General features: G+C 33.0%; 52 protein-coding genes and 3 tRNA genes (2 of these 55 only partly in view). 24 read left to right on the top strand and 31 right to left on the bottom strand.

Going from position 1 to position 57,671, the window contains the following annotated elements; genetic code table 11:
• The 5 genes from HM992_RS15290 to HM992_RS15270 all read right to left on the bottom strand — a co-directional run.
• Nucleotides 1-898: the 5' portion of a class I adenylate-forming enzyme family protein gene (locus HM992_RS15290; RefSeq protein ID WP_179320283.1), read on the bottom strand. The gene continues 563 nt to the left of window position 1, outside the view; 898 of the gene's 1,461 nt are visible here — the first part of the coding sequence; the start codon lies at nucleotides 896-898; its stop codon lies beyond the left edge, outside the window.
• Between the two features lie 11 nt (nucleotides 899-909).
• On the bottom strand, nucleotides 910-1,890 hold the full coding sequence (nadE, locus tag HM992_RS15285; RefSeq protein ID WP_179320282.1) for an NAD(+) synthase: 981 nt from the start codon (nucleotides 1,888-1,890) through the stop codon (nucleotides 910-912).
• A gap of 22 nt (nucleotides 1,891-1,912) precedes the next feature.
• A complete protein-coding gene (gene asnB / locus HM992_RS15280; RefSeq protein WP_179320281.1) occupies nucleotides 1,913-3,889 on the bottom strand; it encodes an asparagine synthase (glutamine-hydrolyzing) in 1,977 nt (658 codons plus the stop codon).
• A gap of 24 nt (nucleotides 3,890-3,913) precedes the next feature.
• Entirely contained in the window at nucleotides 3,914-4,162 is a 249-nt protein-coding gene (locus HM992_RS15275; RefSeq protein WP_178984252.1) for an acyl carrier protein, read from the bottom strand.
• A gap of 171 nt (nucleotides 4,163-4,333) precedes the next feature.
• Nucleotides 4,334-4,930 carry an acyltransferase gene (locus tag HM992_RS15270; RefSeq protein WP_179320280.1) on the bottom strand — a complete coding sequence of 199 codons (597 nt, stop codon included), beginning with the start codon at nucleotides 4,928-4,930 and terminating at the stop codon, nucleotides 4,334-4,336.
• Between the two features lie 366 nt (nucleotides 4,931-5,296).
• Between HM992_RS15270 and HM992_RS15265 the strand changes: the two genes are divergently transcribed.
• Nucleotides 5,297-7,276 (top strand): M1 family metallopeptidase, encoded by a 1,980-nt coding sequence (locus HM992_RS15265; RefSeq protein ID WP_179320279.1) that lies wholly within the window; start codon nucleotides 5,297-5,299, stop codon nucleotides 7,274-7,276.
• The gene (locus HM992_RS15260; RefSeq protein ID WP_178984255.1) at nucleotides 7,276-8,160 is read left to right on the top strand and encodes a patatin-like phospholipase family protein; all 885 of its coding nucleotides are present in this window, start codon (nucleotides 7,276-7,278) and stop codon (nucleotides 8,158-8,160) included. The genes HM992_RS15265 and HM992_RS15260 overlap by 1 nt, the downstream gene beginning before the upstream one ends.
• Before the next feature lie 612 nt (nucleotides 8,161-8,772).
• Here HM992_RS15260 and HM992_RS15255 read toward each other — a convergent pair.
• From HM992_RS15255 to HM992_RS15240, 4 genes are all read right to left on the bottom strand, one after another.
• On the bottom strand, nucleotides 8,773-9,492 hold the full coding sequence (locus HM992_RS15255) for a hypothetical protein (RefSeq protein ID WP_179320278.1): 720 nt from the start codon (nucleotides 9,490-9,492) through the stop codon (nucleotides 8,773-8,775).
• 136 nt (nucleotides 9,493-9,628) lie between these two features.
• Nucleotides 9,629-10,105: an SRPBCC family protein gene (locus HM992_RS15250; protein ID WP_179320277.1), complete on the bottom strand. Its 477-nt coding sequence runs from the start codon at nucleotides 10,103-10,105 to the stop codon at nucleotides 9,629-9,631.
• A gap of 157 nt (nucleotides 10,106-10,262) precedes the next feature.
• A complete protein-coding gene (locus HM992_RS15245) occupies nucleotides 10,263-11,453 on the bottom strand; it encodes a hypothetical protein (RefSeq protein ID WP_179320276.1) in 1,191 nt (396 codons plus the stop codon).
• Nucleotides 11,454-11,576: 123 nt separating this feature from the next.
• Nucleotides 11,577-11,942 (bottom strand): hypothetical protein, encoded by a 366-nt coding sequence (locus tag HM992_RS15240; RefSeq protein WP_195806631.1) that lies wholly within the window; start codon nucleotides 11,940-11,942, stop codon nucleotides 11,577-11,579.
• Nucleotides 11,943-12,136: 194 nt separating this feature from the next.
• On the opposite strand from HM992_RS15240, the gene HM992_RS15235 reads away from it, so the two are divergent.
• The gene (locus tag HM992_RS15235; protein ID WP_229720509.1) at nucleotides 12,137-13,339 is read left to right on the top strand and encodes a lycopene cyclase family protein; all 1,203 of its coding nucleotides are present in this window, start codon (nucleotides 12,137-12,139) and stop codon (nucleotides 13,337-13,339) included.
• A gap of 85 nt (nucleotides 13,340-13,424) precedes the next feature.
• On the opposite strand, the gene HM992_RS15230 is transcribed toward HM992_RS15235, so the two are convergent.
• Both HM992_RS15230 and HM992_RS15225 read right to left on the bottom strand, forming a co-directional pair.
• Nucleotides 13,425-13,664, bottom strand: a complete 240-nt coding sequence (locus HM992_RS15230; RefSeq protein ID WP_179320275.1) for a hypothetical protein — start codon at nucleotides 13,662-13,664, stop codon at nucleotides 13,425-13,427.
• 45 nt (nucleotides 13,665-13,709) lie between these two features.
• The gene (locus HM992_RS15225) at nucleotides 13,710-14,159 is read right to left on the bottom strand and encodes an SRPBCC family protein (protein WP_178984260.1); all 450 of its coding nucleotides are present in this window, start codon (nucleotides 14,157-14,159) and stop codon (nucleotides 13,710-13,712) included.
• Nucleotides 14,160-14,411: 252 nt separating this feature from the next.
• Between HM992_RS15225 and HM992_RS15220 the strand changes: the two genes are divergently transcribed.
• From HM992_RS15220 to HM992_RS15175, 10 genes are all read left to right on the top strand, one after another.
• Entirely contained in the window at nucleotides 14,412-16,355 is a 1,944-nt protein-coding gene (locus tag HM992_RS15220) for a peptidylprolyl isomerase (protein ID WP_179320274.1), read from the top strand.
• Nucleotides 16,356-16,367: 12 nt separating this feature from the next.
• Nucleotides 16,368-17,219: a peptidyl-prolyl cis-trans isomerase gene (locus tag HM992_RS15215; protein ID WP_195806630.1), complete on the top strand. Its 852-nt coding sequence runs from the start codon at nucleotides 16,368-16,370 to the stop codon at nucleotides 17,217-17,219.
• Entirely contained in the window at nucleotides 17,167-18,621 is a 1,455-nt protein-coding gene (locus HM992_RS15210) for a peptidylprolyl isomerase (RefSeq protein WP_179320273.1), read from the top strand. The genes HM992_RS15215 and HM992_RS15210 overlap by 53 nt, the downstream gene beginning before the upstream one ends.
• Before the next feature lie 6 nt (nucleotides 18,622-18,627).
• Nucleotides 18,628-19,581: an AAA family ATPase gene (locus tag HM992_RS15205; RefSeq protein WP_178984263.1), complete on the top strand. Its 954-nt coding sequence runs from the start codon at nucleotides 18,628-18,630 to the stop codon at nucleotides 19,579-19,581.
• Nucleotides 19,582-19,901: 320 nt separating this feature from the next.
• Entirely contained in the window at nucleotides 19,902-22,679 is a 2,778-nt protein-coding gene (locus HM992_RS15200; RefSeq protein ID WP_178984264.1) for a bifunctional aconitate hydratase 2/2-methylisocitrate dehydratase, read from the top strand.
• 217 nt (nucleotides 22,680-22,896) lie between these two features.
• Nucleotides 22,897-25,167, top strand: coding sequence for an aconitate hydratase (locus HM992_RS15195; protein WP_179320272.1), 2,271 nt, complete (start codon nucleotides 22,897-22,899; stop codon nucleotides 25,165-25,167).
• A 116-nt stretch (nucleotides 25,168-25,283) separates the two neighbouring features.
• Nucleotides 25,284-27,548, top strand: a complete 2,265-nt coding sequence (locus HM992_RS15190; protein ID WP_178984266.1) for a T9SS type A sorting domain-containing protein — start codon at nucleotides 25,284-25,286, stop codon at nucleotides 27,546-27,548.
• A 112-nt stretch (nucleotides 27,549-27,660) separates the two neighbouring features.
• Nucleotides 27,661-28,332 carry a Crp/Fnr family transcriptional regulator gene (locus tag HM992_RS15185; protein WP_179320271.1) on the top strand — a complete coding sequence of 224 codons (672 nt, stop codon included), beginning with the start codon at nucleotides 27,661-27,663 and terminating at the stop codon, nucleotides 28,330-28,332.
• A gap of 70 nt (nucleotides 28,333-28,402) precedes the next feature.
• Nucleotides 28,403-29,281 (top strand): anti-sigma factor, encoded by an 879-nt coding sequence (locus HM992_RS15180; RefSeq protein WP_179320270.1) that lies wholly within the window; start codon nucleotides 28,403-28,405, stop codon nucleotides 29,279-29,281.
• Nucleotides 29,282-29,354: 73 nt separating this feature from the next.
• Nucleotides 29,355-29,945 carry a TlpA family protein disulfide reductase gene (locus HM992_RS15175; RefSeq protein ID WP_179320269.1) on the top strand — a complete coding sequence of 197 codons (591 nt, stop codon included), beginning with the start codon at nucleotides 29,355-29,357 and terminating at the stop codon, nucleotides 29,943-29,945.
• Nucleotide 29,946: 1 nt separating this feature from the next.
• Here the strand turns inward: HM992_RS15175 and HM992_RS15170 are convergent, their stop codons facing one another.
• The 7 genes from HM992_RS15170 to HM992_RS15140 form a co-directional block, all read right to left on the bottom strand.
• Complete coding sequence (locus HM992_RS15170) at nucleotides 29,947-30,393, bottom strand: sterol desaturase family protein (protein WP_115809651.1); 447 nt, start codon at nucleotides 30,391-30,393, stop codon at nucleotides 29,947-29,949.
• A 12-nt stretch (nucleotides 30,394-30,405) separates the two neighbouring features.
• Entirely contained in the window at nucleotides 30,406-31,245 is an 840-nt protein-coding gene (locus tag HM992_RS15165; RefSeq protein WP_179320268.1) for a phytoene/squalene synthase family protein, read from the bottom strand.
• Between the two features lie 20 nt (nucleotides 31,246-31,265).
• Nucleotides 31,266-32,726, bottom strand: coding sequence for a phytoene desaturase family protein (locus tag HM992_RS15160; RefSeq protein WP_178984270.1), 1,461 nt, complete (start codon nucleotides 32,724-32,726; stop codon nucleotides 31,266-31,268).
• Nucleotides 32,719-33,630 carry a MerR family transcriptional regulator gene (locus tag HM992_RS15155; protein WP_178984271.1) on the bottom strand — a complete coding sequence of 304 codons (912 nt, stop codon included), beginning with the start codon at nucleotides 33,628-33,630 and terminating at the stop codon, nucleotides 32,719-32,721. Before HM992_RS15155 ends, HM992_RS15160 begins: the two co-directional genes overlap by 8 nt.
• Before the next feature lie 153 nt (nucleotides 33,631-33,783).
• Nucleotides 33,784-33,867, bottom strand: a tRNA-Leu gene (locus tag HM992_RS15150).
• 51 nt (nucleotides 33,868-33,918) lie between these two features.
• Nucleotides 33,919-33,991: transfer RNA gene (locus HM992_RS15145), tRNA-Lys, on the bottom strand.
• 273 nt (nucleotides 33,992-34,264) lie between these two features.
• Nucleotides 34,265-34,337: transfer RNA gene (locus HM992_RS15140), tRNA-Lys, on the bottom strand.
• A gap of 128 nt (nucleotides 34,338-34,465) precedes the next feature.
• On the opposite strand from HM992_RS15140, the gene HM992_RS15135 reads away from it, so the two are divergent.
• On the top strand, nucleotides 34,466-34,987 hold the full coding sequence (locus tag HM992_RS15135) for a shikimate kinase (protein WP_179320267.1): 522 nt from the start codon (nucleotides 34,466-34,468) through the stop codon (nucleotides 34,985-34,987).
• On the opposite strand, the gene HM992_RS15130 is transcribed toward HM992_RS15135, so the two are convergent.
• The 3 genes from HM992_RS15130 to HM992_RS15120 form a co-directional block, all read right to left on the bottom strand.
• On the bottom strand, nucleotides 34,979-35,482 hold the full coding sequence (locus HM992_RS15130) for a phosphoribosyltransferase family protein (protein ID WP_178984273.1): 504 nt from the start codon (nucleotides 35,480-35,482) through the stop codon (nucleotides 34,979-34,981). The two genes, HM992_RS15135 and HM992_RS15130, sit on opposite strands and share 9 nt — an antisense overlap.
• Before the next feature lie 5 nt (nucleotides 35,483-35,487).
• A complete protein-coding gene (locus HM992_RS15125; RefSeq protein ID WP_394366265.1) occupies nucleotides 35,488-36,072 on the bottom strand; it encodes a methyltransferase domain-containing protein in 585 nt (194 codons plus the stop codon).
• 78 nt (nucleotides 36,073-36,150) lie between these two features.
• Nucleotides 36,151-36,522 (bottom strand): RNA-binding S4 domain-containing protein, encoded by a 372-nt coding sequence (locus HM992_RS15120; protein ID WP_178984275.1) that lies wholly within the window; start codon nucleotides 36,520-36,522, stop codon nucleotides 36,151-36,153.
• 134 nt (nucleotides 36,523-36,656) lie between these two features.
• On the opposite strand from HM992_RS15120, the gene HM992_RS15115 reads away from it, so the two are divergent.
• The gene (locus HM992_RS15115; protein WP_179320265.1) at nucleotides 36,657-37,709 is read left to right on the top strand and encodes an FKBP-type peptidyl-prolyl cis-trans isomerase; all 1,053 of its coding nucleotides are present in this window, start codon (nucleotides 36,657-36,659) and stop codon (nucleotides 37,707-37,709) included.
• Nucleotides 37,710-37,795: 86 nt separating this feature from the next.
• Here HM992_RS15115 and HM992_RS15110 read toward each other — a convergent pair whose 3' ends face one another.
• The 4 genes from HM992_RS15110 to HM992_RS15095 all read right to left on the bottom strand — a co-directional run bounded on the left by HM992_RS15110 (nucleotide 37,796) and on the right by HM992_RS15095 (nucleotide 41,214).
• Complete coding sequence (locus tag HM992_RS15110) at nucleotides 37,796-38,395, bottom strand: outer membrane beta-barrel protein (RefSeq protein WP_178984277.1); 600 nt, start codon at nucleotides 38,393-38,395, stop codon at nucleotides 37,796-37,798.
• A 324-nt stretch (nucleotides 38,396-38,719) separates the two neighbouring features.
• Nucleotides 38,720-39,313: a porin family protein gene (locus HM992_RS15105; RefSeq protein WP_179320264.1), complete on the bottom strand. Its 594-nt coding sequence runs from the start codon at nucleotides 39,311-39,313 to the stop codon at nucleotides 38,720-38,722.
• 58 nt (nucleotides 39,314-39,371) lie between these two features.
• Nucleotides 39,372-40,325 carry a transketolase family protein gene (locus HM992_RS15100; RefSeq protein WP_179320263.1) on the bottom strand — a complete coding sequence of 318 codons (954 nt, stop codon included), beginning with the start codon at nucleotides 40,323-40,325 and terminating at the stop codon, nucleotides 39,372-39,374.
• A gap of 43 nt (nucleotides 40,326-40,368) precedes the next feature.
• Nucleotides 40,369-41,214 (bottom strand): transketolase, encoded by an 846-nt coding sequence (locus tag HM992_RS15095; RefSeq protein WP_178984280.1) that lies wholly within the window; start codon nucleotides 41,212-41,214, stop codon nucleotides 40,369-40,371.
• A gap of 224 nt (nucleotides 41,215-41,438) precedes the next feature.
• On the opposite strand from HM992_RS15095, the gene tgt reads away from it, so the two are divergent.
• The 9 genes from tgt to HM992_RS15050 all read left to right on the top strand — a co-directional run bounded on the left by tgt (nucleotide 41,439) and on the right by HM992_RS15050 (nucleotide 51,148).
• Complete coding sequence (gene tgt / locus HM992_RS15090; protein WP_179320262.1) at nucleotides 41,439-42,569, top strand: tRNA guanosine(34) transglycosylase Tgt; 1,131 nt, start codon at nucleotides 41,439-41,441, stop codon at nucleotides 42,567-42,569.
• Between the two features lie 58 nt (nucleotides 42,570-42,627).
• Nucleotides 42,628-43,704 carry an LptF/LptG family permease gene (locus HM992_RS15085; RefSeq protein WP_178984282.1) on the top strand — a complete coding sequence of 359 codons (1,077 nt, stop codon included), beginning with the start codon at nucleotides 42,628-42,630 and terminating at the stop codon, nucleotides 43,702-43,704.
• Nucleotides 43,691-44,599 carry a DMT family transporter gene (locus HM992_RS15080; RefSeq protein WP_179320261.1) on the top strand — a complete coding sequence of 303 codons (909 nt, stop codon included), beginning with the start codon at nucleotides 43,691-43,693 and terminating at the stop codon, nucleotides 44,597-44,599. The genes HM992_RS15085 and HM992_RS15080 overlap by 14 nt, the downstream gene beginning before the upstream one ends.
• 145 nt (nucleotides 44,600-44,744) lie before the next feature.
• Entirely contained in the window at nucleotides 44,745-45,698 is a 954-nt protein-coding gene (locus HM992_RS15075; RefSeq protein WP_178984284.1) for an acetyl-CoA carboxylase carboxyltransferase subunit alpha, read from the top strand.
• Between the two features lie 168 nt (nucleotides 45,699-45,866).
• Entirely contained in the window at nucleotides 45,867-47,402 is a 1,536-nt protein-coding gene (dnaB, locus tag HM992_RS15070) for a replicative DNA helicase (RefSeq protein ID WP_178984285.1), read from the top strand.
• 69 nt (nucleotides 47,403-47,471) lie between these two features.
• Nucleotides 47,472-48,506 (top strand): AI-2E family transporter, encoded by a 1,035-nt coding sequence (locus HM992_RS15065; RefSeq protein ID WP_178984286.1) that lies wholly within the window; start codon nucleotides 47,472-47,474, stop codon nucleotides 48,504-48,506.
• Nucleotides 48,507-48,818: 312 nt separating this feature from the next.
• Nucleotides 48,819-50,003, top strand: a complete 1,185-nt coding sequence (locus tag HM992_RS15060; protein WP_394366264.1) for an asparagine synthetase B — start codon at nucleotides 48,819-48,821, stop codon at nucleotides 50,001-50,003.
• A gap of 426 nt (nucleotides 50,004-50,429) precedes the next feature.
• Nucleotides 50,430-50,708 (top strand): EF-hand domain-containing protein, encoded by a 279-nt coding sequence (locus HM992_RS15055; RefSeq protein WP_179320259.1) that lies wholly within the window; start codon nucleotides 50,430-50,432, stop codon nucleotides 50,706-50,708.
• 17 nt (nucleotides 50,709-50,725) lie between these two features.
• Nucleotides 50,726-51,148, top strand: coding sequence for a secondary thiamine-phosphate synthase enzyme YjbQ (locus tag HM992_RS15050; protein WP_178984289.1), 423 nt, complete (start codon nucleotides 50,726-50,728; stop codon nucleotides 51,146-51,148).
• On the opposite strand, the gene HM992_RS15045 is transcribed toward HM992_RS15050, so the two are convergent.
• The 6 genes from HM992_RS15045 to thrS form a co-directional block, all read right to left on the bottom strand.
• Nucleotides 51,122-51,925 carry an HAD family hydrolase gene (locus HM992_RS15045; protein WP_179320258.1) on the bottom strand — a complete coding sequence of 268 codons (804 nt, stop codon included), beginning with the start codon at nucleotides 51,923-51,925 and terminating at the stop codon, nucleotides 51,122-51,124. The two genes, HM992_RS15050 and HM992_RS15045, sit on opposite strands and share 27 nt — an antisense overlap.
• A gap of 72 nt (nucleotides 51,926-51,997) precedes the next feature.
• The gene (locus HM992_RS15040) at nucleotides 51,998-55,255 is read right to left on the bottom strand and encodes an amidohydrolase family protein (RefSeq protein ID WP_179320257.1); all 3,258 of its coding nucleotides are present in this window, start codon (nucleotides 55,253-55,255) and stop codon (nucleotides 51,998-52,000) included.
• Nucleotides 55,256-55,421: 166 nt separating this feature from the next.
• The gene (gene rplT, locus HM992_RS15035; protein ID WP_178984292.1) at nucleotides 55,422-55,766 is read right to left on the bottom strand and encodes a 50S ribosomal protein L20; all 345 of its coding nucleotides are present in this window, start codon (nucleotides 55,764-55,766) and stop codon (nucleotides 55,422-55,424) included.
• A 107-nt stretch (nucleotides 55,767-55,873) separates the two neighbouring features.
• Nucleotides 55,874-56,071, bottom strand: coding sequence for a 50S ribosomal protein L35 (rpmI, locus tag HM992_RS15030; protein WP_038530922.1), 198 nt, complete (start codon nucleotides 56,069-56,071; stop codon nucleotides 55,874-55,876).
• 106 nt (nucleotides 56,072-56,177) lie between these two features.
• Nucleotides 56,178-56,726 carry a translation initiation factor IF-3 gene (gene infC, locus HM992_RS15025; protein ID WP_178986876.1) on the bottom strand — a complete coding sequence of 183 codons (549 nt, stop codon included), beginning with the start codon at nucleotides 56,724-56,726 and terminating at the stop codon, nucleotides 56,178-56,180.
• A 35-nt stretch (nucleotides 56,727-56,761) separates the two neighbouring features.
• On the bottom strand, nucleotides 56,762-57,671 hold the 3' end of the coding sequence (thrS, locus tag HM992_RS15020; RefSeq protein ID WP_178984293.1) for a threonine--tRNA ligase. Its footprint extends 1,034 nt past the window's final position; the window shows 910 of its 1,944 coding nt (coding positions 1,035-1,944); the start codon falls outside the window, past its right edge; it ends in the stop codon at nucleotides 56,762-56,764.

Below are 57,671 nucleotides of genomic sequence, written 5' to 3'. Positions count from 1 at the left end.
GCGCAGTAGCTTCGGTTTGGCCATACATAACGTAAAATTCTTTAGTTGGAAAAGCCTCTGTAAACTCATCAATAAAAACAGTGTGTAATTTTCCTCCGGCTTGCGTTACGTATCTCAAATTTGGAAATACTTCAGTTTTAAAGGTTTTTGATTTTTTTAATAAGATCTGAAAATGACTCGGAACACCAGCAAATCCTGTGCATTTATGGTTTTTTAAGTCATTGATGATGGAGCCCAGAAAAATAAAGCTATTGTTGAGTACTAGCGATCCTCCAACTTTAAGATGTGTGTGTAATAACGATAAGCCATAGCAATAAAAGAACGGTAATACAACGCACATCACGTCATTTGATGTCAATTTTAAATACGAAATAATGGCATCTGTATTGGCTATAATGTTTTGATGGCTAATCATAACGCCTTTAGGTTCTCCCGTAGAACCTGAGGTGAAAATGATTTCAGCAACACGATTACTATCAAAATCTAAATCAATGTCAACGATAGCTTGATTCGCTATGATTTCTAAAGATTCATCTTCATCAATTAAATGAATATTTGTGTTAAATTTTAATTTGCGCTTTAAAGGCTTAGAGATAAAAACTGTTGCACTTTCTGTAGTATTGAGGATGTAATCTAAATTCCCTTGTTCTATCGCGAAATTAAGAGGGACACAAATATTTCCAGATTTTAGAATTCCTAAGTAAGTCGTTATAAAGAATGCTGAATTTGGGCTAATTAACGTAATATGTTGATTTTGATCTACCGTTGCTTTTAAATACGACGCTATTTTTAAGCTCTCACTATAGATTTTTTCGAATGAAACAGTTTCTTTCGAACCTAATAGGAAATCCTTTTCAAGATGTTTAGAGGTGTCAAAAAGATGGTCAAAAACGTTCATAGATAAAAGCTTTAAAATATTGGGCGCATTCTTAAGTATTCTGTAGTCTTTCTTTTGCGTTCAAAATTTTTATAGATGTTTTCAATATCTTGAGAAGTTCTGTCCATAACTCTTGCAACTTCATCAGCCGGATAGTTATTTTCCCAACCATACCAGATGAGATCCATTTGCTCAAAAGGCATTTGGTAAAAGAAATCTTCTTGGGTTTGTTCTGCAGTATAGGTGTCTGTTGTTGGTGTTCGGTCAATAATTTCTTGAGGAACGCCTAAATGGCTTGCTAATTGATAAACTTGTGTTTTGTATAAATGACCAATAGGCATCACGTCTGCACCTCCATCACCATGTTTTACGAAAAAGCCTTGCTCAACTTCATGTTTGTTTGGTGTGCCAATAACAGCATAATGCAAGCGTTCCGCGTGATAGTAAAGCATGCTCATTCTGCTACGTTGTTTAAAATTGGTAGAGGCCACAATTTGAAGGTATTCTTTTACGGGTAATAATTTACTTATGATATCTCCGTTTGGTTTTATGACGGTAACTGAAAAAGCAGGAGGTAGGTTGGATGCAGCATCTTGTTTAATTTCAATTTTTGCTTTGTCTACTAATGGATCAAAATTGGTTATTACTCTTCCTATAGCGTCGTCTCTTCTTTGGTAGCATCCAAAACCATCTAAGGCTTTGGTGATGTCTTCAACTATTGTATCTGTGACATCGAATTTTGCGGCTAATTTTTCAGCTAGTATTCGGCTGTCGTCACTAGAATCTTGCTCAGGAAGCATGATTGCAGTCACTTTTTTAGGACCAAAAGCTTTGGCTGATAATGCCATGCAAACTGAAGAGTCAATGCCTCCGCTGATACCAATAACTGCTCCGCGACGTTGTAATTTTTTTGCGACATCAGTTTTTAATTTTGAAATGATCTCATTGCAAACAGTTTCAATGTTTTCAATGTGTAATATATCTTTTGAAAAAGGTTTACGTGTTGTATTCATAATTAATTCTTTTGCTAGATGATTAGTCTATTATTGTTTTATTTAGCACTACAAGGTCATTTTCTTGTAGTTCTGGTATTGCTTTATTAATAAACAGGTCGTATAAAATTTGAGTCGATAAAATCGCGGTAATCGCCATATTATCAATTTCAGAAACCTGTTTGTTTAATTTCATCTTCTTTTTTAGTTGGTTGACATATGCTGTATTAAAAATTCCAAATTCGGTAATCTTTTCTTCTGAGAGCATCGTGTTTAAATAAGGAGGCATATCTTCAGAAAAGAACGCACTTTGAATAGGTGCTCTGTAAGCTTGTTTTGATCTGTTTAGAATGGACTCTGGTAATCTGCCTTTCATGATTTTCTTTAGTAGGTATTTTTCATTTAAGCCATTTAATTTTAAATCTGGATTTAATTTCATAGAAAATTCAATAATTCTATGATCTAAAAAGGGGTAGCGCCCTTCAATAGAATTTGCCATTGCCATTCTGTCGCCTTGAGAAGATAATAGATATTTTGACATAAAGAAATTTAATTCAATCCATTGCGCTTTAGTGAGGTAGTCGTAGTCTTTGAGCTTCGTTTCTAATTGTTTTTCTATTTCGGCGATAGGATTGTAATTATGAATGGCGTCTTTATAATCTTTAGAAAGAAAATTCGTGAGGCGCGATGTGTTATTCCATCTCAATAAATGAGAATAAATTGGAGATTCAGTTTCATTCAATTTATAACCAAAAAACATTTTTAATACCGTGTTATTCGCCTTGCTTATTTGTGGAATGTAAGGATAAAGTTTTTTAAGCAATAACGGACGGTATTTAGATTGTGGGTCCTTTGCCCAAAAATGCTTGATCTTTGTTTCTTTAAAAATATTGTAACCACCAAAAAGTTCATCAGCACCTTCGCCTGTTATAACGACTTTAATGTTGTGGTCATGTACACTTTTGGCTAAAATACCCATTGGAGTTGGAGCTGTGCGCAATAAAGGAGCTTCTGAATGCCATACAACATCTTTAAAATTATCTGAAATATCTTTTGGACCACAGGTAATACTAGAGTGTTGCGTATTGAAATAATCTCTTGCTATATTTTGAAACGATGATTCGTCAAAATCTTTTTCTGTGAAACCAATAGAGAAAGTTCTCAGGTTATCTGGTAAGATCTTTTTTATATAAGAGGTGGTAATGCTAGAGTCTAAGCCTCCGCTTAAGTAAGCAGCGACTTGTACGTCTGCTCTTAGTCTTAATTTTACAGCATCAGTAAAAATAGACTCAAAGGCTTCGGAAGCTTCTTCTACAGTGTTGAATTGATATGCATTCGGTTTGGTAATTGGTAATTCCCAATAGGTCTTTATGGTTTTAGATTGCGTATTAATGGTCATGTAGGATCCTGGTGGCAATTCAAAAACGTTATCAAATACAGTATTGGAAGATAGTGTGGTCCAAAGCGTAAAATATTCAGAAAGTGCTTTTGCAGATATCTTTGGATTGAATTCCGGAAATTCTAAAAACGATTTAATTTCAGAAGCAAAAACAAACGTGTCGTTAATTGTGGTGTAAAATAAAGGTCTAATACCAACGCGATCTCTGGCTAAAAATAATTCTTGTTTGTTTTTATCCCAAATAGCAATAGCAAACTGACCATTTAATTTGCTTAGAAACTCTGGCCCATATTCTTCATAGAGATGAACAATAACTTCAGTGTCGCTATGGGTTTTAAAGCTGTGGTTTTTTGCTAGTAATTCTTCTCTTAACTCGATATGATTAAATATCTCACCATTAAAGACAATCCATAAAGAATCATCAGAATTAGAGAGTGGCATTGTGCCTGTGGCTAAATCAACAATACTAAGCCGTACACTACCGAGACCAATAGTGTTAGATGCATAAATCCCACTTTCATCTGGTCCTCTATGCTTAATACGAGTAAGCATTTGCCTTAAAGTGGTGATTTTATTATCTGTGCTTGTATTAAAATTGAAAAAGCCTGAAATCCCACACATAATTATTGAATAAAAAGTTAAAAATTACATTTTACTCTCAATGAAGGCTATAATACTGTTTATAGATTGAAAATTTTCGACAACAAGTTCTTCATCACTCGTTGTTAGGTTGAATTCTTCCTGTAAGAATTCAATTAAAAACAGTAAACCCATTGAGTCGAGGATGCCTTCTTCAAAAATAAGCGTATCGTCTTTTATTTTTTCTACATCATCAAAAGTAGATTCGATAATGTAATTTTTTATTTTCGTTTTTGTGTCTGTTTCTATGTGCATTATAATAGTAATGTTATCTGTTGAGTTGAACTAAGTAGATAAGAATTGTGAGGCGTAAACTTATTGTTTTTCCTATAATTAGGATTGGAATCTGTCGATAAGTTATTGCAAATTATTGTTCATAAATTAGTTACTTAATAATTTCTAAGTTTAATCCATAAAAGTTAATTCTTATTTATGTTTTAATTGATCTAGGAATTCCTGCTTTTTCTCTAATAACTTTTTAGAACGTCTTGCTAGTTTTTTTAATGGGTTTCCAAAATAAATAGTCCATGAATCTAGATTTGAACCTACAAGTGACAGCGCTCCAACAGATGTACCTTCTCCTATAACTACATTAGGAAGTATAACGCATCCTGCACCAATAATGGTGTGTTTGCCAAGTTTGACCCTACCTTTTTTCATAGTTTTATAGGTGTTAGGAATGGTTGGATTGGTTAATGAGTTACCCGAATAATCATCAGTTTTACTGTAAATTTTAACGCCTTGAGATAATCCGCTAAAATCCATTAAGTCAATACCATCAGAAGCAAGTAGGTGGCAATAAGACGCTATGTGTACATAAGAACCAATATTTAAATAACCATCTCCTGGTGCAATGATTGAGCAAAATGAATCAATAATAACATTATTGCCAATTGATATATTAGGAATGCCAACAATTAAACAGTTTTTAGCTATTTTAACATTGATTCCCAAAGACTTAAATCCAAGTGACTTTAACTCAGTATCCTCATAATATCCAATTTCAAAGGGGTTTGCATTCATTGGCTTGCGTTTTCTTAATGGGCTGGTGTGTAGGTGTTTAAAAAATGTAATTTAACAAAGATACGTATAAAATTAATGCTAATTATGATATTCATCAGTTGTAAGATAAATGATTTTTTATACTAATAAAACACGATTTATAAATCATTGTGTCTATTGAATTGTGAATATTGTAATTCTGCATGATTTGGACTACGTTTAAAAATATAATCGATTGATTTTAAGTATTGATACTAATAAATTCGGAATTTAATTCATTTTTGAAAATGCAGAAATCTATTCATAATAGCATAGTTTGTGGAATTCAGCCTTCGTAGGGATGACAATTTATCGTATTTTGGTCTTATTCTTGTTTAGTTCTATTTTATGAAGAAAATTTTTATTGCGTTTTGTGTTTTTATTTCGGGTTTAGCATATGCTCAGAAGACTGATTATGTGGATTTTATAAGGGCGAATGGAATGCTTAATATTGTTATAGATTCTTCAATCGTAAAAGGTAATGTTTGGTATAATCTCAATATTACTAAATCAACAGACTCTATTTTTTTAGATGCTGTGAATATGACATTCGAAAATGTTGAGATAAGAGTAGGTGATTCTAATACTCAGAAATTAGATTATTCCAATGTGGAAAATAAGATTTATTTCAAATATCCGTTTCAAAAGAATCAGTCCTATACAATCTATTTTAATTATTTGGCAAAGCCCAAACAAGCGCTATATTTTTTGAAACGAGAAAATGAGCCACAGGTTTGGACACAAGGCCAAGGGAAGTATACAAGCCATTGGTTTCCTAGTTTAGATGATACTAACGATAAAATCATCTTCAATTTAAGTACGGTTAAGAAATCTGAATATAGCTTTATCGCAAATGGTTTAAATACTGTGACTAGTCCGTTGCCAGATAATTCGGTAAAGACTTCTTATCAAATGCAAAAGCCGATGTCTAGCTATTTATTAGCTTTAGTCTATGGCAAATACAACAAAAAAACAGCAACCTCAAAAAGCGGAATTCCACTTGAATATTACTATTATCCAGAAGATTCTTTAAAAGTTGAACCTACGTATCGGTATTCTAAACAAATGTTCGATTTTTTAGAAGAAGAAATTGGGTTTGCGTATCCTTGGCAAAATTACAAGCAGGTGCCTGTTCATGATTTTCTATATGCAGGTATGGAAAACACGAGTCTTACTATTTTCTCAGATGCGTTTATGGTTGATGATATTGGCTTTAATGATAAAAACTATGTAAATGTTAATGCGCACGAGCTAGCACATCAGTGGTTTGGAGATTTGGTGACAGCAAAATCTGGTGAGCATCATTGGTTGCAAGAAGGTTTTGCTACGTACTATGCACTTTTGGCTGAACGCGATATTTTTGGTGATGATTATTTTTACTTTAAGCTCTTAGAGTCTGTACTAGAATTAAGTCGTCAAGATCTGTCTGGAAATGGAACATCGCTTTTAGATCCAAAATCAAGTAGTTTAACGTTTTATCAGCGTGGAGCATGGGTTTTACATGCGTTAAGAGATCAAGTAGGAGATGTTATCTTTAAGAAAGCAGTTCGGAATTACTTAGAAAAACATCAATATGCTAATGTTGAAACGTCTGATTTTATTCAAGAAGTTGAAAACTTGTATGGACGATCTTTATCACACTTCGTGAATTATTGGATTAAAAACAAAGCATTTCCTTTTGATGATGCTTTTGCGATTTTAAAGCGACAATCAAGCTTTATTAATGAATATGCGATGGTGGACTGTGAAGCCAAAACATCTAAATGTGCAGAGTATCTTAAATATTACGTTTCCGATGAAGCTAAAGTAAAAGTGATTTCGCAAGTGCCAGCCTTAGTAACGTCAGATGTGTTTAAGAATAACTTAAAAGTACGACAAGCTATTTCGGAGCATGTCACTAAAATACCAGAAGCTTTAAAAGAAGATTATGAATCTTTGTTAGATGATAAATCGTACGTTACTATAGAAAACGCCTTATACAATCTTTGGGTTAATTTTCCTTTAGAGCGTTCGAAATACCTCTCTAAAACACGAAAAATAATTGGCTTTAGCGATAAGAACGTGCGTATGCTGTGGATTGTTTTAAACCTAAGTACACCTTATTACGAAGCCGATAATAAACAAGAATTATTTGATGAATTAGTTGGTTATACTAAGGAAAAGTATAATGCAGATGTAAGAATTAAGGCCTTTACATATTTAGATTTAATAAAGTCGTGTGACGAAGATTGTCAAGCTGAATTAGAAACAGCAAAATCACATCACAATTGGAGATTGGTTAAGTTTGCGAAAGAACTATCCAAAAAATTAGAAAACAAAAAAGAATAATGCGAGCATTAGTAATATCTGGAGGAGGAAGTAAAGGAGCGTTTGCTGGTGGAGTAGCACAATACTTAATTGAGCGCGAAAAACATAATTACGATATGTTTTTAGGTACCTCAACAGGCAGTCTTTTAGTCCCACATTTAGCGGTTAATGAAATTGGCAAACTCTACGACATTTTTACCAATGTACAGCAGCACGATATTTTTAGTATCAGTCCTTTTGTGCAACACAAAAAAGGAGATAGAGAATATGTATCAATTGATTTTATAAACTCTTTATGGCAGTTTATAAGACGTAAACGGACGTTTGGTGAAAGTAAAGCTTTGCGAAGACATATTAGAAAACACGTGACTTATGAGGAGTACGTAAAAATAAGAAAGGAGAAACACGATGTTGTGGTAACGGTTTCTAATTTGTCTATGAACCGTGTGGAATATAAATCGATACAAGAATGTTCGTATGAGGAATTTTGTAATTGGATATGGATTTCCTGTAATTATATTCCGTTTATGTCCTTAGCAAAAGTAGATGGTTATGAATATGCAGATGGTGGTTTAGGTTCTGTAATTCCTATTAGAGAGGCTATTCAGCGTGGTGCTACAGAGGTTGATGCCATTGTTTTAGAAGCTGAAACTTTAGGGAAACAGAAGGTGCTAGGTAAAAATCCGTTTTCCTTAATGATTAGTTTATTTGGACACTTGTTAAATCAAGTTGAAAAAAATGATATTATCATTGGGAAATTAGCGGCTCGAAATAAAAATGTAAAACTCAATTTATATTATACACCTACAAGTTTAACGGAAAACTCGTTGATTTTTAGTAAACGCTTAATGGAAAAATGGTGGCAAGAAGGCTATGACTATGCTGAAAGGCGGCATGAGAAATAAGAGTTTGGTATGTGAAAAATTAAAATCGGCTTGTGTTCTATCACAGTACTTCTTAAGGTGATAGGCTCGAATTACTCCTCTATTTATTTCTAATTATTAGTGTTACCTCTCTCTTAATGTCTTCTGACATGCTATAAGCTTGTTTTAAGCATATTATAAGCATGCTATAACCACGCTATAACCTGTATTGTGATTTTTGTATGTTGCTGTATTATAAGTGTTTAGCTTAGTTGTGGTTTTATGGCACAACAGACCGGAATTATCCCTTTATTAGGGACGCTAGATGGTATTAATTTTTATTATTTGAATGGAAAACCGATTGCATGAAAAGCGGGTGGTGGATTTATTAGAATAGCGGTAAAGGTTATGGCTAGTATGCAACGCGTGCGTTAAAATGTCCATGAATTTGAACATTGTGCAGCAGTGAATAAAGTGTTTAGATCTGCTTTGGCTCCTTTTATATGAGCTACAGGTTTACACATTTTCATAATCGTTTGCTGTGGCTTTGCATGTTTTAAATGCTAAAGACCTTGTGGGTATTGCGGTTTTGAAATATTTATAAGGCTTTGGAGCTTACAAATTTGCTTTATTTTTTTTTACCACATTACTTTGTTACCCAACGTTTTTGTTTTTTAGAATTATTGTAGCAGCCTTAACGGCCTCTTTCTGATAGCTATTTTTATTGTTAATGATTTCGAGTAATTGCTTTTCGTTTTTTGATTTAAATTGCCCGATAAATTTTTCTGTTAGTGTTTTTTCTTTAGTTCGTTTTTGTTTTAACGTAATCCCTATTTTTGATTCAGATTTATCAATAAAAGGAAAAAATCTAAATCTATATTTTGTTTTTTTTATAAAGGCATGTTCGTGTAAAAAGTCAATTAATAAATTCGAAATGTAATATCTGTCTCCATTCTCAAACTTTAAATCCCAATATCCAAAGTCAGAATGCATAGCTGACCATCTACCATTTCTATCAATTTTGTTTTTGTAATAAATTCCAACATTGTAAATTGATGATTCAATGTCTGAAAGTTTGTGTTTAGTTGAAATACCTTTTTTATTTATTTGTATTACGTCAGATTCTTTGTCTATATACAATGTCAATTTTTTATTGTGGTAATAATAATTAATTAAGAGTAAAATAGCTGGAAGATTAAAAACAAATACAATTCCGACCAGAATTTTCAGAAAGAGGATATCAAACGCTAAGTCTCCAGAACTTTTAAAATATTGTAAAGTCAGCGTAATAATTATCATTCCGATTATAAAAATCAGATTTTCCTTTAAAAGAACTTTTAGAAGTTTATGATGTAGTTTGTATGTTTTTCTCAAATGTTGGGAAACGTGTTTGTATATGGTTTAGCAACTAAGTTAGTAAACATTTACGAACCCGTGAATATTCCGAAGGAATTTTCCAAATAAGCACTTGCCAAAGCAATTAATTATACACGGTGTTACCATACGTACTTTATTCAGTTATTACTTCTTTCCACCTTTCAGATTCCGCAAACTGCTTTACAATTCGATTCCGTTCAGTTAGTAATTCAGTCATATATTTTTTGAGAAACAGCTTGTCAGCTATTTTACCTACAATTCCAAAAGGTGATTGATAATCAAAAAAGTCGGTCATCAAAGTTCCGCCATTCAATTCCGCAAAGTGGTGTTCGTGTTTGAATTTTTTGAAAGCTCCTTTTACCATTTCGTCCGTAAAGTATTTTGGTCGGTCATATTCCGTGATTTTGGAAGTCAGATTTTGATAAATTCCAAAGTGTTTTGCTCTCCACGTTACGCTTTCGTTCATTCCGATTAATCCGCCTGTTTTTCCAGCGATTGCCTCTTCATTCGTGTGTTCAGTCGAAATTTTATGTAAATCGATACTTCGCGAAAGGTCAAATACTATATTTCTATCGGCTTTTATTTCAGTTTGAAGTTCAATTCTCGGCATTGTTTGGGTATGTATGGTAACGTTGTTGTGTATGGTTAGTTGCGTGGTTAAGCAACTAAGTTAGCAAACATTTACGAATCCGTGAATATTCCGCAGGAGTATTCGCAAGTAGAGAGGAACATAGCAAATAATTATGCACGGTATTGTACGCAGTATTTTATTCATTTAAATATTTATCTCTGCTTTCAATTAAAAATTCAAAATTTCGATACTTTCTTATTCTTTTTGTGTTACATTCAGTTAGTAATTTTTCTCTAAAACTTTCATCTTTAAGTTTTTCTAACATTGAACTATTCTCAAAATATCCTAATTGAATTATAAGTCTTCTAAAGAATTCTTTTTCAAAATCTTTCGAAATCAGACCATTGTAGTAGTCTATTAAATCGTGTTTTTCTATGTTTTCATAAAACACAAAACCATCAAATACATTTTTGTAATTCAGCTCATTTTTAGTTTGTTGTAAATCGAAAATATCGTTTCCGAAAATCGAATTGTTTAAGTCGAAACCAATGTCCTCGATTTTCAAATATTTGAAAGAAGCATCCCATTTTCCATTTTGAATGAGTTTGTATTCCCAATCTTTTCCATTTCTGTAAAAAATTGGACGATTGGATAAAATGCTTACAGCTCTATCTCCAAAATAGTCGGATAGGTATTTTCCTGCGTTTTGTACAATTTCATCGCTGGGTGTAATGGTATGTATTTTATAAGCGTGTCTAATATTTAAGATGATTAGGGCTTTTTTATTATTTCCGGATTTTATTTTTTTGTATTGGTTAATAATGTTATGAGCTATTAAACTATCTCTTGGCTCAATTTCAATTTCATATTCTTTTGTGTAGTCTTCTACAGTTTTTACTTTCTTCCAGTCAAATTCAGAACCGGAAGGGTAAAGTGAGATTTGATTATTAGATTTATTGTTAATATCATATATAGTTCTTAAGAAATAGTGATAACTGTATCTTTCCCAAATAGGATACATTTCAGAATTTTGTTGAAATTCATTAAGTTTTTTTTCTACATAAATACTATCCAAATCACGTGACTTTAGAAATTCGGTTATTTCGGGTTGAAGATTAATAACTCCAATTTCCGTGAATACGTTTTTTACATTTTCTTTAAAATAATTGTCAGATAAAATTTCTTTTATCAATTCGTATTGTGAAATTTCACTGTGGTCTCTTTCGCAAAGAATTACAATGTCGTGTTCTTTAAACTGTTCCACGATGTAATCTTTAGCAGATTTCTTTTCTGCTTTTTCTAAAAAATCGATATATGGTTTAATTTCAGAATTTTGAGAATAGCCAAAAAGTGGTAAAAGAAATATTATTAAAAGTTTTTTCATCATTTTTAATCTGATTTCCAACATTGCGTACAACGTTTGTGTAAAAAAATCCTCGCATGCAAACAAGCAACGCCCTTTGATTAAGCACTAAACCGCAATTATTTTATACTGTGTTGTATGCCGTTTTTATAGTTTCATTGGTGGTTCAGCTTGTCCGTTAATTTCTCCACCAAAATTTATTAATTCAAATAGTCTCAAAACCGCAATATTCAATTCATCTTGGTTGCAGTAATATTCGTTTATTTTTCCGTATTCAGTATAGTTAGAAATATTAAATCCTTCCTCAATATCATTAAACCAAATTATTTTCCGACCACAAATCGCAACAACCCAAAATCCACCACCTTCATTACCGAAAGTTGGTTCGCTCCATTTTTCAGGACTTATGTTTATTAAATTCCAAAAATTCAGATGCTTTTCTTCTAATTCAGATTCAGTTTTCCAAATTTCAGAATAGAGTTCTTTTTCGGTTATTGGTTTCCAAATATTCATTTCAATTCTGGTGTTTCTCAAATTGCAGCCAACTCGTTATAGCGTAACATTTATTACTTATACCCTGTAATTAAAACAGGTTATTATAAGTATGAAGTGATGTTGTATTGTAAAGATAGGTTTTTATAACAAACACTAAATGAAGCGTGTTGAATTATTATATAGAGTCAATTCGTTAATTTTTGTCACAACCTATGCGTAGGAATCATGTAACCAAACAAAATGATTTACTTTTGCTTTTAAAATTAATGACCACTGTGATTACATACGATTACATCATATTAGGAGCAGGAGCTTCAGGATTATTGCTGGCATACCGGATGTCGCAAGATCCCTTTTTTAATGATAAATCTATTTTAATTATAGACCAAACACAAGATAAAGGCAATGACAGAACGTGGTGCTATTGGGAAAATGGAGTAGGTGAATGGGATGCATACTTAACTAAAACTTGGTCTAGTGTTTTTTTTGGTAGTCAATCGTTTTCTAAAATCATTCCTATTTCTCCATTTCAATACAAAATGATCAGAAGTGACGCTTTTTATAAGTCGCTTTGGACTAGCGTAAATTCTAAATCTAATTTTAGTTTTATTGAAGCCGTAGTCGATAGTTTTACAGAATTAAAATCGGGTGTAGAAGTAGCCACAAAAACGGACACTTATTTTGGGGCAAAGCTCTTTAATAGTTTGCCAAATCTTGAGTTTTATAAATCACAAAACAAGTACCCTTTAATACATCAGCATTTTGTGGGTTGGTTTGTGAAGACAAAAGTCGATTCGTTTGATGATTCTGCAGCCACAATTATGGATTTTTCGGTACCACAAAACGGAAACACGCGTTTTATGTATATTTTACCCATAGATAAAAAAACAGCCTTATTTGAATATACGTTGTTTTCGAAAGAATTGTTGAAATATTCTGATTATGAAAAGGCTATTGAGGATTACCTAAGAAATAAAGGTATAGTAGATTACGAAATTATTGAAAAGGAAAATGGTAATATTCCTATGACGTCTTTTAAGTTTAACGATTTAAATTCTGAACACATTTTAAATATCGGAACAGCAGGAGGTTGGACAAAAGCCAGTACGGGTTATACCTTTATGAATACTGCTAAAAAGACAAAAGAAGTCGTTGCTTTTTTAAAGAAAGAGGATGACTTATCTACCTTTGATAAACGCACAAAATATAGATTTTACGATTTAATATTTTTAGATGTTTTGGCTCATCATAATAATGAAGGTGCGGCACTTTTTGCTTCCATGTTTAGAAAGGCAGATATCAAAACCATATTCAGGTTTTTAGATGAGGACTCTACGTTATTAGAAGATTTGAAAATAATTTTGTCGGTACCTCCAAAACGATTTATTCAAGCATTTTTTAAACGGCTATTCTAATTCAAATTGTAAAAACCGTTGTGCCATATAATTAGGACGTGCAGCATTTTTTTCTTTGCACCATAGCAGCTTTACATGAGTTATTCTAAGTGCCAGAATAAACCTGCCCTCTATGAGGTTTTAAACGGTCTCTAATGGGTTTCATGTCAGCTTCATCAACAACTAAAAAAGCCAAGCTGTGCATATCACTTAACGTTTCGACACCCGTAATTGTGATGGCTAAGTTGTTCATTTCAATGTATTCCTTTAAATGTATAAGGTGGTGTTCCGCTGTTTTTTGTCCGGCAGGACCTTTAAAATCCCAAATCAATTTTAACTTTCGCATGGCTTCAATCTTGTTATCTTTGTATAAAGTTGAGTTGGTGTGAGGTTAACTAATAGAAGTGCCTTGTTCAACAAAATTTTTAAAATTACTCATATAAATTTCGGTCTGTTTCTTAAACACACTAGGCATTAGAAATAACATTAAGCTCATTTTAAAACTTGTAGGCTGACATTCTGTTTTAGAAACCCATTGAGTAGCGTCGTTTTCTATAACTTTAAAATAGTTCTCTTGAATATTACGAACACCATTTGAAGTATAAGTAACGTGTAACTCATTTGGGAACTCTTGTTTTGTAACCGTTTCTATGACTTCCATTTTACGTTTTCCAAAACTAAATATTAATTTCATTTTTGCACCAATCTCACTAGGATTTCCAGAAATATGTTCTGTACTCACCAATCCTTCTTGCCAATGTTTTAAGTTGGCAGTAGAATTATATTTTTTGATAACTTCTGAAATGGATTTCTTAATTAATATTTGAGAGGTGTACTCCATGCTTTATAGGGATTTTGATAAAAGTATAAAAAGGTAGCCTATAATTTTAATCTAATCGATGTGAGACATTTTTAATTGTTAAAATCATCGTAAAATATTACAACTTGTTATTAAGGTATGATTTTTACTACGTAACTAGCAGTAAATATTAAAATAATGCCTTTTAATCCGCTTGCTAAATACGCTATTTATGTTACTTTTGCTGAGTTTTAAAAGCACGTTATTTATATCAATACAAATCAAGGTTAAATTATGAAACTTATTATTAAATGTTTGTTTTTAGTGTTTTTCGCACTAAATTTTTCTTTTTCACAAGATAATGATGCCGTACTTCTAGAGGTTGATGGAGAACCAATTATGGCTTCGGAGTTTTTAAGAGTTTACAACAAAAATTTAGATTTAGTTCAAGATGAAAGTCAAAAGGATGTAGATGGTTATTTGAAATTATTTACAGAATATCAACTCAAATTAAAGGAAGCAAAACGTTTAAAGCTAGACGAAGACAAAAACTACCAACGTGAGTTCTCTAGATATAAGAAACAGTTAATTAGTAATTATATTTCAGAGAATAAAGTCACTGACGCTTTAGTGAATGAAGCATATAACCGAAGTAATATAGATATTGATGCGTCTCATATTTTAGTGCGATTAGATGCGTCTGCAAAAGATACTATAAATGCTTATAATGAAGTGTTAGCTCTAAGAAACCGTGCATTGGAAGAGGGTTTTGATAAGGTGAAAGCAGAAATGCATAACGGAAATACCATCTTTGTTGAAGATTTAGGTTATTTCTCAGCGTTTAAAATGGTATACGATTTTGAAACTGCAGCGTACAATACGAAAGCTGGTGAAATTTCAATGCCATTTAGAACACAGTTTGGTTACCATGTTGTAAAAGTAAATGATAGACGTGAATCTAGAGGTACAGTCACTGTTGCACATATCATGGTGAATTTAAACACTCAGGATTCTCTTGTTGATTCTGAAGGCAGAATAAATGACATTTATAAAAAACTAATGCAAGGTGAAAGTTTTGATGCTTTAGCGAAACAATTTTCAGAGGATAAAAGTTCTGCAAGAGAAGGTGGAAGAATAGCACCTTTTAAAAGTGGTCAGTTAAGTTCTTCAGAATTTGAAGATGTCGCTTTTGGTTTAGAAAAAGATGGAGATGTAAGCAAGCCATTTAAATCTGCTTATGGTTGGCATATTGTAAAACGTATTAATCTTAAACCAATAGAACCGTTAGAAAATGTAAAAGATGCTTTTGAGTCTAAGGTAAAAAGAGACTCAAGATCTAAATTGATTCAAGAAGCTTTAATAAAAAAACTTACAGATAGATATAACGTAACATATAACGCGGAGTCAAAGGCTTATTTTACGTCTATACTTACTAATGATTTTTATAGTCGTAAGTGGAGCTTACCAGCAGATTTTAAGACGACTGAAACTTTGTTTTCTATAAATAATAAAGCGTTTACTTATGAGGAATTTGGAAAGCATTTAACAAATGCACAACGTATTTATTCTGTAAATACAACTCCTTTCTCTGCGATTATAGATAAAGAGTTTAATAGCTTTTTTGAAAAATCAATTCTTCAATACCGAGAAGATAATTTAGAAGTTGAAAACTTAGAATATGCTAATATCTTAAAAGAGTATAGAGATGGCTTATTGTTATTTGACTTAATGGAAAAAGAGGTTTGGAATAAAGCTTCTAAAGATTCAATAGGGATTGAATCGTATTACGTTAAAAATAAATCGGATTATCAATGGACTGAACGGATTGAAGTGGTTATGGCATCGTCTGCAAATAAATCCAAAATGAAGAAAATCCATAAAATGATGAAAAAAGGAGAGTCTGAAGATGCTATTGAAAATGAATTAAACACTAGCGATAAGCAAAACGTTATCTTTACAAAAGGGACTTATACCTTAGATAATCCTATTCTACCTTCAAATCTCGAAGCTAAAAAAGGTATTTCAGATATCTATGAACATAACGAATCATACCATGTTATTGATATTGTTGCCGTTTTGCCAGCCGGACAAAAAACGTTAGACGAAGCCAAAGGCAATGTTATTAATGATTACCAAGCCCAAATAGAGACTAATTGGATTAATGATTTGTACGAGCGCTTCAACATAGAAGTAAACCAAGAAACACTCAAAACCATTAAAGCTAAAATCGGAAACTAATTCACTATTTTTTTGAAACATTTCTTATATATATTCAGTATTTGTTTACTTTTTACGAGCTGCGATTTTTTTAAAAAGTCTGATGGTCAAAACCCAATAGCCAGAGTTAATGAGAGTTTTCTGTATAAAGAAGATATTAAAGATGTGGTTCCAAAAGGCACGTCCAAACAAGATAGTACGTTAATGGTAAACGCTTATATTAATCGTTGGGCGAGACGCTTGCTTTTAATGGATGGTGCATTAGTAAATCTTTCTGAAGAGAAGCAGAATGAATTCTCTAAATTAGTAGAGCAGTATAAAAATGATTTATATACTAAAGCATATTTGGAAGGCTTGGTTAAAAAGAATATAGATTCTGTAGTGCAGCGTGAAACAGCACAGTTATTCTACGATAATAATATAGAGTCCTTTAAACTGAATGACGACTTAATTCAGTTTAGATATATCAGTTTACCATTAAACCCCGTAAATTTAGATACCATAAAAAAGCGTTTTCAACGTTTTGAATCTAAAGACAAAATGTATTTAGATTCTATTTCTGTTCAGTTTAGGTCGTATTCTTTAAATGATTCACTTTGGTTGAAATTAAATCGGGTAGCAGAAAAAATTCCTATTATCAATAACTCCAACAAAAATGAACTGTTAAAAAAAACTAATTTCTTACAGCTCAAAGATTCATTAAACCTATATTTGATGTTAGTAAACGACGTAAGACTTCAAAACGACTATGCTCCGTTGGATTATGTGAAATCGTCTATTAAAAAAATTGTTATAAACAAGAGAAAATTAGAGCTCATTAAGCAACTCGAAAATGATATTACAAACGATGCTATTAAACAAAATAAATTCCAAACTTATAATTAAAGCAACCCTTTTGGTTGGCTTTATATCTTTCAACTTTAGCAATGCTCAAGAAATCATTGAGGAGGAAGCACCACAAGTTGTACAAACAAAAGATACACTTGTAAATAAAACAAGAATTAAAGCCGATGGTGTTGCCGCTGTTGTTGGTGACTTTATAATTCTAGAATCTGATTTAGATAGAGAAATAGCACAACTAGAAGCACAAGGGGCCGACTTAAAGGATGTAACACGATGCGAACTTTTTGGAAGTTTACTAGAAAGTAAATTATATGCTCATCAAGCGATTCAAGATAGTGTTATTGTTAACGAGCTTTATATTAAGTCGCGTACAGAACAGCAAATACAAGGTATTTTGGCTCAAACCAAAGGAGATATGCAAGGGTTGTTAGATTTTTATAAAAAAGATTCTGAGCAAGCCTTACGCGATGAAATGGACGAGATTAATAAAAATGGCTATCTCGCACAAGAAATGCGAACTAAAGTTACTGGTGATATTGAAGTAACACCAGAAGAGGTTCGTACATTCTTTAATGATATTCCAAAGGATGAACGTCCAATATTTGGAACCGAACTTAAGTTGGCTCAAATTGTAATTATTCCAGAGGTTACGGAAGAATCCAAACAAGAGGTAATAGACAAATTAAAAGGATTTAAAAAAGATATTGAAGAGAATGGATCTAGCTTTACAACAAAAGTATTGTTTTATACCGAAGATTCGGCTTCTAAATCTACAGGTGGAAAATATACGTTAAATAGAAATCAGCCAAGAATGGTAAAAGAGTTTAGAGATGTTGCTTTCTCAATGCAGGAAGGTGAGATTTCAGAACCATTTGAAACCGATTTTGGATATCATATTATTTATTTGGAAAAAATTAGAGGTCAAGAATATGATGTGAGACACATTTTAATTCGTCCTGATTTAACACAAGAAGCTATTAAAAAAGCTAAAGACGAAATTGACGAGGTTAGAGCAAAAATTGCAGATGGAACTTTAACTTTTGCTGATGCAGCAAGAGAGTTTAGTGATGAAAAAGAAACAAAATACGAAGGTGGTCAAATGACGAACCCAGTAACACAAGATTTTAATTTTGAATTAACGAGAATAGAACCAGAATTGTATGCTCAAATTCAAAACTTAAAAGATGGTGAGATTAGTGAAGTTTTACAAGATGAAGATCGTGTGAATAGAATAAAGTTTAAGATTTTAACCGTTACAGATCGTATAGATGATCATGAAGCAGATTTCGCAAAAGATTATTTAAAGATTAAAGAATTAGCATTACAAGACAAGCAAGTTGATGCTATTGCGAAATGGCAAAAAAAGACCATTGCCGACACTTACATTAAGGTAAATGGTGAGTATAAAGCGTGTGATTTTCAAAGTAACTGGTTAAAAAAATAATAGAATATGTCTGATGTTGCCATAATTGAAAATTTTGTAAAGAAATATGAGGCACTAAAACAAGAAGTGGCTAAGGTTATTATTGGTCAGGATGAAGTGGTGGATCAAATCCTAATTTCTATCTTTTCTGGTGGTCACTCACTTTTAATAGGAGTTCCTGGTTTGGCAAAAACCTTAATGGTGAATACCATTGCCCAAGCTTTAGGTTTAAACTTTAAACGTATTCAGTTTACTCCAGATTTAATGCCAAGTGATATTCTTGGTAGTGAAATCTTAGATGAAAACAGACAGTTTAAATTTATAAAAGGACCAATCTTTTCAAATATTGTTTTAGCAGATGAGATTAACAGAACACCACCAAAAACGCAAGCCGCTTTACTAGAAGCTATGCAAGAGCGTTCGGTTACTGTCGCTGGTCATCAATATAAATTAGATTTACCTTATTTTGTATTGGCAACACAAAACCCAATAGAACAAGAAGGAACCTATCCGTTGCCAGAAGCGCAATTAGACCGTTTTATGTTTGCTATTAATTTAGAATACCCTTCGTTTCAAGAAGAAGTAGATGTTGTAAAAGCAACAACAACAGATGTTCAAAAGACGGTAAATTCGTTATTCACAGCGCAAGAAATTATTGATTTTCAGAACGTTATTCGTCGTATTCCAGTTGCAGATAATGTTATAGAATACGCGGTGACTTTAGTCGGTAAAACCAGACCGAAAGAAAATTCTGCTGCAGATATTGTAAAAGAGTTTGTAGATTGGGGAGCAGGACCAAGAGCTTCTCAGAATTTAATTTTGGCTGCAAAAACACATGCCGCTACAAATGGTAAGTTTTCTCCAGATATTGAAAACGTTCAAGCCGTTGCCACCGGAATTCTTAGGCATAGAATTATTAAGAACTACAAAGCAGAGGCCGAAGGCGTTAGTGATGAGAAGATTATTCAGAGTTTATTTTAATTCTGAAGTCACAACTTAACTACCTTTTTAACCTTCAACTAAATTTGGAGCATTACTTCTATACGTGTTAAATGGGGATAAAAGTCTCCGTGTTTATTCTAAATACATTATTAATTTGCTAATTATTGTTAGCGTTTATTGAGAAAAGTATAATCATACTTTTTTTTTATGTCATTATACCAAAATAGTATGATAATATTGTTTTTAGTATAGTGTACTTTTAAATCTTTATATTAATTTGCGAAACTTTTAAATTTCAATATAAGACTGTAACTTTTTACATCGCTAAGATTAAAAAATAGTAACTAAAGATTCCTTCCATGAGTATTTATCAAGATTACCTTAAGCAGATAGAAGAACGAAAAGATCAAGGACTTCATCCACAACCAATAGATGGTGCTGAATTATTAAGTAAAATAATTGAGCAGATTAAAGATGTAGATAATGAGTATAGAGATGATTCTCTTAACTTTTTTATCTATAATGTGTTACCAGGTACAACAAGTGCTGCTGGTGTGAAGGCTAAATTCTTAAAAGAAATTATTTTAGGAGAATCGCTGGTAGAAGAAATTACTCCAGCTTTTGCCTTAGAACAATTATCTCATATGAAGGGTGGACCTTCGGTTGAAGTATTATTAGATATCGCTTTAGGTGACGATATGGCTATAGCAGAAGAGGCTGCTAAGGTGTTAAAAACACAAGTGTTTTTATACGAAGCAGATACAGAGCGTTTAGAAAATGCTTTTAAAGCAGGAAACACTATCGCAACTGATATTATTAAGAGTTACGCACAAGCCGAATTCTTTACAAAGTTACCAGATGTAGAAGAAGAGATTGAAGTGGTAACTTATATTGCTGGTGTTGGTGATATTTCTACAGATTTATTATCTCCTGGTGCAGACGCACACTCAAGATCAGATAGAGAGTTACATGGTCAGTGTATGTTTGAGCATAATAAAGATATGCAAAATGAATTGTTGGCTTTAAAAGAGCAGCATCCAGATAAGCGTGTAATGTTAATCGCGGAAAAAGGAACCATGGGAGTTGGGTCTTCAAGAATGTCAGGTGTAAATAATGTTGCATTATGGACAGGAGTTCCTTTTAGTAAATATGTGCCTTTTATAAATTTTGCTCCAGTTATTGCTGGTACAAATGGCATTGCACCGATTTTCTTAACAACAGTAAGTGTAACTGGAGGTATTGGTATTGATTTAAAAAACTGGGTTTCACAAAAAGATGCGGAAGGCAAAACCATTGTAGATAAAGATGGTGAACCAATTTTAAAGCAAACGTATTCGGTTGATACAGGTACAGTATTAACCATTAATACGAAGACTAAAAAATTATACAAAGACGGTGAAGAATTAAAAGATATTTCTACGGCATTAACGCCACCAAAAATGGAGTTTATTAAAGCAGGTGGTTCTTATGCTGTTGTATTTGGTAAAAAATTACAAACATTAGCTTGTAAAATATTAGGTATAGATATTCCTCAGGTATATGCAACTTCAAAAGAAGTATCTATAGAAGGACAAGGTTTAACAGCTGTTGAAAAAATATTCAATAAAAATGCTGTAGGGACTACACCTGGCAAAACCTTACATGCAGGTTCTAATGTTAGAGTAGAAGTAAATATAGTAGGGTCTCAAGATACGACTGGTTTAATGACGTCTCAAGAATTAGAGATGATGGCAGCGACCGTTATTTCTCCAATTGTAGATGGAGCGTACCAATCGGGTTGTCATACAGCCTCTGTTTGGGATGATAAGTCTAAAGCTAATATCCCTAGATTAATGAGTTTTATGAACGACTTTGGTTTAATTACTGGTCGTGATCCTAAAGGGAAATATTTCCCAATGACAGATGTTATTCATAAAGTACTTAACGATATTACTGTTGGTGATTGGGATATTATAATCGGTGGAGATTCACACACACGTATGTCTAAAGGTGTTGCATTTGGAGCCGATTCAGGAACCGTTGCTTTAGCATTGGCTACTGGTGAAGCTACTATGCCAATTCCAGAATCGGTAAAAGTGACGTTTAAAGGTCAGATGAAATCTTACATGGATTTCCGTGATGTGGTTCACGCTACACAACAGCAAATGTTGAAGCAATTTGGTGGCGAGAATGTATTCCAAGGTAGAATCATTGAAGTTCATATTGGTACACTTACTGCCGATGAAGCCTTTACTTTTACAGATTGGACTGCAGAGATGAAAGCTAAGGCGTCTATCTGTATTTCGGAAGATGATACGTTGATTGAATCTTTAGAGATTGCAAAAGGTCGTATCCAAATCATGATTGATAAAGGAATGGACAATGCAAAACAAGTACTTAAAGGGCTTGTAGATAAAGCAGAAACTAGAATTACAGAACTTAAAACAGGTATTAAACCAGCTTTAAGACCAGATGCTAATGCGAAGTATCATGCAGAAGTTATTATTGATTTAGATGAAATTTCTGAACCGATGATTGCGGATCCTGATGTAAATAATGACGATGTTTCAAAACGTTATACACACGATAACATTAGACCATTATCTTACTATGGAGGTACTAAAAAAGTGGACTTAGGTTTCGTTGGTTCTTGTATGGTGCATAAAGGAGATATGAAAATCTTAGCACAAATGTTAAAGAACATTGAAGCGCAACACGGTAAAGTTGAATTTAAAGCGCCATTAGTTGTGGCTCCTCCTACATATAATATTGTAGATGAGTTGAAAGCAGAAGGAGACTGGGAAGTTTTAGTAAAATACTCAGGTTTTGAATTCGATGATAATGCACCAAAAGGATTAGCACGTACTAAATACGAGAACATGTTATACTTAGAGCGTCCAGGATGTAACTTATGTATGGGTAACCAAGAAAAAGCGGAACCAGGAGATACTGTAATGGCTACATCAACACGTTTATTCCAAGGTAGAGTTGTAAAAGATTCTGGTGAGAAAAAAGGAGAGTCATTATTATCGTCTACTCCAGTTGTTGTATTATCTACAATTTTAGGTAGAACACCAACACTTGCAGAATATGAAGCTGCGGTGGATGGTATTGTTTTAACGAAGTTTAAGCCTTCAACAAAGCAATTAGTGGGATAATTAAAGTTTTATTTATATAAGAAAAAGCCTGAATCTAAGATTCAGGCTTTTTCTGTTTCTATAATAACGGTCGTTTTTTAGAAACAAATGTTTTCAATCTATGGTAAATTCTAGTATAGAGAATAGTTATTCCACTATAATTATTATATGTATTGAACGCTTTTAAAGTCATATTGCATTTTGTATATTAGTAGAATTAATTAAAAACTGATATACTATGGCATTTGATATTGATATGATTAAAAAGGTTTATGCTAACATGACAGAGCACGTTGATGCTGCCAAGGCGATTGTTGGTAAGCCTTTGACACTTTCAGAAAAAATTCTGTACTCACATTTGTGGGATGGCAAACCTAGCAAAGCATTTACTAGAGGAAAAGATTATGTAGATTTTGCTCCAGACCGTATAGCCTTGCAAGATGCCACAGCGCAAATGGCTTTATTGCAGTTTATGCAAGCAGGAAAAAATAAAGTTGCTGTTCCTACAACGACCCATTGTGATCACTTAATACAAGCAAAAGATGGTGCTGCAACGGATTTAAAAAATGCAAATAACACTAGTAGTGAGGTCTTTAATTTCTTAGAGTCAGTATCTAATAAATATGGTATTGGATTTTGGAAACCAGGAGCTGGAATTATTCACCAAGTGGTATTAGAAAATTATGCATTCCCAGGTGGAATGATGATAGGTACAGATTCACATACCGTAAATGCAGGTGGATTAGGAATGGTTGCCATTGGAGTAGGTGGTGCTGATGCTGTTGATGTTATGGCAGGAATGGCTTGGGAACTTAAATTCCCTAAATTAATTGGTGTGAGGTTAACAGGAACACTTTCGGGTTGGACAGCACCTAAAGATGTTATTTTAAAAGTAGCTGAAATTCTTACTGTAAAAGGAGGAACAGGTGCTATTGTAGAATATTTTGGTCCAGGCGCAACGTCTATGTCGTGTACAGGTAAAGGAACAATCTGTAACATGGGAGCTGAAATTGGTGCTACAACGTCTACGTTTGGTTATGATGATTCTATGGAGCGTTATTTACGTGCTACGGATAGAGCAGATGTGGCAGATGCAGCGAATGAAATTAGACCATATTTAACCGGTGATGCAGAAGTATATGAAAATCCAGAGCAATATTTTGATCAAGTTATAGAAATTAATTTGTCTGAATTAGGTCCTTTGTTAAACGGCCCTTTTACTCCAGATTTATCAACGGAAGTTGGTCGCGACATGACTGAAAAGGCAAAAGCTAACGATTGGCCAATGCAGGTAGAATGGGGACTAATTGGTTCTTGTACCAATTCATCTTATGAAGATTTATCTAGAGCATCATCCATAGCACAACAAGCCTTAGATAAAGGCTTAAAAATGAAATCAGAATTAGGAATTAATCCAGGTTCTGAACAAGTAAGATTTACCGCAGACCGCGATGGCATCCTTGGGATATTTGAAAAATTAGACGCTAAAATATTTACAAATGCTTGTGGTCCTTGTATTGGGCAATGGGCAAGATATAGTGACCCTAAAAATGCACCTAAGAATAGTATCGTCCATTCTTTTAATAGAAACTTTGCTAAGCGTGCCGATGGGAATCCAAATACGCATGCTTTTGTAGCATCGCCAGAATTAACTGCAGCGATTGCTATTGCTGGTCGTTTAGACTTTAATCCAATGACAGATAAACTTATCAATGAAAATGGTGAGGAAGTGATGTTTGATGAGCCAACAGGATGGGAATTACCTCCAAAAGGTTTTGAAGTTAAAGAAAATGGATATTTAGCACCCGAAGAAGATGGTAGTAAAGTAAAAATTATTGTGAACCCAGAATCTGAGCGTTTGCAATTATTAGAGCCATTTACACCTTTAGGTAATTCAATTACTGGAGCAAAATTATTAATTAAAGCTTTCGGAAAATGCACAACAGATCATATTTCTATGGCTGGACCGTGGTTACGTTTTAGAGGCCATTTAGATAATATTGCTAACAACACATTGATTGGTGCGGTAAATGCATTTGGAAAGAAAACTAATTTTGTTAAAAATCAATTAACTGGAGAATTTGGAGGAGTGCCAGATACAGCAAGAGCTTATAAAGCGGCTGGAGTAAAATCAATCGTTGTTGGTGATCATAATTATGGTGAAGGCTCTTCTAGAGAACATGCAGCGATGCAACCAAGACAATTAGGTGTTGCAGCTGTAATTGTAAAATCTTTTGCTCGTATTCACGAAACAAATCTTAAGAAACAAGGAATGTTAGGTTTAACCTTTGATAATGAATCCGATTACGATTTAATCCAAGAAGATGATACCTTCAACTTTACAGATTTAAATGAATTCGCACCAGATAAACAATTACATCTTGAGGCTGTTCATGCAGATGGAAGTAAAGATGTTATCGCTTTAAATCATACTTATAATGAAGCGCAAATTAAATGGTATAATGAAGGTTCTGCTTTAAACTTAATTAAAAAAGAGAACAACGCTTAGTTGTTAAATTATAATTAATAAAAATCCGTTAGAGTTTCTAACGGATTTTTTTATGCGAATTAATAAAGGATTAATCCTAAATTAAAAAGAGTATATTCGTTTTTAAATAAAATTATATGAAGAAAACACTACTCTTTTTAAGTGTCATCTTGTTGTTGCAAACCAATGAGATTTTGGCACAAACCATTGAATTACCATCTAGTTTATATTTATGTGACAATGGGATTATTGAACTTGATGGTTCTGTAATAAACACAACCGATACAAATATTACTTATCAATGGTATTATTCCATTTCATTGAATGTTCCCACGATACCAAGTAATGAAATAACAGGTGCAACTAACCCAATATTAACATTAACAGGTGGTGGTACTGAATATGGATACTATAAAGTATTAGCAACACTGTCTGATGGAAGTGTACATGTAGATCAAACTAAAATTTCAATAAGTAATTCAGTAAACACATATCTAATTGTTGATTGTGATTTCTTTTGGATAGAAGACTTGCAAAACTATTACGAGTTGCTATATACATCTAACATAACCTTTAGTTATTATCAAGATGAGATTGACGCCATAGAAGGTAATGACTTAAGTGCTGATAGCTTTTATTCCTATGATTTATATAATCTTTATCTTCGAATTGAGGTTAATGATGGGGAGTGTGTAGATATAATACCTTTAGATATTTACGTGAATAGTATATATGCCTATTGGGTTCCGAATATGGGAGATTGTTCCATTGATGACACGGACAACGTATTTGATTTAACTACAAATGATGCTCAAATTATTGGAGGACAACAATTAGCAGTGGTTAATTATTTTGTTAGCTATAATGATGCTAGTAATCTAAATAATCCAATTACGAATGTTTCTAATTATACGGCATTGTCGCCAAATCAAACTATTTATGCAAGGGTATATGATCCAAATAACACTAATTTTAATTGCGATCCATATATAAGCATTACCCAATTTCAATTATTATCAATTTCTGAACCAACTCCAAATACAGAGTTAGATTATATAGTTTGTGATACTACAAGTGGTTCTGATACTGATGGTATTGGTGCATTCGATTTAACGAGTAGAAATACTTTAGTATTGTCTGGCTTAAGTACATATCAGTATAATATAAGCTATTATAATACTTTAGTTGATGCGGATGCTAATACCAATCCCATTTCATCTCCTAATAATTATATAGGGAGTAATGAGGCCATCTTTGTAAGAGTTGAGAGCAGTGTAAATTCAGAATGTGTCCAAATTTCACAGTTGAATTTAATGGTACAGGATACTTGCGATGATATTTCAGTGAATTTGCTATCCTATTGGTCAGCTCCTAGACCTGGATTTACATATAGAAATATGCTAATTGTAAAAAATAATGGAGCGTCAACGGTAAGTTCTGGTAGTGTAACATTTGCTAATGATGCTATTGCGGCATATTCAGGAGCCACAGGATTGAGTGCAGGCAATACCATTACACCAACTACAACTGGATTTACTTTAGATTTTGTCGATTTAGGGCCAGGAGAAAGTGAATCAATTTACATTGACTTACTGGTCTCCACTTCTGCGAATTTAGGAGATATGATTACTAATGTTGCAGAATATACAACAGCGACAAGTGATGTGGTCGCTGAAAATAATACCTCTAGTCTATCAGAGATTATTATTGGTTCTTATGATCCTAATGATATTAATGAATCTCATGGACCAGAAATTGAACACGTTAGTTTCACGGAAGACGATTATTTGTATTACACTATTAGATTTCAAAATGTAGGTACTGCTAGTGCAATAAACGTAACCATAGAAAATACTTTAGATCTTAAGTTAGATAAAACAACCTTCCAAATGTTAAGAGCAAGTCATTCGTATGGCATTGAGCGCGATTTTGATAATTTAACATGGAATTTCTATAATATAAATCTAGCAGATGAAACTACAGATGAACCTAATAGTCATGGATTTGTCTATTATAAAATAAAACCATTAGCAGGCTACGAAATAGGTGATATTGTACCAAATACAGCAGGTATTACATTTGATTTTAATGAACCTGTAATTACCAATACGTTTAATACTGAATTTGTAGCACCTCTAAGCGTACCTGAAAATAGTATGAATACTCCATATGTATTATTTCCAAATCCTTCAAAAGATGTGGTGAGTTTAAGTTTTGGTTCAGAACAATCTAGTATTGAAATTACTGTTTTAGATATTCTAGGTAAAATGGTATTAACGTTAAATAAACAACACGTTTCAACACTAGAACTTAATCTATCTTCCTTAGAAAATGGTGTTTATTTTGTAAAAATTAAAGATGATAAAGGTCAATTTAAATCAAAAAAGATTATTAAGGAGTAATCTCTGACATTTTTATAAAAAAAAGTAGAGCCTTTGAGAGATCAAGGGCTTTATTATGTTAGGATGCCTGTTTTATCTCGACAATTAAACTATCTAACAAATACGTCCTCAAATGCAGTCACTGTGGTTCTTTGACAATGTTAACCTGTTCAAGGTGCTCTGTCCTCACAAAGTCAAAATTTACGCTAATGAACATAATTTTTGTTCTTATAAAAAGAAAGACTACATCTATATTCAAGCAGATGCAGCCAATAAAGTGTATTTGATAGCGCATGGAAAAGTTAAAATTGGCTATTACAGTGAAGATGGAAATGAGATTGTAAAAGCAATTCTTACTAAGGGTGAATTATTTGGTGAAAAAGCTATTTTAGGAGATGAAAAGCGGGATGAATTTGCGCAGTCCATAGATAATGAAACGTCTATATGTCCTATCAGTGTTGATACCATGCATGATTTAATGCGAGACAATCAAAATTTTAGTTTTAAGATCTATAAGTTTATTGGTTTAAAATTTAAAAAATTAGAACGTCGGTTACAAATGTTATTATTTAAGGATACTAAAACACGCTTAATTGAATTTATAGATGAGCTTTGTATTGATTTTGGCTACGACTGTGACAAAACAGGAGATCATGTTATTAAGCATCCCTACACTCAAAAAGATATAGCATCGTTAATTGGGACCTCGAGACCAACAATTAATATCCTTTTGAATGAACTTAAAGAGGAAAATTACTTAGATTTTAACAGAAAAGAAATAAGAATCTTAAAAAAATCAGCATAGTGTTAGCTATCTAACATTTCGTTAGACTTTATGGCTTTAATTTTGAAATATAATTTTAAAAAAAAAAGCTATGAAGAAAACAATGATTTTAGCGGTATTGGCATTAGGTATTTTTGCCAATTCGTGTAGTAATGATGACGACAACAACAGTTCTGTAAATTCTAATTTAACACTTAATCTTGATGGTTTAGAAGCATTAGGCGATGATTTTGTTTATGAAGGATGGATTATAGTAGACGGATCTCCCGTATCTACAGGGACCTTTAGTAGTGTAGATTTTCCACAGACATTTAGTGTAAATTCAGAAGAATTAGATATAGCAACAACGTTTGTATTGTCTATTGAGCCAGCAGTGGATTCTGATCTTTCACCGGCAGCAACAAAAATTTTAGCAGGCGATTTTTCAGGTGCTTTGGCTAGTGTAGATTCTAACGGTATAGTTGCAGATTTTAGCGCTGCTACAGGTAATTATATTTTAGCAACACCAACAGATGCAGATGATACTAATGAAGAAAGTGGAGTTTGGTTTTTAGATAATTCTAGTGGAAGTGCTGTTGCAGGTTTAGACTTGCCAACATTAACAGAAGGATGGAAATATGAAGGTTGGGCTGTATTAGATGGTACACCAATTAGTACAGGGACATTTACCGACGCAACATTAGCAGACGATAATGCAACGACTTCAGTTTTTAAAGGTGATGCTGGAAATGGACCAGATTTCCCTGGTGAAGATTTTTTGCAAAATGCACCAGTAGGACTAACATTTCCAACGGATTTGAGAGGAGCTACCATTGTAATATCAGTTGAACCGAGTCCAGATAATAGTCCAACACCTTTTACTTTAAAGCCATTGGCACATGATGTACCTAGTGATGCTGCGGTTCATACGACTATTTCGATGGGAGTAGGCCCAACTGCAATTATTTCAGGTTCTGTAACACGAAATTAAAGCAAATTTAAATTGTTAGATTTGAAGCGTGATACCTATTTTTGGTGTTGCGCTTCTTCAATTTGATTATGTTATGACTAAAGATAAAACGACCAAAGATAAAACGACTAAAAATAGAATCTATAATGTTTTAGCTATTTTGATGATTATTTTGTTTGTGATTCCGCAAACCAGAGAGCCAATTCAGGTCTTGTTTCATAAAGGTTTTAGTTACATTAATACATCAACACTTATAGATAAGGTAGAACGAAAAACGGTTAGCAACCTGAATTGGAATCTAGTATCTGATAAAGGTGAACGGTTAGATTTTAACGCTATAAAAGGTAAAGTCGTATTAATAAATTTTTGGGCTACATGGTGCCCACCATGTATTGCAGAAATGCCAAGTCTTCAAGAATTATATACTGATTATGGAGATGAAGTTGTGTTTTTATTTGTAACCAATGATGATTTTGAAAAAGTAGAACAGTTTAAAACTAAAAACGGATTTAATTTTGAAGTTTTTAATCCTCTGAGTCAACCTCCATCAGAATTATCAGTACACTCTATTCCAAGAACGTTTATAATTAATAAAAAGGGTGAAATTGTGGTTGATGAATCTGGAGCTGTAGATTGGAATAGTGCTAAAGTGAGAAGTCAATTAGATGCTTTGCTTTCTGAATAATCTACTTGAAATATTTAAAAGGTACTATGAGCATTCCGAAGTTTTCTCCTTTGTGCTTTCCTAAATGTTTATGATGAATTTTATGAGCGCGTCTTAAACCTCTGGCGTATTTATTGTCAACATTCCGTAACCATTTGAAGCGTTGATGAATAAAGATATCATGAACAACAAAATAAGCTACACCATAAGCCAAAATGCCTAAACCAATAGGAAGCGTATACCAAACGTTTTCATAACTCCAAAGGTAAAAGCATGTTATACTAACTAAGGCATAGAATATGAAAAAGGCATCATTGCGTTCAAACCAACTATCGTGATCTTTATGATGATGATCTTTATGTAAATTCCATAAAAAACCATGCATAATATACTTGTGTGTAAACCACGCATTAAATTCCATAATGAAGAATGTGGCAAGAAATATTAAAATCCAAAAAGCGATTTGCATTACATTTTTATTTTAAAGTAAATTTAATTGATATTTTACATAACTACGTGTAAGAAGCTCTATTTTTCTATAATTAGGAACTCTAATTCGAGTAGATTTTATCTGCAATGCAGGTGTTTTTTTGAGTTTGTCTAATAGTTTACTATAATATCTGTAAGCCATAAATACTCCAAAACGTGCTTCTAATGGCAAATGTTTAATGCCTTCTAATCCTTTGGCAAAATCATCTTCAATTTCGCTAATGATGGATTTTTTAGAAGCTTCATCAAGTTGATTTAAATCGGTATTTGGAAAATAAGTGCGACTTAAATCTTCAAAATCTTCTTTTAAATCACGTAAAAAATTCACTTTCTGAAATGCCGATCCTAAACTCATTGCTGAGTCTTTTAATTCATCAAATTTAGCATTGTCTCCTTTTACAAATACTTTAAGGCACATTAATCCCACCACATCTGCTGAACCATAAATGTATTTTTTATATTCTTCATCTGTTAAATAGTCTTTTTTATGAAGATCTAAACGCATACTGTCCATAAAAGAATCTACCAAATGTTTATCTATTCCGTAATTATGATAAGTTTCTTGAAAAGCGTTTAAAATAGGATTCAAACTAATTTTATTTTCTAAGGCAGCTTCAAGATCACTTTCAAACATATTGAAAAGTTTTTCTTTATCATAATCATGAAATGAATCTACGATTTCGTCTGCAAATCTTACAAAACCATAAATGTTATAAATATCTTGCCTTATACTGAGGGAAAGCATTTTTGTCGCCATAGAGAACGATGTACTGTATGCGTTTGTTACAGCTTTACTACATGTATGGGAAACGTTGTCAAAAATTAATTTCATAGGTGTAATTTTCTTAGTTGTTAAACTTCATTTTTTTGAATCAGTTGAGCAACTAGCTTTCCTGAAATCAAAGCTGGTGGAACTCCTGGTCCGGGAACTGTGAGTTGTCCTGTAAAATAGAGCCCATCTACTTTTTTACTTTTTAATTTTGGCCTTAAAAATGCAGTTTGCATTAATGTGTTTGCCATGCCATATGCATTTCCTTTATAGGAATTGTAATCTTCAATAAAATCATTTACACAATACGATTCTTTAAAAAGTATATGTGCTTTAACATCTTGCTCTGTTCGTTTTTCAAATCGCTTCATAATAAGGTCGAAATACCGCTGACGTAATTCTGCAGTATCTTCTAGTCCTGGAGCAATTGGAATTAGGAAAAATCCGGTTTCACATTGTTCAGGTGCCATACTATGATCTGTAACTGAAGGAAAGTTAGCATAAAATAATGGATTTTCAGGCCATTTTGGATTATCGTAAATTTCTTCAGCATGATTTTCAAAATCGGTATCAAAGAACAAATTGTGATGTTCTATATTTTTCAATTTTTGATTAAAACCTACATAAAAGAGTAGAGAAGAAGGTGCAAATGTTCTGCTTTCCCAATACGCTTCAGTATACTGTCTATAGTTTTTATCTAAAAGTGTTTCAGAATGATGATAATCAGCACCACTTAAAATGATGTCCGAATTAATAGTAGTTCCATTTACAGTTATGCTTTTCGCTTTCTTATTCTCGACACTTATTTTTTCAACATTGCTTTTTGTGTAAATTGTGACACCTAAGCTTTCTGCCAAAATTTGCATTGCTTTTACAATTTCGTACATGCCGCCTTTTGGATGCCAAGTGCCTAAACCAAAATCCGCAAAATTCATAAAACTATAAAATGATGGAGTCTGATTTGGTTTAGCACCTAAAAATAGTACTGGAAATTCTAGTGTAGAAATCAGTTTAGGGTTCTTAAAATTTTTCCGAACCTCCTTGCTAATCGTTTTATAAAACCGATCTAAACGCGTCACTGTTTCTTTGGTTACCAATTCAAAAGGTGAAAGTCCAGGTTTTAAAACTACCTTATTAATGGCGATGTCGTAATTTTCCTGTGCTGTTGCAATAAATTTACGAAGAGGTTTGGAACTGCCAACTTCAATACGTTCAAATTCTTTGCAAATTTTATCCATGTGATCACCAACAGTAATAACATCATCAGAAAAGAATATTTTATAAGCAGGACTCAATTTATCGAGTTGATAATAGTCACTAGTGCTTTTTCCAAAATCATTAAAGAATTTTTCAAATATATCTGGCATCCAATACCAACTAGGACCTATATCAAAGGTAAAACCATCTTTTTTAAATTGTCGCGCTCTACCACCTACAGTATCGTTTTTTTCGTAAATAGAAACGGTATGCCCAGCTTTAGCTAAATAGCATGCCGCTGATAACGCTGAAAATCCTGAGCCAATTATGGATATTGTTTTATGCATTAATTTCTAATTCTTTAGTTAATGCTTTAATCGTACTAAATGCTCTGACATTTTTTGGCAGTTGGTCGTTGTCGAGCTCATTTAGCATTCGACCTAAAACCCAAAATTTAGTATTTGATGTTTTTAAAATAAGGTCATCAAACTCAGTTAGATAATTTAATAAGTTTTCTTTTTCTGGTTTTATAGTAAAATAAGACACAAAAATGATGTCCTCATAGTAATTTTTAAGTTCTAGTAAACTTGTTATAGGTATACTTTGGCCTAAAAATATGGATCTATAGCCATGTCTAAGAATTTCGTGATTAATGAACATTAAACCAAGTTCGTGTATTTCATTATCTGGTAAATAAAGAACAAAGGTTTTTTCAGATTTAAAAGTTTGCTTAGATTGAATTTTCTCTGTGCTAATTAATACTTTCTGCCTAATCAACGAGGAAATAAAATGCTCGTGTGCGGGAGTTATGGTATCCGTTTGCCAGAGCAATCCGATTTCTGTTAATAGAGGAATAAATATGTTGAAAAAAATATCTTCAAAGGTCATTTCCTTATTAAGTGACTCATAAGTCTTATAAAACAAGGCTTGGTCAAAATTTAACATGGATAGTTTAAAGGCATTGATCGCATGACTCTCAATATTAGTTTCTGTGGCAATTTCTCTAACTAATTGAGGGATTTTCTGAGTTTCAATTGTAGCAATTTTAGAAATCTTATAACCATTGTTGTTAAGATAGCTTACGTTGAGTAGTTTTTGAAAACTAGCTAAGTCGTAATATCTAATATTCGTTTCCGTACGTTTTGGCTCCAGTAGGTTATAGCGCTTTTCCCATATTCTTATAGTATGTGCTTTAATACCTGTAAGATGTTCGAGGTCTTTGATGCTAAACCTATCTTTAATATTGTTCATTTATTTTTGAAAATGTTTAAACAAAAATAAGACTTATACTAATACGATGTTAGGAATTAACAAAAATTATGAAAAAAAGAGTGATAAAAGGTGTGTGAAGTCTTTAGGTGATATAAAGACTTTGATTGAAAAATGTAGTGTTTAGAGTATTTGTGCGCACGAGAAGACTCGAACTTCCACGGACTAATGTCCACCAGCCCCTCAAGCTGGCGCGTCTACCAATTCCGCCACGTGCGCATAATAAAAAAGATAAAAAAAAGCTAAGCATTATACTTAACTTTTTTTTAGTGACCAGTCTGGGGCTCGAACCCAGGACCCTCTCCTTAAAAGGGAGATGCTCTGCCAACTGAGCTAACTGGTCGTTATGTTTTTTCTAACGAGGATGCAAATATAAAACCTTTATGCAAATACAAAGAATAGAATTTAAAAAATATTTTTTTTTATTTGAGATGGATTTTGAGATTGATAAATAGCACCTTCTAACAGGACTAATTATGAGTTCTTGGAGTAAGCTTAAGTTACTTATTATGTATTGTATTGGTAAGGCTGTAATTTGCTAAAGTCGCTTAAGTTTTGGTGTGAATATTGAGTTTTAAGCAAAAAAAAAGTTAAGCGTAATGCTTAACTTTTTTAGTGACCAGTCTGGGGCTCGAACCCAGGACCCTCTCCTTAAAAGGGAGATGCTCTGCCAACTGAGCTAACTGGTCAAAATGCTTTTCTCTAACGAGGGTGCAAATATATAAGCTTTCTTTAATTTAACAACACTTTTTTTAATTTTTTTTCGTTTTTTTGTTGTGAATAAATCTATAGGTTTAATAATCAATTAATAAGTACTATGATAATAGTTTTAATAGGGTATATGGGCTCGGGAAAATCTACTTTAGGTAAGGAATTAGCTACAGTATTGAATTATAGTTTTTTAGATTTAGATGATTACATTTCTGATAAAGAAAATACCTCAATATCCAATTTATTTAAAATGAAAGGTGAAATCTACTTTAGAAAAAAGGAAACAGAGTATTTAAAGGAGCTAATTAATACGTCTGAAAACCTTGTATTGGCATTAGGTGGTGGTACACCTTGTTATGGAACTAACATGGACTTATTAACCGGAAATACAGATTTGGTGTCCTTTTATCTTAAACTTTCAATTCCGCTTTTAGCAAAGCGCCTATTTAAGGAACGTGAAAAGCGACCTTTAATTAGTCATTTAAATACAGAAACCGAATTGTTAGAATTTATAGGGAAGCACTTATTTGAACGCACGCAGTATTATAGTAAATCACAATTTACTTTAAACACCGATAATAAAACAAAACAAGAAATTTTAGAAGACCTTGTTGCGCATCTAATCTAAATAAGCTTCATATGGTTGTTTTGACAAGTTCACATGAACATGCTCAAATAAGGAAGTCGATAGTGAAATACCTTTAAAATCTGCTTTTACAGGATATTTTTTATGATTACGATTTACTAGCACAGCTGTTTTAAACTGTTTTAATGGCACATCTAAAAAATGTTTTATACCATATATTAATGTACTGCCGGAATTTAGAACATCATCAATTAACACCAATGATTTATTAGAGTATTCTTCTTTGGTAATAGATGTTTTAATAGGTTCAGTTGGTTCAGACTTGTTTATAGTGACTTTACATAAGGTAGAATTGATGTCCGAGATCTTATCTAAATTAGATTTTATTTTCTTTGCAAGCAGATAACCATTGCTTTCAATACCAGCAATAATAAGCTCTGTTTCATTCACATTGCTTTCGTAGATTTGATAAGCAATGCGTTTTATCTTGTGCTCAATTTCTTTATGACTTAAAATTGTATTTTTTGTTAATGCCATAGGACTTATTTGGTGTTATCAACTTCAAAGATAAAAAACAGTTCATTACCTTGTCTTTCTTTTATAGAATTAATTGAAGTTTCTAAAATTTTTATCTCGAATGTCTGTTTAAAAAGCGATTGGTATTCTGAAATGTTACCACCAAAAGGAGGTCCAACCGTAGTGAGCTCTATATTAAATAATAGCCCTATAAGTTTTCCGTTTGGTTTTAATAATTGATGCATTTGCTTAACATAATTTAATCTTAAGCTTGGATTTAGTGCGCAGAAAAAAGTTTGTTCTACAATGAGGTCAAAGCTATCGTCTAATTCAAAAAAGTTAGCATTTAATAGTTGATTTTGAGGAAACTCTGGCAAACGCTTTTTAAAATTATCTAAAGGTTGCTTCGCAAAATCTAATACATATACGTTTTTAAAACCGTTATTCCACAAGTACTCGGCTTCATAACTATTACCGGCTCCTGGAATTAAAATCTTTAAAGATTTATTTTCAAGTTGATTAAAATACGCTTTTAGTGGAGTAGAAGCATAGCCGATATTCCAACCCGTTTTGTTAGATGTGTAACGCTCTTCCCAATATGCTTTGTTCATTATATTCATAATCAGACAGAGTTGGTTTATGGTAATACTTCTATTTTTTCAACCTCAACTTTAACTTTTAGTTCAATTTTATTCTTCATCATCATAAAAGTCATCAATATCACGTCTATCTTTCTTTGTAGGTCGTCCTGTGCCTTTCTTTCTGTAATAATCTTTACTGTATTTTAAGAGCTCTTTGGCTTCAAAAGCAGATTTTGGTGTGGTGTCTACCCTATAAATATCAACTAGTTTTGCACCCACACGATTTGGTGGTAAATCGTTAACGGTAAGCTGATAGATTATTTGATCTTTTCTAAGTTCAATCTTATCGGTAGGGAACACTTCTCTCGACGGTTTTACAGCAGCACCATTAACTTTAACTTGTCCTTTTTTACACGCTTTTGTCGCAATACTTCTTGTTTTGTAATACCGTACACACCATAAATATTTATCAATTCGCATATCTTTTTTACTAAAAACTACGTTAATGTTGTAGTGCAAAAATATTATATTATTGTATCTTGCGCGTTAAAAATAAGCAATAATGAACGCCGTTTTTACACTGTGATGGTTTAAAACGTCTATAATAAGTTTCTATGAAAATTAAAATATTAAAATTTAGTCTTTTACTACTGCTTTTATTTAGTGTCGCTATCTCTTGTAAAAGTGATGACGATGATGATTCTGATTCTTTCGTTGAAGAAGATAGAACAGAGCAACAAGCTAAAGATAAAGACTCGTTAGTCGCGTATTTAACTTCACATTATTATAACTCGGGTTTTTTTGAAACGGGTTCTAATCATAAATATACAGATATCATTATTACACCATTGGCAGAAGATGAAACTGTACCAGAGAATCATACATTGTTAATGACTGCTGTTGAAGAACGCAGTGCTACGTATCTTGAAGCTGACTATGAGTATTACGTTTTAAATATAAACCAAGGTGATGGTGATTCTCCAACGTTTACAGATATGGTTCGTGTGAGATATAGCGGCAGTTCAATAAATGAAGCTTTGGATGGGACTTATGAAGTTTTTGATTCTAGTGCTACGCCTGAAGATTTGAATTTGCAGTCTGATGGAAATTCCTTTGGTGTAATTAAAGCATGGCAACTTGTAATGCCAACGTTCAATACTGCTTCTGATTATGAAATTGACGGCAATGGTAATTTCAGTTTTACTAATCCAGGTTTGGGTGTTATGTTTATTCCTTCTGGATTAGGTTATTTTTCTGGTTCTACTACAGGTTCAGTTTATGATAATCTTATGTTCAAATTCGAATTATTACAGTTTGAAGTTGAAGATCATGATAATGACGGCATTCCTTCTTATCTTGAAGATATAGATGGCGATTTGGACGTGACAAATGATGATTCCGATGAAGATTTTTATCTAAACTTTATTGATAATGATGATGATGGAGATCTTGTTTATACAATAGATGAATTAATTCCTACAACATATACTGTAGATACCAACCTAGGGGAAGAAGAGCCTATACTTGCTGCTAATGAGTTTGAGAGAACTAGAAGTCAAATAAGCGGAGTAATTACTATTAAAACAGTAACTATAGCAGATTCTAATAATGATGGCACACCAGATTATTTAGATCCAGATATTAGTATTAATTATAATGAAATTTAGAAATTAAAATTCGTTAATTTTTTGAAATAAGAAAGCCGCTCAAAATTATTGAGCGGCTTTCTTATTTTACTATTTTTTTTCTAGTGTTAAAGCGCAATAGATAAACTTAAAATTAATTGATCTGGTCTTGTATCAATTCTACTTACAACTCCAGCACCTAAGTTATTATCAATAAAAGTAGCTTCGTTATCACTAAAGCCTCTTTCGTATCTTAAGTCAATTCCTATAGTATTAAAGCTAAGTCCGATTCCAAAATTTAATCCCACAGAGAAATCTTCTTCCACATTATCTATATTTATGCCTTCAAACTCTGTGTCTAAAATATACTGTAAAGACGGTCCTGCAAAAACACTAACAGGTCCTAATACTCTTATACCAACTAATATAGGAGCATCAATTTTCTTAACAGAAAACACATCACTACTATAATCACTTTTGGTAGCTGTATAAACCAACTCAGGTTTCAAATAAAATTTGTTCCCTATTTTTCCAAAAAGCCCAATATGATATCCAATATTACGATCCGGATGTTTAGCATTAGAACTAGCAGATTCAAAATAATCGCCATTGGCACCATAATTTAGTCCACCTTTAATTCCAAATGAACCTCCATTTTGTGCATTCATTGAAAATCCAACAAAAGCAAAAACCAGAGTTGCAATAACTGTTTTCTTTAAATTTTTCATAATGTTCGTTTTTTTATAAGATTAGGTACTCACTTCCAAAAACGATGCCAAATCAAAATTATTTCCTTTTCAGTATTTTTTTAACAGCATTTTGAATCGCAGGGCTTTTTAAACTTTAATTATTTAGAAGTTGTATCACCTAATATAAGTGTTAATTACAGGGTGTTTTTTTTTGAAATTTAGAAAGACGATAAACCATATAAGCATTATAGTGATGTTGAACGCAGTTGAAAAACGATTAAACATAATGTCTAATGAATTGTTACTGCGCCCAATATTACTAAAACCTAAATATTTTAGATTATGACTTTTTTCTGATTAAAACTAAAGCGTTAGCGATACGCTCAAAATTAGATGGTTAGGCTTGGTGTCAATTCTACTGTATCTACCTTGATTTTCTTCTTTAAAGGAAGCTTCATTATTGTCAAAACCTCTTTCATATCTTAAATCAATACCTATTGTATTGAAATCAACAGCAATTCCAAAATTAAAACCAACTCTAAATTTGTGTCGAATATTGTCTATATCGATACCGCGAAAATCTGAATCTAGGATAAATTGCATAGCGGGTCCAGCAAATACACTTAAATGATCTATAAGTTGAACACCTACTAAGATAGGAACATCAATTTTTCTAACATTGAATTCAGCATTATCGTAATCACTTTTGATAGCGGTGTAAACAACCTCAGGTCTTAAATAAATTTCATCACCCATCTTGCCAAAAACACCAATATGGTAACCTATGTTTTTATCCGGATTACTGCGATTAAAGCTAAGTGCATCAAAGTATTCTCCTGTAGCACCATAATTTAAACCACCTTTAATTCCATAAGAAATTGGATTTTGACCAGAGGCTGTAAACCCTACAAGAGCAAAAAATGCACTTGTGATGATTAATCTTTTTAAATTATTCACAATTTTCTAATGTTTAAATATTCGCATTCAGTTGTATGAATGCCGCTATTAAATATAATTATTTCCTTTTCAGTATTTTTTTAACAGCATTTTGAATCGCTTCACTATTTAAACCATACTTATCCATTAGTTGTGCTGGTGTTCCAGATTCTCCAAAAGTATCGTTTGTTGCTATAAATTCTTGAGGAGTAGGATTGTGCTGTGCTAATACTCTAGCAACACTTTCTCCAAGACCTCCAAGATGATTATGCTCTTCAGCAGTAACGATACATCTTGTCTTAGCCACAGAATCTAAAATAGCTTTCTCATCTAGTGGTTTTATGGTGTGAATATTAATTACTTCAGCAGAAATACCTGCTTCATGCAATGCTTTTGATGCTTCTAAAGCTTCCCAAACTAAGTGACCTGTAGCAACAATAGTAACATCTGAACCTTCAGTAAATTTAATCGCTTTGCCTATTTCAAATTTCTGATCAGCAGGTGTAAAAATTGGCACAGACGGACGACCAAACCTTAAATAAACAGGGCCATCATAATCTGCAATGGCAATAGTCGCCGCTTTTGTTTGGTTGTAATCACAAGGGTTAATAACCACCATTCCTGGTAACATTTTCATTAAGCCGATATCTTCCAAAATTTGATGCGTTGCACCATCTTCTCCTAAAGTTAATCCTGCGTGAGATGCACAAATTTTCACATTCTTACCAGAGTAAGCAATAGATTGACGAATTTGATCATAAACGCGTCCCGTTGAGAAATTAGCAAACGTTCCTGTAAATGGAATTTTTCCACCAATAGTTAAACCAGCAGCAATGCCCATCATATTAGCTTCAGCAATTCCGATTTGGAAAAAACGTTCTGGATTTTCCTCAATGAATTGATCCATTTTTAAAGATCCAATTAAGTCAGCACATAAGGCAACGACATTAGGGTTTGTTCTTCCAAGTTCAGTTAAACCGGCTCCAAAACCACTTCTTGTATCTTTTTTTTCTGTATATGTGTATGTTTTCATAATAATGCCCATAAAAATGGGTATCTGTTTAATTAGACTTTTTTTAGTAATCTCCTAATGTTTCAGGATTTTGAGATAAACCTTCCTTTAATTGCTCATCGTTAGGAGCTTTTCCATGCCAAGCATGTGTATGCATCATAAAATCGATTCCATTACCCATAACCGTATGTAAAAGAACACAAACAGGTTTTCCTTGTCCTGTTAATGATTTTGCTTCTTTCATACCTTTAAGAATAGACTCAATATCGTTCCCTTTTTCAATGTCTAAAACGATCCAGCCAAAAGCTTCAAATTTTGCTCTTATGCTACCCATTGGTAAAACATCGTCAGTAGAACCATCAATTTGTTGTTGGTTTAAATCTATCGTAGAAATAAGATTATCTACTTTTTTAGCTGAAGCATACATTATAGCTTCCCAGTTTTGGCCTTCTTGTAATTCACCATCACCATGAAGACTATAAACTAAATGATCATCATTGTTTAATTTTTTGGCTTGTGCTGCACCAAGTGCAACAGACATTCCTTGACCTAATGAACCAGAAGCGATTCGGATTCCAGGTAACCCTTCATGTGTTGTTGGATGGCCTTGTAAACGCGAGTCAATAAGTCTAAAAGTATTCAGCTCTTCAACAGGAAAATATCCAGATCTTGCCAATACGCTATAAAATACAGGTGAAATATGTCCGTTTGAAAGGAAAAATAAATCTTCTCCAATTCCGTCCATATCAAAACCGTCTTTTCTTTCCATCAGCTCTTGGTATAGAGAAACAAAAAATTCAGCACAGCCTAGTGATCCTCCTGGATGACCAGAGTTTACCTTGTGTACCATTCGTATAATATCTCTACGAACTTGAGTAGTTAAATCAGTTAATTCTTTAATGTTTGGCATGTTATATTGCTTAAGTTTTATGCCACAAAAATAACTTTTTACTAAGGGTTATCAAAAGTTGACATGATGCACTTATTAACGAATTGTATGATTTGCTAACAATATGTCGAAAATTTTAAAAATTGAAGTGCCTATTCCAAATATTGATAAGCACCTATTTTTTAAATCTAATTTAAGAAGGAATGTAATAGAGTTATTTATATTTGCCGTCTGACTTATTATACATGAAATTTACAAGAGTAGCAAACGATAAAGAAACTAAAGCAAGAGCAGGAACCATTACTACAGATCATGGCACCATAGAAACACCTATTTTTATGCCAGTTGGAACTGTAGCATCCGTAAAAGGAGTGCATCAACGTGAGTTGAAGAATGATATTAATCCAGATATTATTCTTGGAAATACCTATCATCTCTATTTAAGGCCTCAAACTCCAATTTTAGAACAAGCTGGAGGTTTGCATAAATTTATGAATTGGGATCGTAATATTTTAACCGATTCTGGTGGTTACCAAGTATATTCAATGTCTTCGAATCGAAAGATAAAAGAAGAAGGTGTAAAGTTTAAATCACATATTGATGGTAGTTACCATGTGTTCACACCAGAAAACGTGATGGAAGTTCAGCGAAGTATTGGTGCCGATATTATTATGGCTTTTGATGAGTGTACACCTTATCCTTGTGACTATAATTATGCAAAACGTTCTATGCATATGACACATCGTTGGTTAGAACGTTGTTTAACGCATCTAAAAAAAACACCTTTTAAGTACGATTATGAACAAACATTTTTTCCGATTGTTCAAGGAAGTTGTTATAAAGATTTACGTGAGCAATCTGCAGAATATATTGCCAATGCAGGAGCAGAAGGGAATGCTATTGGTGGACTTTCAGTTGGTGAGCCAGCGGAAGAAATGTATGCTATGACAGATATCGTTTGTAATATTTTACCAGAAGACAAACCGCGATATTTAATGGGAGTTGGTACACCAATCAATATATTAGAAAATATAGCGTTAGGTGTAGATATGTTTGATTGTGTAATGCCAACAAGAAATGCTAGAAACGGCATGTTGTTTACAGCTCATGGCTCAATTAATATCAAAAATTTAAAATGGGCTAATGATTTTTCGCCTGTAGATGAAATGGGAATTACATTTGTAGATACCGAATATACTAAAGCGTATTTAAGACATTTATTTACGGTTAATGAATTATTAGGAAAGCAAATTGCTACTATACATAATCTAGGTTTTTATCTTTGGTTAACTAGAGAAGCTAGAAAACATATTATTGCAGGTGATTTTAGAGCTTGGAAGGATAAAATGGTGAAGCAAATGGATAACCGATTATAGAAATTGAAATCGAATAAGAATGCATTTCAACTAAACAACAAACAATAAACGATAAGACTTGAAAATTCTAGATTGGTACATATTAAAACGGTATTTATTTACATTTCTAATGATGTTATTGCTGTTTGTTCCTATCGGTATAATAGTAGATTTAGCTGAGAAGGTTGGTAAAATGTTAGAAAATGATGTGCCGTTTGGTGAGATTGCATATTATTATTTAGATTTTACAGTTTATTTTGCGAACCTTTTATTTCCATTATTTTTATTTCTATCCGTTATTTGGTTTACTTCTAAGTTGGCTAATAATACAGAAATCGTGGCTTTTTTAAGTTCAGGAGTTTCGTTTTCAAGGTTCTTAAGACCGTATTTAATTGGAGCTACCATGGTGGCTGGATTTGCTTTGTTTTTAGGGATGTATTTAGCACCTATTGCAAGTCAGGGATTTAATGAATTTAAATATAAGTATTTAAGAAAGAATAGATCCGTTCAGCAAACCAAAGATGTTTACCAACAAATTAATGATCAAGACTATATCTACGTCAGTAATTTTATACCCAAGACCAATACAGGCTTAAAATTTACATACGAACATTTTGAAGGCAACGAACTGAAATACAAAATTTTTGCAGACAGAATTAGTTATGTTGAAAAGGATAGTGCATATAAACTTACTACCTATATAAAACGGTCATTTAATGATGGCATTGAAACGGTAGAAGAAGAGAGTCAAAAACTAATGCAATTTCCATTTGAATTGGAAGATTTAACACCTGTTCAATATGCTGCAGAAACAAAACCTTATGGTGAATTACTTAAGTTTATTGCTGCAGAAAAACGGAGAGGCTCACCTAATATAGGACGCTATGAAGTTGTAAAATTACGAAAATGGAGTTTACCTGTTTCTATATTTATTCTTACCATTATAGCGGTTGCTGTGTCTTCAGTAAAACGAAGAGGAGGCATGGGTACTAACCTTGCCGTTGGTATTGCTATTGCTATGATTTATGTTTTCTTTGATAAGGTTTTTGGCGTAATGGCAGAACAATCTGATTTTCCAGCTATAGTTGCTGTATGGTTTCCTAATGTAATATTTGGTATTTTAGCCATATATCTACTTCAAAATGCAAAACGCTAAACTAAAGCATTATTTACACTTACATGTTCTTGTTGTAATTGCTGGTTTTACAGCGATTTTAGGCGAACTAATTACCATTGGAGCACTAGAACTTGTTTGGTATAGGATGGCAATGGCCGGAATTTTAATGTTTATTTACATTAAAATTGTGAGGATAAATATCAAAGTATCTAAAAAATCACTTTCAAATTTTTTTCTGGCTGGTATTATCATAGCTCTACACTGGATTACTTTTTTTGAAGCTATTAATCAGGCTAATGTTTCTATTGCTTTAGCTATGTTTTCCTCAGGTGCATTTTTCGCCTCTTTTATAGAACCCATTCTGTTTAAACGTCGTATTTTAGGTTATGAAATTATCTTTGGAATCATTGTGATTCTCGGTGTGTTTTTAATTACGAGTAGTGAAATGGGATATATTAATGGTATCATTTTAGGCTTGTTCTCTGCATTATTCTCAACATTATTTGCGGTAATAAATGGTCTTTTTATTGAGCGACATAGCGCAACAGTTATTTCATTTTATGAATTTATAAGTGGAGTGCTTTTTTTAACGGTATTTATTCTATTAACAGGAAAAAGTTTTAATGCCGAATTTTTTACACTCTCAACTTCTGATTGGGTTTACTTATTTATTTTAGCTTCAGTTTGTACAGCCTATGCATTTATTGGCTCGGTAGATATTATGCGTTATATAAGTCCTTTTACAGCAATTTTAAGCTATAATTTAGAACCTGTTTACGGAATAGCCATCGCGTTAGTCCTTTTTCCTGAAACAGAAAAGATGTCTCCACAATTTTATATAGGTGCTGTGCTTGTTTTAGTTACCGTTTTATTTGATGCCGTTTTTAAAAATTATAAAAGGAGAAGAAATAACACAAGCAGTATTACCAATTAAATTTTTATAGTTTATTTAATAAATTCTATTTTTGTAAATTGAAATGTGAACTTACTTTTTTATATATTTTTTCTAATATCGAAATAAGAATACGTAGGTTTGTACCCTAACTATACTAACTAAAACAAAACTAACTTCAAATTGTATGGAATATTTAGAGTTTGAATTACCAATAAAAGAACTAGAAGAGCAACTAGATAAATGTGAAATTATAGGCAAGGAAAGTGAAGTAGATGTTACTGAAACCTGTAAACAGATTGAAAAAAAGCTCGCTGAAACGAAGAAAGATATTTACAAAAACCTTACGGCTTGGCAACGTGTTCAGTTGTCTCGTCATCCTAATAGACCTTATACTTTAGATCATATTAAAGCACTTTGTGGAGATACATTTTTGGAGTTACACGGAGACCGAAATGTTAAGGATGATAAAGCCATGATTGGTGGATTAGGTAAAATTGGTGATCAATCATATATGTTTATTGGTCAACAAAAAGGATTTAATACCAAAACAAGGCAGTATCGCAATTTCGGAATGTCTAATCCAGAAGGCTACCGTAAAGCATTACGACTTATGAAATCTGCTGAGAAATTCGGAATTCCTGTGGTAACTTTAATAGACACTCCCGGTGCTTATCCTGGATTGGAAGCTGAAGAGCGTGGACAAGGAGAAGCAATTGCTAGAAATATCTTAGAAATGGCACGTCTTAAAGTACCAATCATTACTATTATTATTGGTGAAGGTGCTTCAGGTGGAGCTTTAGGCATTGGAGTAGGTGATCGTGTGATGATGTTAGAGAATACTTGGTATTCTGTGATTTCACCAGAATCTTGTTCTTCTATATTATGGAGGAGCTGGGAATATAAAGAACAAGCAGCGGAAGCTTTAAAACTTACAGCTAAAGATATGAAGCGTATGAAGCTTGTAGATTCTATTATTAAAGAACCACTTGGTGGTGCGCATACCGATAGAAACAAAACATTTTCGGCTGTAAAAGACGCCATAGTTAAATCTTATGAAGAGCTTAAAAACTTATCACCAAAAGATTTAGTAAAGCAACGTATGGAAAAATATGACGCTATGGGAGTCTATAAAGACTAATTCCAACGAACATAGGGTACTAAAAAAAACTGAAGTTTTGGCTTCGGTTTTTTTTGGCGCTATTAACAATAAAATCAAGTTATTAACAGTTAGATTGTTGATGATATGTTGACATCGTAAAGCGATCATCTTCATTTTCTCAACACTATTTAACTACTTTTGTTACTTATGAAACAACCCAATCCAGTACAAGGCTACAAAGTTGATAAAAGCACTATCATTAGTTTAGAAAAAGGAAAAATTCCGCCACAAGCAACTGATTTAGAAGAGGTTGTGCTTGGGGCGATGATGATTGATAAAAAAGGTGTAGACGAAGTAATTGATATTTTAAGTCCAGATTCTTTTTATAAAGAAGCACACAAACACATTTTTGAAGCCATTTTTAAACTTTTCGAAAACAGTGAGCCTATTGACTTATTAACTGTTTCGAGCCAATTAAAGAAAGATGAAAAGTTAGAAGCTATTGGTGGTGATTTTTACCTCATTTCTTTAACACAACGCGTATCATCTTCGGCACATATTGAGTTTCATGCACGTATTATCCTTCAAAAATTTATTCAGAGAAGTTTAATTAAAATTTCAAACGAAATTATAGAAGAAGCTTATGACGAAACTAAGGATGTTTTTGACCTTTTAGATACAGCTGAAGCAAAATTATATGAAGTCACCCAAGGTAACGTTAAGAAATCTACAGAATCTGCTCAGAGTTTAGTTATTCAAGCGAAAAAGAAAATTGAGGAAATGTCTAATAAAGAGGGGATGAGTGGTGTCGCTTCTGGTTTTGATAAACTCGATAAATTAACCTCAGGTTGGCAGCCAAGTGATTTAATTATTGTTGCTGCTCGTCCAGGTATGGGTAAAACAGCTTTAACACTTACAATGGCAAGAAACGTTGCTGTTAATAGTAATACACCCGTTGCATTCTTTTCTCTGGAGATGTCTTCAGTTCAATTAATAACCCGTTTAATTTCTAGTGAAACTGGCTTATCTTCAGAAAAATTAAGAACTGGTAAATTAGAAAAGCACGAATGGGAGCAGCTTAACGTTAAAGTAAAAACTTTAGAGCAAGCACCTTTATTTATTGATGACACACCATCGCTTTCTATTTTCGATTTAAGAGCAAAGGCACGTCGTTTAGCATCGCAATACGGTATTAAGATGATTATGATTGACTACTTGCAATTAATGACGGCAGGTGGTAGTCAAAAAGGAGGTAATCGTGAACAAGAAATTTCCATGATTTCTCGAAACCTTAAAGCGTTAGCAAAAGAATTAAGTATTCCTGTAATTGCCTTATCACAGTTATCGCGTGCTGTAGAAACGCGTGGAGGTAGTAAACGCCCTTTATTATCTGATTTACGTGAATCTGGTGCGATTGAGCAAGATGCAGATATTGTGGCGTTTATATATAGACCAGAATATTATAAAATTGACGAATGGGATGATGAAGAACGTTCTCCAACTGAGGGTCAGGGTGAATTCATTGTCGCAAAACATAGAAATGGTGGTCTAGAAAATATACGATTGAAGTTTATCGGTCATTTAGGTAAGTTTGATAATTTAGATGATTTTGATACTCCTTTTGGTGCAGAGTTTCATTCTAAAATGAATGATGCAGCTAACGATAATACATTTAGTCCTGATAAATTTCCTTCAGCTTCAGATGCCTTTGGTGGGCCAGAAGATGATGGAGTACCATTTTAACAGTGATTTATGGAAATGAAAAGTGTATTTTGATGTATCTTTGAACGCTTAGTTAAAAGAAGTTGCCTCATGTTAGAACAAAGACGTACAACCAATGTGTTGTTGCTAATTATAGCAGTTCCTTTAGTATTCTATTTACTAAAGATATTGTCCTTTATATTTATACCATTGATTTTTTCAATGTTTATTGCGCTATTGTTTTTGCCATTAATGCGTTGGTTAGGACGACGAAATTTCCCCAAAGTAGTAAGCATAATTATTGTTTTATTGCTGGTTGCAGTTGGACTTAAATTAGGTATTGAATTAGTACAATTATCTAGCAAAGAAATATTAGCGAATAACACGGAATTTTTATCTAAAGCTGAATTAAAAATAGCCGACTTAAAAGTTTATTTATTAGATAATTTTGGAATAGAGATTGAACAAGAACATGGCTTTTTAGGACAGTTCTTTCAAAAAGAAAATTTAGGATCTACACTTGGGTTTTTAAATTCTTTCCTAACCAGTTTATTAATGACCGTTTTCTTTGTAGTATTATGGTTAGCAGAATCCATTAATGTTCATAAGTTGCTGAATAATACATTGTTAAAAAGAAAACATACATCGGTTAAAACCTTCATGAAGATTGAAAAAGATCTTATAAAATTTATTAAAGTAAAGGTATTAGTTAGTGCTTTAACAGGGCTATTTACAGGGCTAATGTGTGTGTTTTTTGATGTAAGCTTCCCAATTTTTTGGGGATTATTTGCCTTCGCTATTAACTTTGTACAAATGGTTGGTTCCTTTATTTCGGTAATATTCTTGTCCATTTTTGCCTTTGTAGAACTAGATCCAACAAGTACGTTGTTCTTCTTTATTTTTGCAATTTCAATGGTGCAAGTCACATTTGGTGCTGTTTTAGAGCCAATTTTTATGGGGAAATCTTTTTCTATAAACGTGATTGCTGTATTAGTTATGCTGATGTTTTGGGGCTTTCTATGGGGAATTCCGGGTTTAGTGATGGCGATTCCGATTACTGTTTTTATTAAAATTATTTTAGAACAGTTTGAAGGTACCAAAGTCATAGCTAGCTTACTATCTGGAAATGAAGCTTCATTAGAGTAAACACTATTAGTTATTTCGTCGTAACAAAGTTTGGGTTTCGATGTTTGAGAGTGGTATTTTTAATTGATTTCAGGTATTTAATTGTGTATCAGCTAAAAGCATGTGTTTTCTCTGCGCAACGCATTCTCATTTTATAACAGATAAACGCATTACATATTTAATTGAGGTCTTAAAAGAATGATAAATCAAGTCCGTAAAGACTAAAAAATAGTTATATTTCGTTCTAAATCTATGAACTTGAAAAAAATTGCCTTCTTCTTATTTCTAATCGTATGTAGTGCCAATTCGTATGCCTCCTATATTCTTATTCCAATGGATGCAGAAACGCAAAGCAATCATTTAAAAGCATATGGAATAACATATTGGACCTTAGAGCGTGAGCTAAAAGTTAAGTGGCTACTTAATTATAGAGGTGGTTCATTTCTATTGCCAGATGCCGATATTATTCAGCGCGAGTGCCAAATTAGAGGAGTTTCTTTTGAGGTAATTTCGGATGCAAAAGCGACTCAGATTTTAGAAGAGATTGCGAGTCCTGCAGTAAATCAAGAAGCTGTGGTTTTGGAAAAGGCACCAAAAATTGCGGTTTATACTCCAACAGGGCTAAAACCTTGGGATGATGCAGTAACTATGGTTTTAACCTATGCTGAAATTCCTTATGAAACTATTTATGATGAAGAGGTTTTGAATGATGAATTATTACTTTATGATTGGTTACACTTACATCATGAAGATTTTACAGGTCAATATGGAAAATTCTACAGAGCATATAGATCTGCTGCTTGGTATATTGAAGATAAAAGAGAAGCAGAAGCCTTAGCCAAACGATTAGGCTACAATAAAGTTTCAGAAGAGAAATCAGCTGTTTCCCTTAAAATTAGGGATTATGTAGTTGGTGGTGGATTTATGTTTGCCATGTGTTCTGCAACAGATAGTTTTGATATCGCACTTTCAGCGGAAGGTGTAGATATTTGCGAGCCTATGTTTGATGGTGATGGTAGTGATCCAGGTTATCAGAATAAAATCGATTTTTCTAAAACCTTTGCTTTTAAAGATTATATTTTAGAACGTAGTCCTAATGTTTACGAGTTTTCGTCTATAGATATGACTCAAAAACGACAAATTAATAAGACTGTAGATTATTTTTCTCTTATGGAATATTCTGCAAAATGGGATCCAATTCCATCAATGTTAACTCAAAATCATACCGCATTGGTTAAAGGTTTTATGGGACAAACAACTTCATTTAGTAGAGATCAAATAAAATCCAACGTCTTAGTAATGGGTGAAAACAAAACAAATGGAGAAGCTAAATATATTCACGGTATTAAAGGAAAAGGCTTTTTTACCTTTTATGGAGGCCATGATCCTGAAGATTACACGCATAGAGTAGGCGATCCAAAAACGGAATTAGACCTGCATCCCACATCTCCAGGGTATCGGCTAATTTTAAACAATGTATTATTTCCTGCGGCTAAAAAGAAGAAGCAGAAAACGTAATATGAAGTACATAATTATTGCACTATTTTTCCTGTTGACTCATGAATCATGATGAAAAAATAGCGATATCTTAAATTTTGGAGAAAGCTTAATCTCGGAAATAAATTAGATAAAGGACTTTCTTACTACAAGAATAAAGCCTGAATATACTAAAACAAATGAAGAGGAAATTCAATAATTATTGGGTCTAAAACTACAATTGAATTACGATACAGCTAGTACATACTATGTAGAAGCTTTTAAAGCGGTTATAAATTAATTCTGTTTGTCATAACCGAGGTTTGGGAAAATGTTGGTAAGACTGATTAACAAGTAGTGTTTTTGATTAACTAAATCTGAGGTTACAGTAACAGGACCTTTTTTTTGTTTGTTAATACATCAGAGTTTCAAAGTATTATTTCTTATTTTTAATGAAACCCAATAGATATGTTATCAAAAGAAACGATACTCAACAAAATCCAAATTTTAATTACAAATCATTTTAAAACTCCAGAGGACGCCTTTAAGTTTTTCGATAAAGATGGAGACGGAAAACTAAACAAAGCTGAAATTGTAAAATTATTGAAAGAAGCTGAAATTACCGGATTTATACGTGGTATGGTGTCTTCAAAATTAATAGAAGGCTATGATAAAGATGGAGATCACCTTATAAATTGGGAAGAATTTAAATCTGCTATTGATGAGATATCAGATCAATCGAAATAAAAAACCATTATTATATTATGCAATTCTTTCAAAAGGAAATCAAACTACAACCATTTTCAAGAGGTTTTCATTTAGTGACCACTGAAGTAGTAAATGCGATTCCTGAAATTAGTCAGATTAAAATCGGACAATTGCAAATATTCATTAAGCATACATCTGCAAGTTTAACGATTAACGAGAATGCAGATCCAACGGTTAGATTAGATTTTGAAAGTCATATCAATAAAATGGTTCCAGAAAATCAGGCTTATTACCAGCATACTTATGAAGGTTCTGATGATATGCCTGCACATATAAAAGCATCATTAATGGGAACGTCTGTTCAAATTCCTATCACAAATGGTAAATTAAATCTCGGAATTTGGCAAGGTGTTTACCTTTGCGAGCATAGAAATAGAGCAGGAGGAAGACAGTTAGTCCTTACGGCTTTCGGCAATTAACGCTTCTAAAACCAGTTCTACACCATTATTATCATTAGATACAGTTTCGAAATTGGCAACTGCTTTTACATCAGGATGCGCATTGGCCATTGCGTAACTATATTCTGCGCATTTCAACATTTCTAAATCGTTATTGTAATCTCCAAATACCATAGTTTCAGAAGGAGTAATGTTCAGTTGCTTTTGTAAAAAAGTAATTGCATTTCCTTTATTAGTAATCGCTTCAGAAATATCTACCCAATGATTACCAGATACCACAACATTGAGTTCTGGCTTTAGATGTTTTACAAATGGGAAGATATTAGCTTCAGAATTTGTGGTGTGATACAATGCTATTTTAATGACGTCTTCAGTAATTTCTTCAAAAGAATCGATTATAGTATAGACTGAATAATATTCAGAAAACGTCTTTACCAAATTATTAGATGCTCTAAGAATAAAGGCTCGATTTTTAGTGCAGAAAATAGGATAGGTGTTTTCAATGGTAGTCACTAATTTATAAAGTTCTATTAATCGATTCGGATGAAGTAGATTAGAAAGCAATACGTTTTCGTTCTTAATGACCAATCCACCATTTTCAGCAACAATAATAATATCATCTTTTATAGGTTGAAGTTTATCTACAATGCTATAATAAGGTCGTCCACTTGCGGCAACAAACTGAATGTTTTGCTGCTTTAAGTCTTCAAATATTTTAAAGAACCTTTCGCTTACTTCGTGATTAGAATTTAATAATGTGCCATCCATATCTGTGACTACCATTTTAACGTCTTTCATATTATATGCTTATAATTTATATTCAAATTAAGTGAAATAAAAAACCGATTCATAACTGAATCGGTTTTTGTTTTAATGCGAACCCACATTACAGCCACAAGCCTCTCGAGTAAAACTCTGCGATTCCTCATGCCAAGGAAATGCTTGGTTATATTTATTATTTTCCCAATAGAATTCAGTCCGTTCTTTTGGATGATTTCCTATTTCATTCATGGTTTCAGTATCATACATACGACCATTAATCATGGTGTAAATAATACTTTCAGAATTTCTAATATTTTCTAAAGGGTTTTTATCCATAACAATTAAATCGGCTAACTTCCCTTTTTTAAGAGAACCAATATCGTTACCAGCACCTATATAGTTAGCACTATTAATAGTCGCTGCTTTTAAAGCTTCATGATTCGTCATGCCGCCTTGTTGAAGTGACCATAATTCCCAATGGGCTCCAAGTCCTTGTAATTGACCATGCGCTCCAAGGTTGACTTTTACACCAGCATCACTAAGTGCTTTAGTGGTTTTAGATACCAAAATATGACCGTTTTCATATTCTTCATCCGGAACCATAACACGATGTCTAGAACGTGAATCGATAATTGCTCTTGGAGTATATTTTAGAAGCTTTTCATTCTCCCAAACATTGGTCTTTTGATACCAATACACTTCACTATTCATACCTCCATAATTCACAATAAGTGTTGGTGTGTAACCCACATTACTATTTCCCCAAAGTTCTAAAACATCTTTATATACAGGAGCCACAGGAATATTGTGTTCTACTCCAGTATGCCCATCCATAACCATGGTGATATTGTGATAAAACGTTGAACCACCTTCGGGAACGACAAAAATCCCTTCCTCGCGAGCAGCTTGTAAGACTTGTTGACGTTGCTCACGTCTTGGTTGATTGTAACTCTTTACAGATAAAGCACCAAAAGCCTTTGTTCTTCTAATAGACGAACGTGCATCTTCAAGATTGTTAATAACAGCTTTAAAATCTCCATCGGCTCCATAAAGGATAAATCCTGTAGAGTAGAGGCGAGGCCCAACAAGCTCCCCTGTTTTTTGTAATTCCGAAAGTGCAAAAATGGTTTCAGTATGTGCAGAGGGGTCATGAGAGGTCGTCACTCCATAAGCTAAATTCGCATAAAATTGCCAATGCTTTTGTGTTGTTAATCCGTATCTGAACCCACCAATATGCGCATGAGCATCTACCATGCCTGGCATAATTGTTTTTCCTGATACATCATAGACTTTTGCATCGGAAGGAATTGTTATGTCTGAAGTATTTCCTATAGCTTCAATAATGTTGTTATTAATAACGATAGTTCCATTTTCAATAACGTCATCACCTTCCATTGTAATAAGGCGAGCTCCTTTTAAGGCAATTCTACCTGAAGGTTTATCCGTTTTAGCTTCGAGATTAATATGTATTCCTTTTTCAACGAGTTTAGCATCTTCCGAAGCATTTGCCGAAAAATACTGATTTCCTAAGGTCCAATGTACTATTTTGCTGTCTTTAGACCAATGTAAATTGATACCTGCATCTTTTGAAAGCTGCGTAACTGGAACATATTTGGTTTTATCGGTTAAGTCTAAAGTATGTCCAGATTTTGGCATTGGAGCTAAATAAACTTTATGTAAATGAACAAAAGCAATCCAGTTGCTATCAGGACTTGGCAACAAAATATTCCCATGCTTTGATTTTACAAGCGTACGTTCATCAAAACCATTAAGATCAACACTTTTTAATTCTTTAGTTAAAGCCCCAAAAAATTGTCCGCCATTTTGGTAAATAATTCGTGTATCATCAGCATTAAACATTGGGAATTCTCCTTCTTTGGTTACAAATTTGGTGTTTGTCCCATCACTATTCATCAAATACAAACCTGGCTTTTTTGAAAACGTTCGACCTTGTTCGTTGTTCCCGTTTTCTTTGCGATAGACGATATGTTTGCCATTACGTGAGTACGACGGATTTCTGTAAATGCCTTTTTCTGAAGTTAACTTTGTAGACGTTCCGCCAGTTGAAGGAATCGAATAGATAGCTCCTAAATTTTGATCATTCCAAGTCACATAAGTGATTGAATTGCCATCGGGTGAGAAGGTCGGTTCAAATTCAAAATCAGTTCCAGTAGTTAATCGTTTGGCTTTGCCGTTAGGTAATTTCTGGGTGTATAAATAGCCAAGCGCATTAAAAACAATGGTTTTTCCATCTGGTGATGTGGTTGCATGTCGAATCACTTTAGCATCAAAAGTATCTGGTGCCACAGGCGTATCAAATTCCACAGCTTTAGCAATTTTAATCGTTGAGTTTGCTTGAAACGGGATATCTGAAACTTTAAGAGAGTTGATATTGATTTTATTAATTTTTCCGCCAGACCAAATCACGATGTCTTCGTTATTAGGCATCCAATTAAAGTTGGTATAGACTCCAAAAATAGCCCAAGCTTCTTGCTGGTCTTTATTCAGTTGATCATACACAGGCCATTCTTCACCTGTTTCTAAATCGTGAATATATAATACAGTTTTAGTACGAACACGTTTTACAAATGCTAATTTTTTTCCATCTCTAGAAATTTGAGGGCGTGCAGCTCCTCCTGGACCACCTGTGATTCTCGTGGTTTGTCCTGTTTTCATGTTGTAACGATTGATGACATAGATTTGGCTATTAGGATCTTTGTTATATTGAAAAGCTCCTCCAGGATACACATCTTCACTATAGTATAAATACTTTCCGTCAGGAGATATAGTGGGTTCGTTCACATCCTGTTGATCATTTTTCTTTTGTGTCAGTTGTAAACCACTACCTCCAGTTTTATGATACATCCATAATTCACCAGCTCCTAAAGAGCGACCGGAAGTAAAGTGTTTTCGGGCAATAAGATACTCACCATCTGGTGTCCAAACTGTATTGTTTAGTAATCTAAAATCTTCCTTTGTTATTTGATTAGCATCAGAGCCATCAGTGTTCATAATCCATATGTTGTCGCCTCCACCAGCATCACTAGTAAATGAGATGTGTTTACCGTCTGGACTAAAGCGAGGTTGTATTTCAAAAGGTAAACCTTCTCTTAATAATTTAGCCTTACCACCATTGCTATCCATGATGTAGATATCTCCTAATAAATCAAAAACAATAGCTTTTCCATCCGGACTCACATCTAAATTCATCCAAGTGCCTTCGTTAGTTGAAAGGTTAAGTTCTTTGAAATTCCAATCACCTTCAGGATTGGAGACATCCCATGATTTTGTTTTATCTTTATCTTGGCTGAAAGCGTTAAAAGTAACAAGTAGAATGAGGGTTGCAATAAGTTGAATACGCTTCATGGAAATAGTTTTAATTAAAGCGTAAGTTAAAAATAAAAAAGGAATTTTCTATAATTATGCTTTTGTGCAAACGGTTTAGTTTTAATAATTAGACATAAAAAAATCCGATTCAAATAAATGAACCGGATCTTATAAGCGAAATGTTGTTATTAATTTGGCTAAAAGCCTATTTTACTTTGTTTACTATAGCTTCAAAAGCATCTGGGTGATTCATCGCTAAATCGGCAAGCACCTTACGGTTCAAGTCAATATTATTTGATTTTAATCCTCCCATAAATTTTGAATAGCTCATTCCATGCTGTCTTGCACCTGCGTTAATACGCATAATCCATAACGAACGGAATGTTCTCTTTTTTACTCTACGGTCTCTGTACGAATATTGCATCGCTTTGTCAACCGCATTTTTTGCTACTGTCCAAACGTTTTTACGTCTTCCGAAGTAACCTTTTGCTTGCTTAAGAACCTTTTTTCTTCTGGCTCTTTTTGCTACTGAATTTACTGATCTTGGCATTCTCTTAAATGTGTTTTTGTAGTAGGCGGTCTATATTAATAGACACTTGCTAAATTATTTTGCCTAACTCCAGGGTTTATAAATTGTTTTAACCGATTAAAACAGAATTACTTTAAACGTAATAATGTTTTAATATTGTTCTCATCTGCTTTGTGTACCAAACCATCATGAGTTAATTTAAGCTTACGCTTTTTAGATTTTTTTGTCAATATATGACTCTTAAAAGCATGCTTTCTTTTAATCTTACCAGTGCCAGTTAGTTTGAAACGTTTCTTAGCACTCGATTTTGTTTTCATTTTAGGCATTTTCTCCTCTGTTTAATTTACGTTTCGCTTATTATCGTTTTGCTGAAAATCAGCTTTTTATTATTTTTTCTCTCTACATTTATGTTGGTAGTTGAGCGTAGTTAAACTACTTTTTCTTAGGTGCGATGAACATAATCATTCGCTTTCCTTCTAGCTTAGGCATTTGTTCTACCTTTCCATATTCTTCAAGATCTTGGGCTAATTTTAATAATAAAATTTGACCTTGTTCTTTAAATACAATGGATCGTCCTTTAAAGAAAACAAACGCTTTTAATTTCGCTCCGTCTTTTAGGAACTTTTCTGCATGTTTCTTTTTAAACTCGTAATCATGGTCATCTGTTTGAGGACCAAAACGAATTTCTTTAACGATTACTTTAGTCGCTTTAGATTTTAATGTTTTTTCTCGTTTCTTCTGCTCGTAAAGGAATTTTTTATAATCCATAACTTTACAAACAGGAGGGTTCGCATTTGGCGAAATCTCTACGAGATCTAAACCTTGTTCGTCGGCTAGGGATAATGCCTGTTTTATAGGATAAACACCTATTTCAACATTATCTCCGACTAATCTTACTTCTTCAGATCTGATTTTAGAATTTATACGGTGTTTATCTTCTTGAGATACACGTCTTGTAAAATTCTTTCTGTTTCTACGTATTGCTATGGCTTCTGTATTTTAAATTAAACTTAATATTATTTAAAAGTTTTTAAACTTTTACTAATTCTATCTTTTACTATTTTCACAAAGTCTTCTACAGTAATTGTGCCAAGGTCTTCACCACCATGTTGACGCACTGTTATTGTATTGTCTTTTTCTTCTTGCTCACCTACAATAATCATAAACGGAAACTTTTGCATTTCAGCTTCTCGAATTTTCTTACCTACAGTTTCATTTCTGTTGTCTGTGAGGGCGCGAATTTCGTCATTTTCTAGCGAAATTAAAACTTTTTCGGCGTATTTTTCATATTTCTCACTTATAGAGAGTATAATTGCTTGTTCTGGCATTAACCAAAGTGGGAAGTTTCCACCTGTATGCTCTAGCAATATAGCTATAAAACGTTCCATACTACCAAAAGGAGCACGGTGAATCATAACCGGTCTATGCATTTCGTTATCACTACCTTTATAAGATAAATCAAAGCGTTCTGGTAAATTATAATCAACTTGTATGGTACCTAATTGCCATTGACGCCCAAGAGCATCTTTAACCATAAAGTCTAACTTAGGACCGTAAAATGCTGCTTCACCCGTTTCCACAACAAAATTTAAACCTTTATCTTTCGCAGCATTTAAAATAGCTTCTTCTGCTTTCTTCCAATTTTCGTCACTTCCAATATATTTATCAGGATTTTCAGGGTCTCTTAGTGAGACCTGAGCTGTAAAATTCTCGAAACCTAATGATCCAAAGACATACAGTACTAAATCAATAACGTCTTTAAACTCTTTGTCCAACTGATCTGGTGTACAGAAAATATGAGCATCATCTTGTGTAAAGCCTCTAACTCTAGTTAAACCATGTAATTCACCACTTTGTTCATAGCGGTATACAGTACCAAATTCGGCATAACGTTTGGGTAATTCTTTATATGAAAAAGGTTTAGCA

Source organism: Winogradskyella helgolandensis, from assembly GCF_013404085.1.
Taxonomy (GTDB): Bacteria; Bacteroidota; Bacteroidia; order Flavobacteriales; family Flavobacteriaceae; genus Winogradskyella; species Winogradskyella helgolandensis.
The sequence above is the reverse complement of the archived record's forward strand: the minus strand, read 5'-3'. Positions and strand labels throughout refer to the sequence as shown.

Bases quoted from the DNA above. Each gene is read 5' to 3' on its own strand.
- rplT (WP_178984292.1), bottom strand. From the start codon at position 55,766: ATGCCAAGATCAGTAAATTCAGTAGCAAAAAGAGCCAGAAGAAAAAAG.
- HM992_RS15045 (WP_179320258.1), bottom strand. From the start codon at position 51,925: ATGAAAGACGTTAAAATGGTAGTCACAGATATGGATGGCACATTATTA.
- asnB (WP_179320281.1), bottom strand. From the start codon at position 3,889: ATGTGTGGGATTTCAGGCTTTTTCAATTTTAATACAAGCACAGATAAT.
- HM992_RS15080 (WP_179320261.1), top strand. From the start codon at position 43,691: ATGCAAAACGCTAAACTAAAGCATTATTTACACTTACATGTTCTTGTT.
- HM992_RS15195 (WP_179320272.1), top strand. From the start codon at position 22,897: ATGGCATTTGATATTGATATGATTAAAAAGGTTTATGCTAACATGACA.
- HM992_RS15185 (WP_179320271.1), top strand. From the start codon at position 27,661: ATGCAGTCACTGTGGTTCTTTGACAATGTTAACCTGTTCAAGGTGCTC.
- HM992_RS15275 (WP_178984252.1), bottom strand. From the start codon at position 4,162: ATGCACATAGAAACAGACACAAAAACGAAAATAAAAAATTACATTATC.
- HM992_RS15075 (WP_178984284.1), top strand. From the start codon at position 44,745: ATGGAATATTTAGAGTTTGAATTACCAATAAAAGAACTAGAAGAGCAA.
- HM992_RS15225 (WP_178984260.1), bottom strand. From the start codon at position 14,159: ATGGAGTACACCTCTCAAATATTAATTAAGAAATCCATTTCAGAAGTT.
- HM992_RS15175 (WP_179320269.1), top strand. From the start codon at position 29,355: ATGACTAAAGATAAAACGACCAAAGATAAAACGACTAAAAATAGAATC.
- HM992_RS15055 (WP_179320259.1), top strand. From the start codon at position 50,430: ATGTTATCAAAAGAAACGATACTCAACAAAATCCAAATTTTAATTACA.
- dnaB (WP_178984285.1), top strand. From the start codon at position 45,867: ATGAAACAACCCAATCCAGTACAAGGCTACAAAGTTGATAAAAGCACT.
- tgt (WP_179320262.1), top strand. From the start codon at position 41,439: ATGAAATTTACAAGAGTAGCAAACGATAAAGAAACTAAAGCAAGAGCA.
- HM992_RS15205 (WP_178984263.1), top strand. From the start codon at position 18,628: ATGTCTGATGTTGCCATAATTGAAAATTTTGTAAAGAAATATGAGGCA.
- HM992_RS15235 (WP_229720509.1), top strand. From the start codon at position 12,137: ATGCGTAGGAATCATGTAACCAAACAAAATGATTTACTTTTGCTTTTA.
- HM992_RS15260 (WP_178984255.1), top strand. From the start codon at position 7,276: ATGCGAGCATTAGTAATATCTGGAGGAGGAAGTAAAGGAGCGTTTGCT.
- HM992_RS15220 (WP_179320274.1), top strand. From the start codon at position 14,412: ATGAAACTTATTATTAAATGTTTGTTTTTAGTGTTTTTCGCACTAAAT.
- rpmI (WP_038530922.1), bottom strand. From the start codon at position 56,071: ATGCCTAAAATGAAAACAAAATCGAGTGCTAAGAAACGTTTCAAACTA.
- HM992_RS15130 (WP_178984273.1), bottom strand. From the start codon at position 35,482: ATGGCATTAACAAAAAATACAATTTTAAGTCATAAAGAAATTGAGCAC.
- HM992_RS15230 (WP_179320275.1), bottom strand. From the start codon at position 13,664: ATGCGAAAGTTAAAATTGATTTGGGATTTTAAAGGTCCTGCCGGACAA.
- HM992_RS15155 (WP_178984271.1), bottom strand. From the start codon at position 33,630: ATGAACAATATTAAAGATAGGTTTAGCATCAAAGACCTCGAACATCTT.
- HM992_RS15265 (WP_179320279.1), top strand. From the start codon at position 5,297: ATGAAGAAAATTTTTATTGCGTTTTGTGTTTTTATTTCGGGTTTAGCA.
- HM992_RS15100 (WP_179320263.1), bottom strand. From the start codon at position 40,325: ATGAAAACATACACATATACAGAAAAAAAAGATACAAGAAGTGGTTTT.
- HM992_RS15115 (WP_179320265.1), top strand. From the start codon at position 36,657: ATGAAAATTAAAATATTAAAATTTAGTCTTTTACTACTGCTTTTATTT.
- HM992_RS15125 (WP_394366265.1), bottom strand. From the start codon at position 36,072: ATGAACAAAGCATATTGGGAAGAGCGTTACACATCTAACAAAACGGGT.
- HM992_RS15135 (WP_179320267.1), top strand. From the start codon at position 34,466: ATGATAATAGTTTTAATAGGGTATATGGGCTCGGGAAAATCTACTTTA.
- HM992_RS15200 (WP_178984264.1), top strand. From the start codon at position 19,902: ATGAGTATTTATCAAGATTACCTTAAGCAGATAGAAGAACGAAAAGAT.
- HM992_RS15050 (WP_178984289.1), top strand. From the start codon at position 50,726: ATGCAATTCTTTCAAAAGGAAATCAAACTACAACCATTTTCAAGAGGT.
- HM992_RS15210 (WP_179320273.1), top strand. From the start codon at position 17,167: ATGATATTACAAACGATGCTATTAAACAAAATAAATTCCAAACTTATA.
- HM992_RS15095 (WP_178984280.1), bottom strand. From the start codon at position 41,214: ATGCCAAACATTAAAGAATTAACTGATTTAACTACTCAAGTTCGTAGA.
- HM992_RS15060 (WP_394366264.1), top strand. From the start codon at position 48,819: ATGGATGCAGAAACGCAAAGCAATCATTTAAAAGCATATGGAATAACA.
- HM992_RS15240 (WP_195806631.1), bottom strand. From the start codon at position 11,942: ATGAATATTTGGAAACCAATAACCGAAAAAGAACTCTATTCTGAAATT.
- HM992_RS15190 (WP_178984266.1), top strand. From the start codon at position 25,284: ATGAAGAAAACACTACTCTTTTTAAGTGTCATCTTGTTGTTGCAAACC.
- HM992_RS15245 (WP_179320276.1), bottom strand. From the start codon at position 11,453: ATGATGAAAAAACTTTTAATAATATTTCTTTTACCACTTTTTGGCTAT.
- HM992_RS15170 (WP_115809651.1), bottom strand. From the start codon at position 30,393: ATGCAAATCGCTTTTTGGATTTTAATATTTCTTGCCACATTCTTCATT.
- HM992_RS15180 (WP_179320270.1), top strand. From the start codon at position 28,403: ATGAAGAAAACAATGATTTTAGCGGTATTGGCATTAGGTATTTTTGCC.
- HM992_RS15110 (WP_178984277.1), bottom strand. From the start codon at position 38,395: ATGAAAAATTTAAAGAAAACAGTTATTGCAACTCTGGTTTTTGCTTTT.
- HM992_RS15040 (WP_179320257.1), bottom strand. From the start codon at position 55,255: ATGAAGCGTATTCAACTTATTGCAACCCTCATTCTACTTGTTACTTTT.
- HM992_RS15250 (WP_179320277.1), bottom strand. From the start codon at position 10,105: ATGCCGAGAATTGAACTTCAAACTGAAATAAAAGCCGATAGAAATATA.
- HM992_RS15165 (WP_179320268.1), bottom strand. From the start codon at position 31,245: ATGAAATTAATTTTTGACAACGTTTCCCATACATGTAGTAAAGCTGTA.
- HM992_RS15160 (WP_178984270.1), bottom strand. From the start codon at position 32,726: ATGCATAAAACAATATCCATAATTGGCTCAGGATTTTCAGCGTTATCA.
- HM992_RS15120 (WP_178984275.1), bottom strand. From the start codon at position 36,522: ATGCGAATTGATAAATATTTATGGTGTGTACGGTATTACAAAACAAGA.
- HM992_RS15065 (WP_178984286.1), top strand. From the start codon at position 47,472: ATGTTAGAACAAAGACGTACAACCAATGTGTTGTTGCTAATTATAGCA.
- nadE (WP_179320282.1), bottom strand. From the start codon at position 1,890: ATGAATACAACACGTAAACCTTTTTCAAAAGATATATTACACATTGAA.
- HM992_RS15270 (WP_179320280.1), bottom strand. From the start codon at position 4,930: ATGAATGCAAACCCCTTTGAAATTGGATATTATGAGGATACTGAGTTA.